General features: G+C 61.8%; 57 protein-coding genes (1 of these 57 running past the window's edge). 49 read left to right on the top strand and 8 right to left on the bottom strand.

Features of this window, described 5'->3' with window-relative positions; all coding sequences use genetic code 11:
* The 38 genes from NKI63_RS13220 to NKI63_RS13035 form a co-directional block, all read left to right on the top strand.
* On the top strand, positions 1-381 hold a 381-nt coding region (locus NKI63_RS13220), incomplete at its 5' end, for an EF-Tu C-terminal domain-related protein (protein ID WP_477279498.1).
* A 63-nt stretch (positions 382-444) separates the two neighbouring features.
* A complete protein-coding gene (rpsJ, locus tag NKI63_RS13215; protein WP_006205468.1) occupies positions 445-753 on the top strand; it encodes a 30S ribosomal protein S10 in 309 nt (102 codons plus the stop codon).
* Positions 754-849: 96 nt separating this feature from the next.
* Positions 850-1,578, top strand: a complete 729-nt coding sequence (rplC, locus tag NKI63_RS13210) for a 50S ribosomal protein L3 (protein ID WP_023717519.1) — start codon at positions 850-852, stop codon at positions 1,576-1,578.
* Positions 1,578-2,198, top strand: coding sequence for a 50S ribosomal protein L4 (gene rplD / locus NKI63_RS13205; RefSeq protein WP_352821750.1), 621 nt, complete (start codon positions 1,578-1,580; stop codon positions 2,196-2,198). Before rplC ends, rplD begins: the two co-directional genes overlap by 1 nt.
* Positions 2,195-2,488, top strand: a complete 294-nt coding sequence (locus NKI63_RS13200; protein WP_006205465.1) for a 50S ribosomal protein L23 — start codon at positions 2,195-2,197, stop codon at positions 2,486-2,488. The genes rplD and NKI63_RS13200 overlap by 4 nt, the downstream gene beginning before the upstream one ends.
* Positions 2,489-2,510: 22 nt before the next feature.
* Positions 2,511-3,344 carry a 50S ribosomal protein L2 gene (gene rplB, locus NKI63_RS13195; protein ID WP_023675138.1) on the top strand — a complete coding sequence of 278 codons (834 nt, stop codon included), beginning with the start codon at positions 2,511-2,513 and terminating at the stop codon, positions 3,342-3,344.
* Between the two features lie 16 nt (positions 3,345-3,360).
* A complete protein-coding gene (gene rpsS / locus NKI63_RS13190; RefSeq protein WP_006205463.1) occupies positions 3,361-3,639 on the top strand; it encodes a 30S ribosomal protein S19 in 279 nt (92 codons plus the stop codon).
* Between the two features lie 2 nt (positions 3,640-3,641).
* Positions 3,642-4,031: a 50S ribosomal protein L22 gene (gene rplV / locus NKI63_RS13185; RefSeq protein ID WP_006205462.1), complete on the top strand. Its 390-nt coding sequence runs from the start codon at positions 3,642-3,644 to the stop codon at positions 4,029-4,031.
* Positions 4,031-4,753, top strand: a complete 723-nt coding sequence (gene rpsC / locus NKI63_RS13180; protein ID WP_352507451.1) for a 30S ribosomal protein S3 — start codon at positions 4,031-4,033, stop codon at positions 4,751-4,753. Before rplV ends, rpsC begins: the two co-directional genes overlap by 1 nt.
* A gap of 27 nt (positions 4,754-4,780) precedes the next feature.
* Positions 4,781-5,194, top strand: coding sequence for a 50S ribosomal protein L16 (gene rplP, locus NKI63_RS13175; protein WP_006205460.1), 414 nt, complete (start codon positions 4,781-4,783; stop codon positions 5,192-5,194).
* 13 nt (positions 5,195-5,207) lie between these two features.
* The gene (gene rpmC, locus NKI63_RS13170; RefSeq protein WP_006205459.1) at positions 5,208-5,408 is read left to right on the top strand and encodes a 50S ribosomal protein L29; all 201 of its coding nucleotides are present in this window, start codon (positions 5,208-5,210) and stop codon (positions 5,406-5,408) included.
* Positions 5,409-5,419: 11 nt separating this feature from the next.
* Positions 5,420-5,659 (top strand): 30S ribosomal protein S17, encoded by a 240-nt coding sequence (gene rpsQ, locus NKI63_RS13165; protein ID WP_023675136.1) that lies wholly within the window; start codon positions 5,420-5,422, stop codon positions 5,657-5,659.
* Between the two features lie 82 nt (positions 5,660-5,741).
* The gene (gene rplN / locus NKI63_RS13160; RefSeq protein WP_006205457.1) at positions 5,742-6,110 is read left to right on the top strand and encodes a 50S ribosomal protein L14; all 369 of its coding nucleotides are present in this window, start codon (positions 5,742-5,744) and stop codon (positions 6,108-6,110) included.
* Positions 6,111-6,122: 12 nt separating this feature from the next.
* Positions 6,123-6,437, top strand: coding sequence for a 50S ribosomal protein L24 (gene rplX, locus NKI63_RS13155; RefSeq protein WP_254817150.1), 315 nt, complete (start codon positions 6,123-6,125; stop codon positions 6,435-6,437).
* On the top strand, positions 6,430-7,008 hold the full coding sequence (gene rplE, locus NKI63_RS13150; protein WP_008875670.1) for a 50S ribosomal protein L5: 579 nt from the start codon (positions 6,430-6,432) through the stop codon (positions 7,006-7,008). The genes rplX and rplE overlap by 8 nt, the downstream gene beginning before the upstream one ends.
* A 27-nt stretch (positions 7,009-7,035) precedes the next feature.
* Positions 7,036-7,341 carry a 30S ribosomal protein S14 gene (gene rpsN, locus NKI63_RS13145; protein ID WP_023675134.1) on the top strand — a complete coding sequence of 102 codons (306 nt, stop codon included), beginning with the start codon at positions 7,036-7,038 and terminating at the stop codon, positions 7,339-7,341.
* A 12-nt stretch (positions 7,342-7,353) separates the two neighbouring features.
* On the top strand, positions 7,354-7,752 hold the full coding sequence (gene rpsH / locus NKI63_RS13140; RefSeq protein ID WP_006205453.1) for a 30S ribosomal protein S8: 399 nt from the start codon (positions 7,354-7,356) through the stop codon (positions 7,750-7,752).
* 88 nt (positions 7,753-7,840) lie between these two features.
* Positions 7,841-8,374: a 50S ribosomal protein L6 gene (gene rplF / locus NKI63_RS13135; RefSeq protein WP_023675133.1), complete on the top strand. Its 534-nt coding sequence runs from the start codon at positions 7,841-7,843 to the stop codon at positions 8,372-8,374.
* An 85-nt stretch (positions 8,375-8,459) separates the two neighbouring features.
* Positions 8,460-8,819, top strand: coding sequence for a 50S ribosomal protein L18 (rplR, locus tag NKI63_RS13130; protein ID WP_023675132.1), 360 nt, complete (start codon positions 8,460-8,462; stop codon positions 8,817-8,819).
* An 83-nt stretch (positions 8,820-8,902) separates the two neighbouring features.
* Complete coding sequence (rpsE, locus tag NKI63_RS13125) at positions 8,903-9,466, top strand: 30S ribosomal protein S5 (RefSeq protein ID WP_006333394.1); 564 nt, start codon at positions 8,903-8,905, stop codon at positions 9,464-9,466.
* A gap of 24 nt (positions 9,467-9,490) precedes the next feature.
* Complete coding sequence (rpmD, locus tag NKI63_RS13120) at positions 9,491-9,688, top strand: 50S ribosomal protein L30 (protein ID WP_006205449.1); 198 nt, start codon at positions 9,491-9,493, stop codon at positions 9,686-9,688.
* A 22-nt stretch (positions 9,689-9,710) separates the two neighbouring features.
* The gene (gene rplO, locus NKI63_RS13115) at positions 9,711-10,184 is read left to right on the top strand and encodes a 50S ribosomal protein L15 (protein ID WP_023675131.1); all 474 of its coding nucleotides are present in this window, start codon (positions 9,711-9,713) and stop codon (positions 10,182-10,184) included.
* A 191-nt stretch (positions 10,185-10,375) separates the two neighbouring features.
* Positions 10,376-11,716: a preprotein translocase subunit SecY gene (gene secY, locus NKI63_RS13110; protein ID WP_023675130.1), complete on the top strand. Its 1,341-nt coding sequence runs from the start codon at positions 10,376-10,378 to the stop codon at positions 11,714-11,716.
* Positions 11,713-12,324, top strand: a complete 612-nt coding sequence (locus NKI63_RS13105; protein WP_352507450.1) for an adenylate kinase — start codon at positions 11,713-11,715, stop codon at positions 12,322-12,324. The genes secY and NKI63_RS13105 overlap by 4 nt, the downstream gene beginning before the upstream one ends.
* Positions 12,325-12,522: 198 nt before the next feature.
* Entirely contained in the window at positions 12,523-12,891 is a 369-nt protein-coding gene (gene rpsM, locus NKI63_RS13100; RefSeq protein WP_006205445.1) for a 30S ribosomal protein S13, read from the top strand.
* A gap of 138 nt (positions 12,892-13,029) precedes the next feature.
* Entirely contained in the window at positions 13,030-13,419 is a 390-nt protein-coding gene (gene rpsK, locus NKI63_RS13095; protein ID WP_023799279.1) for a 30S ribosomal protein S11, read from the top strand.
* Between the two features lie 104 nt (positions 13,420-13,523).
* Positions 13,524-14,534, top strand: coding sequence for a DNA-directed RNA polymerase subunit alpha (locus NKI63_RS13090; RefSeq protein WP_023675128.1), 1,011 nt, complete (start codon positions 13,524-13,526; stop codon positions 14,532-14,534).
* Positions 14,535-14,650: 116 nt separating this feature from the next.
* Positions 14,651-15,082, top strand: a complete 432-nt coding sequence (gene rplQ / locus NKI63_RS13085; protein ID WP_023799277.1) for a 50S ribosomal protein L17 — start codon at positions 14,651-14,653, stop codon at positions 15,080-15,082.
* A 192-nt stretch (positions 15,083-15,274) separates the two neighbouring features.
* Complete coding sequence (locus NKI63_RS13080; protein ID WP_352507449.1) at positions 15,275-16,762, top strand: DegQ family serine endoprotease; 1,488 nt, start codon at positions 15,275-15,277, stop codon at positions 16,760-16,762.
* Positions 16,763-16,806: 44 nt separating this feature from the next.
* Positions 16,807-18,117 (top strand): replication-associated recombination protein A, encoded by a 1,311-nt coding sequence (locus NKI63_RS13075; RefSeq protein WP_023675125.1) that lies wholly within the window; start codon positions 16,807-16,809, stop codon positions 18,115-18,117.
* A 136-nt stretch (positions 18,118-18,253) separates the two neighbouring features.
* Entirely contained in the window at positions 18,254-19,084 is an 831-nt protein-coding gene (locus tag NKI63_RS13070) for an aspartyl/asparaginyl beta-hydroxylase domain-containing protein (RefSeq protein ID WP_352507448.1), read from the top strand.
* 31 nt (positions 19,085-19,115) lie between these two features.
* A complete protein-coding gene (gene crcB, locus NKI63_RS13065) occupies positions 19,116-19,502 on the top strand; it encodes a fluoride efflux transporter CrcB (RefSeq protein WP_352507447.1) in 387 nt (128 codons plus the stop codon).
* A gap of 110 nt (positions 19,503-19,612) precedes the next feature.
* Positions 19,613-19,999: a fluoride efflux transporter CrcB gene (gene crcB / locus NKI63_RS13060; protein ID WP_502896091.1), complete on the top strand. Its 387-nt coding sequence runs from the start codon at positions 19,613-19,615 to the stop codon at positions 19,997-19,999.
* On the top strand, positions 19,996-20,334 hold the full coding sequence (locus NKI63_RS13055; RefSeq protein ID WP_254817158.1) for a DUF190 domain-containing protein: 339 nt from the start codon (positions 19,996-19,998) through the stop codon (positions 20,332-20,334). Before crcB (NKI63_RS13060) ends, NKI63_RS13055 begins: the two co-directional genes overlap by 4 nt.
* Positions 20,335-20,396: 62 nt before the next feature.
* Entirely contained in the window at positions 20,397-21,377 is a 981-nt protein-coding gene (locus NKI63_RS13050; RefSeq protein WP_352507446.1) for an RluA family pseudouridine synthase, read from the top strand.
* Between the two features lie 68 nt (positions 21,378-21,445).
* Positions 21,446-22,303 carry a DMT family transporter gene (locus tag NKI63_RS13045; RefSeq protein ID WP_502896093.1) on the top strand — a complete coding sequence of 286 codons (858 nt, stop codon included), beginning with the start codon at positions 21,446-21,448 and terminating at the stop codon, positions 22,301-22,303.
* A 2-nt stretch (positions 22,304-22,305) separates the two neighbouring features.
* Complete coding sequence (locus NKI63_RS13040; RefSeq protein ID WP_352507444.1) at positions 22,306-23,097, top strand: ATP12 family chaperone protein; 792 nt, start codon at positions 22,306-22,308, stop codon at positions 23,095-23,097.
* A 185-nt stretch (positions 23,098-23,282) separates the two neighbouring features.
* Positions 23,283-25,169, top strand: a complete 1,887-nt coding sequence (locus NKI63_RS13035; RefSeq protein WP_352821741.1) for an MFS transporter — start codon at positions 23,283-23,285, stop codon at positions 25,167-25,169.
* Between the two features lie 76 nt (positions 25,170-25,245).
* Here the strand turns inward: NKI63_RS13035 and NKI63_RS13030 are convergent, their stop codons facing one another.
* Positions 25,246-25,440 carry a DUF2735 domain-containing protein gene (locus NKI63_RS13030; RefSeq protein ID WP_352507442.1) on the bottom strand — a complete coding sequence of 65 codons (195 nt, stop codon included), beginning with the start codon at positions 25,438-25,440 and terminating at the stop codon, positions 25,246-25,248.
* A 319-nt stretch (positions 25,441-25,759) separates the two neighbouring features.
* Here NKI63_RS13030 and NKI63_RS13025 point away from each other — a divergent pair, with 319 nt between their 5' ends.
* Entirely contained in the window at positions 25,760-26,800 is a 1,041-nt protein-coding gene (locus NKI63_RS13025) for a glutamine synthetase beta-grasp domain-containing protein (protein WP_352507441.1), read from the top strand.
* A gap of 121 nt (positions 26,801-26,921) precedes the next feature.
* Here the strand turns inward: NKI63_RS13025 and glnA are convergent, their stop codons facing one another.
* Positions 26,922-28,331 (bottom strand): type I glutamate--ammonia ligase, encoded by a 1,410-nt coding sequence (gene glnA / locus NKI63_RS13020; RefSeq protein ID WP_254817166.1) that lies wholly within the window; start codon positions 28,329-28,331, stop codon positions 26,922-26,924.
* Positions 28,332-28,384: 53 nt separating this feature from the next.
* A complete protein-coding gene (locus NKI63_RS13015) occupies positions 28,385-28,723 on the bottom strand; it encodes a P-II family nitrogen regulator (RefSeq protein WP_019857988.1) in 339 nt (112 codons plus the stop codon).
* Positions 28,724-29,087: 364 nt separating this feature from the next.
* Between NKI63_RS13015 and NKI63_RS13010 the strand changes: the two genes are divergently transcribed.
* Together NKI63_RS13010 and NKI63_RS13005 are read left to right on the top strand one after the other, a co-directional pair.
* The gene (locus NKI63_RS13010; protein WP_352751738.1) at positions 29,088-30,617 is read left to right on the top strand and encodes an NAD(P)H-hydrate dehydratase; all 1,530 of its coding nucleotides are present in this window, start codon (positions 29,088-29,090) and stop codon (positions 30,615-30,617) included.
* Positions 30,614-32,617, top strand: a complete 2,004-nt coding sequence (locus NKI63_RS13005; RefSeq protein ID WP_352751736.1) for a hypothetical protein — start codon at positions 30,614-30,616, stop codon at positions 32,615-32,617. Before NKI63_RS13010 ends, NKI63_RS13005 begins: the two co-directional genes overlap by 4 nt.
* A gap of 172 nt (positions 32,618-32,789) precedes the next feature.
* Here the strand turns inward: NKI63_RS13005 and NKI63_RS13000 are convergent, their stop codons facing one another.
* On the bottom strand, positions 32,790-34,322 hold the full coding sequence (locus NKI63_RS13000) for an acyl-CoA carboxylase subunit beta (RefSeq protein ID WP_352751734.1): 1,533 nt from the start codon (positions 34,320-34,322) through the stop codon (positions 32,790-32,792).
* Positions 34,323-34,709: 387 nt separating this feature from the next.
* Here NKI63_RS13000 and NKI63_RS12995 point away from each other — a divergent pair, with 387 nt between their 5' ends.
* Positions 34,710-36,131, top strand: coding sequence for a DEAD/DEAH box helicase (locus NKI63_RS12995; RefSeq protein WP_352751732.1), 1,422 nt, complete (start codon positions 34,710-34,712; stop codon positions 36,129-36,131).
* Positions 36,132-36,367: 236 nt separating this feature from the next.
* Here NKI63_RS12995 and NKI63_RS12990 read toward each other — a convergent pair whose 3' ends face one another.
* Complete coding sequence (locus NKI63_RS12990) at positions 36,368-37,189, bottom strand: SDR family NAD(P)-dependent oxidoreductase (protein ID WP_352751730.1); 822 nt, start codon at positions 37,187-37,189, stop codon at positions 36,368-36,370.
* A 214-nt stretch (positions 37,190-37,403) separates the two neighbouring features.
* Between NKI63_RS12990 and NKI63_RS12985 the strand changes: the two genes are divergently transcribed.
* The 6 genes from NKI63_RS12985 (at position 37,404) to NKI63_RS12960 (ending at position 42,134) form a co-directional block, all read left to right on the top strand.
* A complete protein-coding gene (locus NKI63_RS12985) occupies positions 37,404-38,438 on the top strand; it encodes a cysteine synthase A (protein WP_352751728.1) in 1,035 nt (344 codons plus the stop codon).
* The gene (locus NKI63_RS12980) at positions 38,438-39,181 is read left to right on the top strand and encodes an alanyl-tRNA editing protein (protein ID WP_254817175.1); all 744 of its coding nucleotides are present in this window, start codon (positions 38,438-38,440) and stop codon (positions 39,179-39,181) included. Before NKI63_RS12985 ends, NKI63_RS12980 begins: the two co-directional genes overlap by 1 nt.
* Positions 39,182-39,216: 35 nt before the next feature.
* Positions 39,217-40,068 carry a 3-mercaptopyruvate sulfurtransferase gene (gene sseA, locus NKI63_RS12975; protein ID WP_352751726.1) on the top strand — a complete coding sequence of 284 codons (852 nt, stop codon included), beginning with the start codon at positions 39,217-39,219 and terminating at the stop codon, positions 40,066-40,068.
* A 5-nt stretch (positions 40,069-40,073) separates the two neighbouring features.
* On the top strand, positions 40,074-40,637 hold the full coding sequence (locus tag NKI63_RS12970; protein WP_292655364.1) for a GNAT family N-acetyltransferase: 564 nt from the start codon (positions 40,074-40,076) through the stop codon (positions 40,635-40,637).
* A gap of 145 nt (positions 40,638-40,782) precedes the next feature.
* Complete coding sequence (gene dapB, locus NKI63_RS12965; protein WP_254817178.1) at positions 40,783-41,589, top strand: 4-hydroxy-tetrahydrodipicolinate reductase; 807 nt, start codon at positions 40,783-40,785, stop codon at positions 41,587-41,589.
* A gap of 77 nt (positions 41,590-41,666) precedes the next feature.
* Positions 41,667-42,134 carry a DUF1203 domain-containing protein gene (locus tag NKI63_RS12960; protein ID WP_352751724.1) on the top strand — a complete coding sequence of 156 codons (468 nt, stop codon included), beginning with the start codon at positions 41,667-41,669 and terminating at the stop codon, positions 42,132-42,134.
* A gap of 218 nt (positions 42,135-42,352) precedes the next feature.
* Here NKI63_RS12960 and NKI63_RS12955 read toward each other — a convergent pair whose 3' ends face one another.
* On the bottom strand, positions 42,353-43,654 hold the full coding sequence (locus NKI63_RS12955; protein ID WP_352478814.1) for an outer membrane protein: 1,302 nt from the start codon (positions 43,652-43,654) through the stop codon (positions 42,353-42,355).
* A gap of 197 nt (positions 43,655-43,851) precedes the next feature.
* Positions 43,852-44,967, bottom strand: coding sequence for an alanine dehydrogenase (gene ald / locus NKI63_RS12950; protein ID WP_352689287.1), 1,116 nt, complete (start codon positions 44,965-44,967; stop codon positions 43,852-43,854).
* A 157-nt stretch (positions 44,968-45,124) separates the two neighbouring features.
* Here ald and NKI63_RS12945 point away from each other — a divergent pair, with 157 nt between their 5' ends.
* Entirely contained in the window at positions 45,125-45,598 is a 474-nt protein-coding gene (locus NKI63_RS12945) for an Lrp/AsnC family transcriptional regulator (RefSeq protein ID WP_023675099.1), read from the top strand.
* A 12-nt stretch (positions 45,599-45,610) separates the two neighbouring features.
* Here the strand turns inward: NKI63_RS12945 and NKI63_RS12940 are convergent, their stop codons facing one another.
* Positions 45,611-45,918, bottom strand: the 3' portion of a protein-coding gene (locus NKI63_RS12940) for a 5-formyltetrahydrofolate cyclo-ligase (RefSeq protein WP_352689288.1). 349 nt of this gene lie beyond the right edge of the window; only the last 308 of its 657 coding nucleotides appear in the window; its start codon lies beyond the right edge, outside the window — the gene reads right to left on this strand; its stop codon occupies positions 45,611-45,613.

Here is a 45,918-nt window from a genome sequence, read left to right as displayed (position 1 = left end):
GGCCAGGCCGGCGACAACATCGGCGCGCTGCTGCGCGGTGTCGACCGTGAAGGCGTCGAGCGCGGCCAGGTCCTGGCCAAGCCCGGCACCGTCAAGCCGCACAAGAAGTTCGTTGCCGAAGCCTACATCCTGACCAAGGACGAGGGCGGCCGCCATACGCCGTTCTTCACCAACTACCGTCCGCAGTTCTATTTCCGCACGACGGACGTGACCGGCATCGTGTCGCTGCCGGAAGGCACCGAGATGGTGATGCCGGGCGACAACATCACCGTCGATGTCGAGCTGATCGTGCCGATCGCCATGGAAGAGAAGCTGCGCTTCGCCATCCGTGAAGGCGGCCGCACCGTCGGTGCCGGCATCGTCGTCACCATCAAAGAGTAATTTGGACTTAAACCGATCTGTCGCGGGCGCTGCCCGCGCCGCGCCAGAACAAGGAAGTGACGCATGAACGGACAGAATATCCGCATCCGCCTGAAGGCGTTTGATCACCGGGTGCTCGACGCCTCGACACGGGAAATCGTGTCGACCGCCAAGCGCACCGGCGCCAACGTCCGCGGCCCAATTCCGCTGCCGACGCGGATCGAAAAGTTCACGGTCAACCGGTCGCCTCACGTCGACAAGAAGAGCCGCGAGCAGTTCGAGATGCGCACGCACAAGCGTCTGCTCGACATCGTCGACCCGACCCCGCAGACGGTCGATGCTTTGATGAAGCTCGACCTGGCCGCCGGTGTCGACGTCGAGATCAAGCTCTAAGAAACCAGAGGTCAGCGGGGCGACCCGGAACTCTGAAGGAACAAGAGGCGTGGAGGGGCGACAGCCCCGACAGGGAACTCTAAAGGAATTGAACCGATGCGTTCAGGTGTGATTGCAAAGAAGGTGGGAATGACCCGCATCTACAACGATGCCGGGGAACATGTTCCCGTCACTGTTCTCCAGATGGAGAACTGCCAGGTCGTGGCGCAGCGCACGCAGGAGAAGAACGGCTATACCGCCGTCCAGCTCGGCGTTGGCCTTGCCAAGGTGAAGAACACGTCGAAGGCGATGCGCGGCCATTTCGCGACCGCTTCCGTCGAGCCCAAGGCCAAGGTTGCCGAGTTCCGCGTCTCCGCCGACAACATGATCGATGTCGGCGCCGAGATCACCGTCGAGCATTTCGTCGTCGGCCAGAAGGTCGATGTGACGGGAACCACGATCGGCAAGGGTTTCCAGGGCGTCATCAAGCGGCACCACATGGGTGGCGGCCGCGCGACGCACGGCAACTCGGTGTCGCACCGTACACACGGCTCGACCGGCCAGCGCCAGGATCCGGGCAAGGTGTTCAAGGGCAAGCATATGGCCGGACACATGGGTGACACCCGCGTCACCACGCAGAATGTCGAGGTCGTCTCGACCGACGCCGATCGTGGCCTGATCCTGATCCGCGGTGCGGTCCCGGGTTCGAAGGGTGCATGGATCCTGGTCCGCGATGCGGCCAAGGTGGCGCTTCCGGCCAATGCGCCGAAGCCCGCCGCGATCCGCGCCGTTGCAACCGATGGTGCCGCCAAGAACGAGGCCCCGGCCACAGAGGGAGCGGAATAATGGACCTCAAGATTACAACGCTTGGCGGCAAGGACGCCGGTAAGCTGAAGCTCTCCGAAGAGATTTTCGGCCTTGATCCGCGCGAGGACATCCTGCAGCGCGTCGTGCGCTGGCAGCTCGCCAAGAAGCAGCAGGGCACGCACAAGGCCAAGGGCCGCGCGGAAATCGCCCGCACCGGCGCCAAGATGTACAAGCAGAAGGGTACCGGCCGCGCCCGTCACCATTCGGCTCGCGCTCCGCAGTTCCGCGGCGGCGGCAAGGCCCACGGCCCGGTCGTGCGCAGCCACGAGCACGATCTGCCGAAGAAGGTGCGTGCGCTCGGTCTCAAGCATGCGCTTTCGGCCAAGGCCAAAAGCGCGTCGATCATCATCATCGACGAGCTGAAGCTGACCGAGGCCAAGACCAACGCACTGATCGCGAATTTCGCGACGCTGGGCCTGAGCAACGCCCTGGTGATCGGCGGCGCCGAGCTTGACAAGAATTTCAAGCTGGCCGCGACCAACATCCCGAACATCGACGTGCTGCCCATCCAGGGCATCAACGTCTACGACATTCTGCGCCGCGGCACGCTGGTCCTTTCCAAGGCCGCCGTCGAGGCTCTCGAGGAGCGCTTCAAATGACCGACCTTCGTCACTACGACGTGATCGTCTCGCCGGCGATCACCGAAAAGTCGACCATGGCTTCCGAGCAGAACCAGGTCGTCTTCAATGTCGCCAAGAAGGCGTCGAAGCCGGAAATCAAGGCCGCCGTCGAAGCGCTGTTCGGCGTCAAGGTGATGGCTGTGAACACGCTTGTCCGCAAGGGCAAGATCAAGCGCTTCCGCGGCACGATCGGCCGCCAGAGCGACGTCAAGAAGGCGGTTGTGACGCTGGCCGACGGCCAGTCGATCGACGTCGCGACGGGTCTCTGAGCAAGGTCGCGAGGACAGAACAATGGCACTGAAAAAATTCAACCCGGTAACGCCGAGCACCCGTCAGCTGGTCATCGTCGACCGCTCGGGCCTCTACAAGGGCAAGCCCGTCAAGGGCCTGACCGAAGGCCTGACCAAGTCGGGCGGCCGCAACAATTACGGCCGCATCACGGCCCGCTTCATCGGCGGCGGTCACAAGCGCACCTACCGCATCATCGACTTCAAGCGCCGCAAGTTCGACGTCGTCGGTACGGTTGAGCGTATCGAGTACGATCCGAACCGCACCGCCTTCATCGCGCTGATCAAGTACGACGATGGCGAGCTGTCCTACATCATCGCCCCGCAGCGTCTGGCTCCCGGCGACAAGATCGTGGCCGGTGAATCGGTCGACGTGAAGCCGGGCAATGCGATGCCGCTGGCCTCGATGCCGGTCGGCACGATCGTCCATAATATCGAGCTGAAGCCCGGCAAGGGCGCTCAGGTCGCCCGTTCGGCCGGTGGTTATGGCCAGCTCGTCGGCCGCGACCAGGGCATGGCGATCCTGCGCCTCAATTCGGGCGAGCAGCGTGTCGTCCACGGCTCCTGCATGGCCACTGTCGGCGCCGTGTCCAACCCAGACCACGGTAACATCAATGACGGCAAGGCTGGCCGCACCGTGTGGCGTGGCAAACGTCCGCACAATCGCGGCGTGACCATGAACCCGGTCGACCATCCGCATGGCGGCGGCGAAGGCCGCACCTCGGGTGGCCGCCATCCGGTTTCGCCCTGGGGCAAGCCGACCAAGGGCAAGAAGACGCGGTCCAACAAGGCGACCGACAAGTTCATCCTGCGCTCGCGCCATCAGCGCAAGAGCTAAGAAGAGGTAACGCCAAGTGACTCGTTCGATTTGGAAAGGCCCCTTCATCGACGGCTACCTTCTGAAGAAGGTGGACAAGGTTCGTGAAGGTGGTCGCAATGAGGTGATCAAGATGTGGAGCCGCCGCTCCACCATCCTGCCGCAGTTCGTCGGCTTCACCTTCGGTGTCTACAACGGCCAGAAACACGTTCCCGTCTCGGTGAACGAGGACATGGTCGGTCACAAGTTCGGTGAATTCGCTCCGACCCGGACCTATTACGGTCACGGCGCGGATAAGAAGGCGAAGAGGAAATAATCATGGGCAAGGCCAAAGCTCCGCGCAGGCTTGCTGACAACGAAGCGCGCGCCGTGTTGCGCACGATCCGTATCAGCCCGCAGAAGCTGAACCTGGTTGCCGCGCTGATCCGCGGCAAGAAGGTCGCGACAGCGCTTTCCGACCTCGAATTCTCGGCCAAGCGGATTTCCGGCACGGTCAAGAAGACGCTGGAATCGGCGATCGCCAACGCGGAAAACAACCACGACCTCGACGTCGATGCGCTGATCGTGGCGGAAGCCTATGTCGGCAAGTCGATTGTCATGAAGCGGTTCCATGCCCGTGGCCGTGGTCGCGCCAGCCGTATCGAGAAGCCGTTCTCGCACCTCACGATCGTCGTTCGTGAAGTCGAAGAAAAAGGGGAGGCCGCATAATGGGCCAGAAAGTCAATCCGATCGGTCTGCGTCTCGGCATCAACCGCACTTGGGATTCGCGGTGGTTCGCGAACACCGGCGAATACGGCAAGCTGCTGCACGAGGACATCAAGATCCGCAAATATCTTGAGAAGGAACTCAAGCAGGCTGCGATCTCGAAGGTCGTGATCGAGCGTCCGCACAAGAAGTGCCGCGTCACCATCCATGCGGCGCGTCCGGGCCTGATCATCGGCAAGAAGGGCGCCGACATCGAGAAGCTTCGCAAGAAGCTGATGGAGATGACCAAGTCCGAGACGCATTTGAACATCGTCGAAGTGCGCAAGCCGGAGATCGACGCGACCCTGGTCGCCCAGTCGATCGCCCAGCAGCTCGAGCGCCGCATCGCGTTCCGCCGCGCCATGAAGCGCGCCGTCCAGTCGGCGATGCGCCTGGGTGCCGAAGGCATCCGCATCAACTGCGCCGGCCGTCTCGGCGGCGCCGAGATCGCGCGCATGGAATGGTATCGCGAAGGCCGCGTGCCGCTGCATACGCTGCGCGCCGATGTCGACTACGGCACGGCCGAGGCGAATACGGCCTACGGTATCTGCGGCGTCAAGGTCTGGGTGTTCAAGGGCGAGATCCTCGAGCACGACCCGATGGCTTCGGAGCGCCGCGCCACCGAGGGCGATCATGCGCATGGTGGTGGTGAGCGCGAGCGCGGTCGCCGTCGCGAAAACGCGTAAGACAGTCAGGAATTTGGAGTTAGAACGATGCTGCAGCCAAAGCGCACAAAGTTCCGCAAGCAGTTCAAGGGCCGCATCCACGGTACCGCCAAGGGCGGCACCAACCTGGATTTCGGTGGTTTCGGGCTGAAGGCGCTTGAGCCGAATCGCGTCACCGCGCGTGAGATCGAGGCGGCTCGCCGCGCGATCACCCGCGAGATGAAGCGCGCCGGCCGGGTGTGGATCCGTATCTTCCCGGACGTGCCGGTTACGTCGAAGCCGACTGAAGTCCGTATGGGTAAGGGCAAGGGCGCCGTCGACTACTGGGCGGCACGCGTCAAGCCGGGTCGCATCATGTTCGAGATCGACGGCGTCAACGAAGAAACCGCCCGTGAGGCGCTGCGTCTCGGCGCGGCCAAGCTCTCGGTCAGGACGCGCTTCGTACAGCGCATCGCAGAATAAGGACGGGCTGATCATGAAAGCCGAAGACATCCGGACCAAGACGCAGGACCAGCTGACCGACGACCTGGCCAGCCTGAAGAAGGAGCAGTTCAACCTGCGCTTCCAGAAGGCCACCGGCCAGCTTGAGAAGACCGCGCGCGTGAGGCAGGTCCGCAAGGACATTGCGCGTATCAAGACCATCGCTGCGGAAAAGTCCGCGGCCAAGAAGGCTTAAGGACGAAAACCATGCCAAAGCGCATTCTGCAGGGCACCGTCGTCAGCGACAAGAACGAGAAGACGGTTGTCGTCAAGGTCGAACGGCGCTTCACGCATCCCGTGATGAAGAAGACCGTGCGCATGACCAAGAAGTACAAGGCGCACGACGAGAACAACGCCCACAAGGTCGGTGATCAGGTGTTCATCCAGGAATCGAAGCCGATTTCCAAGGACAAGCGCTGGGTCGTGGTGTCTTCGGACCAGGCCTGATCGGGGCTAACGAAACGAATTTTGGACAGACCGGGGAGGGGTGAGAAACCCGTCCCGTTAGAAAAGAAGAAGGCGGCCAGTCATGATTCAGATGCAAACAAACCTCGACGTCGCGGATAATTCCGGCGCCCGTCGTGTCATGTGCATCAAGGTGCTGGGCGGCTCGAAGCGGAAATACGCTTCCGTGGGCGACATCATCGTGGTGTCGATCAAGGAAGCCATCCCGCGCGGCCGCGTCAAGAAGGGCGATGTGATGAAGGCGGTCGTGGTTCGCACGGCCAAGGACATCCGCCGCCCGGACGGCAGCGTGATCCGTTTCGACAAGAACGCAGCCGTTCTCGTCGACAACAAGAAAGAGCCGATCGGCACGCGTATCTTCGGACCGGTTCCGCGCGAACTCCGCGCCAAGAACCACATGAAGATCATCTCGCTCGCGCCTGAAGTGCTGTAAGGAGCCGGACCAATGCAAAAGATTAGAAAAGGCGACAAGGTCGTCGTGCTGGCCGGCAAGGACAAGGGCCGTTCGGGCGAAGTCCTTTCGGTGCAGCCGAAGGACGACACCGCGCTGGTGCGCGGCGTCAACCTGATCCGTCGTCATCAGAAGCAGTCCCAGTCCCAAGAGGGCGGGATCATCACCAAGGAAGCGCCGATCCAGCTGTCGAACATCGCGCTGGCCGACCCCAAGGATGGCAAGCCGACCCGCGTCGGCTTCATCTTCCAGAAGGACGGCAAGAAGGTGCGCGTCGCCAAGCGCTCGGGAGAAGTCATCAATGGCTAAGGCTCAAACCAAGCAGGCAACTGCCCAGAACACGCCGCGCCTCAAGCAGGTCTACAACGAGACCATTCGCAAGGCGCTGCAGGAGCAGTTCGGCTACGAGAACGAGATGCAGGTTCCGCGCATCGACAAGATCGTGTTGAACATGGGCGTCGGCGAGGCGACCGGCGATTCGAAGAAGCCTTCGATCGCGGCGGAGGACCTTGCAATGATCGCCGGCCAGAAGGCCGTTGTCACCCGCGCCCGCAACTCGATCGCCGGCTTCAAGGTCCGCGAGAAGATGCCGATCGGCGCCAAGGTCACGCTGCGCAAGGAACGCATGTACGAGTTCCTCGACCGCCTCGTGAACATCGCACTGCCGCGCGTCCGCGACTTCCGCGGGCTCAACCCGAAGAGCTTCGATGGCCGTGGCAACTATGCCATGGGCATCAAGGAACACATCGTGTTCCCGGAGATCAACTACGACAAGGTTGATCAGATCTGGGGCATGGACGTCATCGTTTGTACGACTGCGAAGACGGACGACGAAGCCAGGGCATTGCTCAAGGCCTTCAACTTCCCCTTCCGCCAGTAACGGCAGCGAGAAAAGGAAAAATCTGAAATGGCAAAGACCAGCTCAGTCGAGAAGAACAACAGGCGCCGCAAGCTTGCGGACCAGTTCGCTGCCAAGCGCAAGGTGCTCAAGGCGATCATCATGGATCAGTCCAAGCCGATGGAAGAGCGCTTCCGCGCTCAGCTGAAGCTTTCGGCGCTGCCGCGCAACTCGGCCAAGACCCGCATCCGCAACCGCTGCGAAGTCACCGGACGTCCGCGTGCCTATTATCGCAAGCTCAAAGTATCGCGTATCGCGCTTCGTGATCTCGGCAATAACGGCCAGATCCCGGGCCTGGTCAAGTCGAGCTGGTAAGGAGGACATAAGATGTCATTGAGCGATCCTCTCGGCGATATGCTGACCCGCATCCGCAACGCGTATGGCCGTAAGAAGTCGAGCGTTTCGACGCCGGCTTCGCGCCTGCGCACCCGTGTCCTCGACGTGCTGAAGGCCGAAGGCTATATCCGCGACTACAGCCAGACCGACTTCGACAACGGCAAGTCCGAAATCGAGATCGAGCTGAAGTATTTCGACGGTGCGCCGGTGGTGCGCGAAATCGCCCGGGTCTCGAAGCCCGGCCGCCGCGTCTACGTTTCGGCCAAGTCGATACCACACGTCGCCAACGGCCTCGGCATCGCCATTCTTTCGACGCCGAAGGGTGTGATGGCCGACCACGAAGCGCGCGAACAGAATGTCGGCGGGGAAATCCTCTGCCAGATCTTCTGATCTGGTATGTGACCCGTTGGAATCCGGCTTTCGGGATCAAGTCCCGAAAACCGAGACCTGAAACAAGAGAAGTGACGAGGACAACAGAATGTCTCGTATTGGAAAGAAACCCGTTTCGCTGCCGCAGGGCGTGACCGCGACCGTCAACGGCCAGACCGTGACGGCGAAGGGTCCGAAGGGCGAGCTGAAGTTCGTGGTGAACGACGAAGTGCTGGTCAAGATGGAAGGCAGCGAGATCGCTGTCCAGCCGCGCGACCAGACCAAGACCGCCCGTTCCAAATGGGGCATGTCGCGCACGCAGATCGTCAACATCCTGCAGGGCGTCAAGGACGGCTTCGAAAAGAAGCTCGAGATCACCGGCGTCGGCTATCGCGCCGCGATGCAAGGCAAGAACCTGCAGCTGGCGCTCGGCTTCAGCCACGACGTTGTCTACGAGACGCCGCAGGGCGTGACGATTTCGGTGCCGAAGCCGACGGAAATCACCGTGACCGGCATCGACAAGCAGCAGGTCGGCCAGGTTGCCGCCGAGATCCGCGAGTACCGCAGCCCCGAGCCCTACAAGGGCAAGGGCGTTCGCTATGCTGGCGAGAAGATCGTCCGCAAGGAAGGCAAGAAGAAGTAATTTTAACGCCGCGGGGAGCGGTCGCGGGAGGCTCGTCCTACCGCATATGGTTGCCCCCGTTTTTTGAAGGCAAGGAACTGATATCATGGGCTCGAAAGAATCCACCCAACGCCGCGCTCAGCGCGTCCGCCGCCAGATCAAAAAGGTTGCCGGCGATCGTCCGCGTTTGTCGGTCCATCGCACGTCGAAGAACATCTATGTCCAGGTGATCGACGACGCCAAGGGCCACACCATCGCGGCTGCTTCGACGCTTGAGAAGGAGCTCAAGGGCTCGCTCAAGACCGGCGCCGACACCGCGGCCGCAGCTGCCATCGGCAAGCTGATCGCCGAGCGTGCCTCGAAGGCCGGCGTCAAGGAAGTCGTCTTCGACCGCGGCGCCTACATCTACCACGGCCGCGTCAAGGCGCTTGCCGAGGCTGCACGTGAAGGTGGTCTGAGCTTCTAAAAACGAAATTCGCCCCGGCGACCCACAGAGGCCGCCGGATATCATCATCAACCGTGCTTCCGGAAAAAAACAAGGAACAGGATATGGCACAGGAACGTAGGGATGGCGGCCGTGGCCGTGATCGCGAAGAGCGCGACGACGGCATGGTCGACAAGCTCGTCCACATCAACCGTGTCGCCAAGGTCGTCAAGGGCGGCCGGCGCTTCGGCTTTGCAGCACTCGTTGTCGTCGGCGACCAGAAGGGCCGCGTCGGCTTCGGCCACGGCAAGGCGCGCGAAGTGCCGGAGGCGATCCGCAAGGCGACCGAATCGGCCAAGCGCGACATGATCTTCGTGCCGTTGCGCTCGGGCCGCACGCTGCACCATGACGTCGAGGGACGCTGGGGCGCGGGACGGGTCCTGCTGCGCGCCGCCAAGCAAGGTACCGGCATCATCGCCGGCGGCCCGATGCGCGCCGTATTCGAGACGCTCGGCATGCATGACGTGGTCGCCAAGTCGATGGGTTCTTCCAACCCCTACAACATGGTTCGCGCCACTTTCGACGCGCTGAAGAGCCAGATGCATCCGAAGGATGTGGCTGCCGCGCGCGGCATCAAGTATTCGACCCTTCAGGCCCGCCGCGGCACCGCCGTTGCGGCTGAAGAATAGTCGACGCTGACCAGGGATCTGACCATGGCCAAGAAAGCAACCAAGACCATCACCGTCGAGCAGATCGGTTCGCCGATCCGCCGGCCGAAGGAGCAGCGCGCAACGCTGGTCGGCCTCGGCCTCAACAAGATGCACAAGCAGCGCACGCTGGAGGATACGCCCTCGGTGCGCGGCATGATCGCTGCCGTCCAGCATCTCGTCCGCGTCGTGGACGAGGGCTGAGCCAGAGCGCAGGAGAATCCAGATGAAACTCAATGATCTGCGTGACAAGGACGGCGCGACGCACTCCAAGAAGCGTCTCGGCCGTGGCATCGGTTCCGGTTCGGGCAAGACCGCCGGTCGCGGCGTTAAGGGCCAGAAGGCGCGCTCCGGTGTCGCCGTCAACGGCTTCGAGGGTGGCCAGATGCCGCTCTACCGGCGTCTGCCGAAGCGCGGCTTCAACAATATCTTCGCCAAGAGCTTCACTGTCGTGTCGCTGGCCCGCATCCAGGCGGCGCTCGATGCCAAGAAGCTTGACGCTAAGACAGTTGTGACGGCCGAGGCGCTGGTTGCGGCCGGCGTCATCCGTCGCGTCAAGGACGGCGTGCGCATCCTTTCGGACGGCGACATCAAGGCCAAGCTTGCCTTCGACGTGGCCGGAGCCTCCAAGGCCGCGATCGAGAAGATCGAAAAGGCCGGCGGCTCGGTGAAACTGCCTGAGCAGGCAGCCGCCGAGTAACGGCAATTTGAAGCACGTTCGGCAAAGGCGGAATTCGGTTTTGCCTGCGGTCGTGCTTTGATCCGACAGATGTGGCGGCCGCATCAACGCGGCCGCTTGCATGTTTGCAGTCCGGAGCTTATCTCGTGAGCTTCGGTGACACGCGCCGCCTGAGCTGCGGGCATCGAGCGTGACCAAGCGGAGAATCAGGCATGGCTTCGGCTGCTGAACAACTAGCCTCGAATCTGAATTTTTCGGCCTTCGCCAAAGCCGAGGATTTGAAGAAGCGCATCTGGTTCACCATCGGCGCGCTGCTCGTCTACCGTCTTGGCACCTACATCCCGCTGCCCGGCATCAATCCCGACGCTTTCGCCCAGGCCTTCTCGTCGCAGAGCAAGGGCGTGCTCGGCATGTTCAACATGTTCGCCGGCGGCGCCGTGCAGCGCATGGCGATCTTTGCCCTTGGCATTATGCCCTATATCTCCGCTTCCATCATTATGCAGCTGATGACCTCGGTCATTCCATCGCTGGAAGCGCTGAAGAAGGAAGGCGAGCAGGGCCGCAAGATCATCAACCAGTACACGCGCTACGGCACAGTGCTTCTGGCGCTTGTCCAGGCGTACGGGATTTCGGTCGGGCTTGAGGGCGGCAACGGCATCGTCAACGATCCCGGCATGTTCTTCCGCATCTCTACCGTCGTCACGCTGGTCGGCGGCACCATGTTCCTGATGTGGCTTGGCGAGCAGATCACCGCCCGGGGCATCGGCAACGGCATTTCGCTGATCATCTTCTCCGGCATCGTCGCCGGCCTGCCGCGCGCCATCTCCGGCACGCTGGAGCTTGGCCGCACCGGCGCCTTGTCGACCGGCCTGATCCTGGCGATCATCGTGCTCGCCATCATCGTCATCGCGCTGATCGTCTTCTTCGAGCGCGCCCAGCGCCGCCTGCTGATCCAGTATCCCAAGCGCCAGGTTGGCAATCGCATGTTCCAGGGCGATACCTCGCATCTGCCGCTGAAGCTCAACACGTCCGGCGTCATTCCGCCGATCTTCGCCTCGTCGCTGCTGCTACTGCCTGCGACCGTCGCCGGCTTCTCGCAGACCACCAATATGCCTGCATGGGCTAGCACCATCCTGGCGGCGCTCGGCCACGGCCAACCGCTCTATATGGCCTTCTACGCGGCGATGATCGTGTTCTTCGCCTTCTTCTATACGGCGATCGTCTTCAATCCGAAGGACACCGCCGACCAGCTCAAGAAGCATTCGGGCTTCATCCCGGGCTATCGTCCGGGCGAGCGCACTGCGGACTATATCGACTATGTGCTCACCCGCATCACCGTCGTCGGCGCCATTTATCTGGTGCTGGTGTGTCTGTTGCCCGAGTTCCTGATTTCAGCGACTGGCGTACCGTTCTACCTTGGTGGCACTTCGCTCCTGATCGTGGTCAGTGTAACGCTCGATACGGTGGCGCAGATTCAGGGTCACCTGATCGCGCACCAGTATGAGGGCCTGATCAAGAAGTCGAAGTTGCGCGGGGGGAAAAAGGCCAGATGAGGTTGATATTGCTTGGACCGCCGGGGGCGGGCAAGGGGACACAAGCACTGAGACTGGTAGAACGACACGGCATCCCACAGCTTTCCACGGGGGACATGCTGCGTGCTGCTGTTCAGGCCGGCACCGAAGTCGGCAAGCGCGCCAAGGCGGTGATGGACGCTGGCGAACTGGTGTCCGACGCTATCGTCAATGCCATCGTGGCCGAGCGCATCGATCAAGCTGATTGCGCAAACGGTTTCATCCTTGACGGGTATCCCCGAACTCTGGTGCAAGCGGACGCCGTTGAGGAAATGCTGTCGGATCGCGGACTGGAGCTAGACGCGGTCATCGAATTTGTCGTCGACGACAAGGCGCTGGTTGGCCGAATCGTCAAGCGCGCCGAAGAAGCCAAGGCCGCAGGCCTGCCGGTGCGCAAGGACGACAGTCCAGCGGTGTTCGAAGAACGCTTGAGGGAATATTACAAGAAAACCTCGCCGCTGATCGGCTACTACTATGCCAAGGGCAAACTCAAGGGCGTCGATGGCATGGCCGACATCGATGCGGTGACGCAGCAGATCGAGGCGGTGCTCAGGGCGACGACCCGGCAGGTTGGCCGAGCGGCCGGCTAGAGAATCGAACGATTGCGCTTGACTGGAGCGGCCCGCTGGGGTATGGCGGCCCGTCTTCCTATCAGGCATGAGGCTTGCTTGTCCGCAAGGGCAAGGCAGGCCGCTTTGAACTGGAAACTCCCGCAAGGGCCGGCCTCCACCGGACGCGGGGCAACTTGAAGCGCCGGCTCGCCCGGCCTACATGGAGAAGAGAAGAACATGGCTCGTATAGCCGGCGTCAACATTCCGACCAACAAGCGCGTCGTCATCGCGCTTCAATACATTCACGGCATTGGCAAGAAGTTCGCCCAGGAGATCGTCGACAAGGTCGGCATCCCGGCCGAGCGTCGCGTCAACCAGCTGACCGACGCGGAAGTGCTGCAGATCCGCGAGACCATCGACCGCGACTATCAGGTCGAGGGCGATCTGCGCCGCGAAGTGTCAATGAACATCAAGCGACTCATGGACCTCGGCTGCTACCGCGGTCTGCGTCACCGCCGCTCGCTGCCGGTTCGTGGTCAGCGCACACATACCAATGCGCGCACCCGCAAGGGGCCGGCCAAGTCGATTGCCGGAAAGAAGAAGTAATTTAGGGCAGTAAGGAGTAGGGCAGTAAGGCACTAGGAACGGCAGACATACTGCCCTACTGCCATATTCCCCTACTGCCTTCTCCCTGGTGGAGCCGCTGGCATTACGGCGGTGTAGAGATCAACTGAAAGGACCATCATGGCCAAGGAAGCCACTCGTGTTCGCCGTCGCGAACGCAAGAACATCTCGTCGGGCGTTGCCCACGTTAATTCGACCTTCAACAACACGATGATCACCATTACCGACGCGCAGGGTAACTCGATTGCCTGGTCGTCGGCTGGAGCCCAGGGCTTCAAGGGATCGCGCAAGTCGACCCCGTTCGCTGCCCAGATGGCCGCCGAAGATGTTGCCAAGAAGGCCCAGGAACACGGCATGCGTATGCTGGAGGTCGAGGTCTGTGGACCCGGCTCCGGTCGTGAATCGGCGCTGCGCGCGCTGCAGGCCGCCGGCTTCACCATCACCTCGATCCGTGATGTGACGCCGATCCCGCATAATGGTTGCCGCCCGCGCAAGAAGCGCCGCGTTTAAAGAATTTACCGAACGCCGCGCGAGCGCCTCAAGGGCGCTCCTCCACGGTATTCCAGGTCGCCCGCCACGATTGGATGGTGGCGGGACAACGGAAGGAAAGCACTATGATCCAGAAAAATTGGCAAGAACTGATAAAGCCGAACAAGATCGAGTTCTCGTCGAAGAAGAAGACGCTGACCACGCTCGTCGCCGAGCCGCTCGAGCGCGGCTTCGGCCTCACCCTCGGCAACGCGCTGCGCCGCGTGCTTCTATCTTCGCTGCGTGGCGCGGCTGTGACCGCCGTGCAGATCGACGGCGTTCTGCATGAATTCTCGTCCATCGCCGGCGTGCGCGAGGACGTGACCGACATCGTCTTGAACATCAAGGAAATCGCCATCCGTATGGAAGGCGACGGCCCCAAGCGCATGGTCGTACGCAAGCAGGGACCGGGTGCGGTTCTCGCCGGCGACATCCAGACCGTTGGCGACGTCGAGATACTCAATCCCGACCACGTCATCTGCACGCTGGACGAGGGCGCTGAAATCCGCATGGAATTCACCGTCGACACCGGCAAGGGCTATGTGCCGGCCGACCGCAACCGCGCCGAGGACGCGCCGATCGGGCTGATCCCCGTCGACAGCCTGTATTCGCCGGTCAAAAAGGTCTCCTACAAGGTCGAGAACACCCGCGAGGGCCAGGTTCTCGACTATGACAAGCTGACCATGACCATCGAGACCGATGGTTCGATCTCGGGCGAGGACGCAGTGGCCTTCGCCGCTCGCATCCTGCAGGACCAGCTCGGCCTGTTCGTCAATTTCGACGAGCCGCAGAAGGAAGTCGCCGCCGAACAGGTTACCGAGCTTGCCTTCAACCCGGCGCTGCTCAAGAAGGTCGACGAGCTCGAGCTTTCGGTGCGTTCGGCCAACTGCCTGAAGAACGACAACATCGTCTATATCGGCGACCTGATCCAGAAGACCGAAGCCGAGATGCTGCGCACCCCGAACTTCGGCCGCAAGTCGCTGAACGAGATCAAGGAGGTCTTGGCGGCGATGGGCCTGCATCTCGGCATGGAAGTGCCGGACTGGCCGCCGGAAAACATCGAAGACCTCGCCAAGCGTTACGAAGATCAATATTAAGCATGATCCCGAACCGAAGGTCAGCGCAGCAAAAAGTTGCAGACTTTTCGGACAAGATCATGCGGCTAACCAACTGGGGCTCAGGCCTCTTGAAACCGCAATGAAGGAGAAGAGCCATGCGCCACGGATTTAAAGGCCGCCGGTTCGCCCGCAGCATAAGCCATCGCAAGTCGATGTTTGCCAACCTTGCCGTGTCGCTTATCGAGCACGAGCAGATCCTCACCACGCTGCCGAAGGCGAAGGATTTGCGTCCGATCGTCGAGAAGCTGGTGACGCTCGGCAAGCGCGGCGACCTGCACGCCCGCCGCCAGGTTATTGCCCAGATCGGCAATGAAGGCGTCGTCAAGCGCCTGTTCGATACCATCGCGCCACGTTATGCCACCCGCAACGGCGGCTATCTGCGCATCATGAAGGCCGGCTTCCGCCACGGTGATAACGCGGCAATGGCGGTCATCGAGTTCGTCGACCGCGACACCTCGGCCAAGGGCGCCGGCGACCGTGCCCGCATCGAGGCCGAAGGCACCGACGAGGAAGCCGCAGCCGCATAAGGCTCGGCTTTCCTGAGAAGTTCAAAAGGGGCCTTCGGGCCCCTTTTTCTGTTTCCGAAGGTACCGGGCAGGGCTAGCAGGGGTTTTGTCACCGGTTTTTGCGGCGACTACCAAAATAATCGGATTTCAGCGGCTTAGCCTTTCATTTTGCACAATCGTCAGGACAATGGCGCCCGACTTGGAGGATTCGGAATGCGCGTTAAACGGCTGTCCATTGTTCTGATCTGCGCCTTGATGGCGTTGGCCGTCGTGCCTGCGGCCAGGCACGCGCTGGCGGAGGAGACCAAGCCAGATCCTGGTCTGTCCGACGTGCTGACCGATCTGTTGCATGGCGTCGAAGGCGAAAACGCCACCTCCGGCCCCGACAAGCGCGTGCCCTTCGGCCGCGAGGAGGTGCAGCTGTCCTTTGCGCCGCTGGTCAAGCAGACGGCGCCGGCTGTAGTCAATGTCTACGCCTCGCAGACCGCCAAGGTGGCGTCACCCTTCGACGGCGATCCGTTTTTCGAGGAGTTCTTCGGCCGCTCGCAGCCGCGCGCGCAGTCGTCGCTCGGTTCGGGGGTACTGGTCGATCCGACCGGCGTCGTGGTCACCAATTTCCATGTCGTCAAGGACGCCGACCAGGTCAAGGTCGCGACCGCCGACGGGCGCGAATTCGACAGTAAGGTGCTGCTCAAGGATGAGACGCTCGACCTCGCCGTGCTCAAGATTTCTTCTGACAAGCCGTTCCCGGTGATCGCCATCGGCGATTCCGACGCGCTCGAGGTCGGCGACCTGGTGTTGGCGATCGGCAATCCGTTCGGGGTCGGCCAGACCACCACCAGCGGCATCATTTCGGCGGTGGCGCGCAGCCATATCGGCATCTCCGATTCCAGCTTCTTCATCCAGACCGATGCCGCCATCAACCCCGGCAATTCCGGTGGCGCGCTGGTCAACATGGGAGGGCAGCTGATCGGCATCAACACCGCGATCTATAGCCGTAGCGGCGGCTCGATCGGCATCGGCTTTGCCATCCCTTCGAACATGGTCCGCGCCTTCGCCGATGCGGCCAAGGCCGGGCTCGACTTCTTCGAGCGGCCGTATGCCGGTGCCGAGTTCGAGGCGGTGACGCCGCAGATTGCGGAATCGCTCGGCATGGACAAACCGACCGGTGCGCTGGTTTCTTCGGTCGAAGAGGCGGGACCCGCGGCCAAGGCAGGGCTCAAGCCTGGCGACGTAGTGCTGTCGCTCAACGGCAAGCCGGTCGAGAGCGTCGGGGCGCTGGACTACCGGATGGCGACGCTGTCGATTGGTACGAATGCCAGCTTCGGCGTTCTGAGCAAGGGTCAGCAAGCGACGATGGACATCGCTCTGGAACGACCGCCCGAAGGCGCCAAAGCTGCGGAACTCACATTGCGCGGCCGCAGCCCCTTTTCCGGCGCCAAGGTTGCTGAACTGTCGCCACGGCTTGCCCAACGGCTCGGTCTGCGCACCGATGTCAAAGGCGTAACCGTGGTCGACATCAACCGCGATTCGCCCGCTGCCGATTTTGGATTCCAGCCGGGCGACATCGTGCGTGAGGTCAATGGCCTGACGATCGACAAGGCGGCGACCCTGGAACAGGTAGCCCAGCAGGATACGCGCTGGTGGCGCTTTACCGTCGAGCGCGGCGGGCAGATACTGCGCCAGGTGTTGCGTTACTGAGCCCGACCGTCAGCATGATCGGGCTCCAGGCAAGAAGAAGTTGCATGGCCGATCTGTTCAGTGTCGATGAACCGGAAAAGACGCCGCCCGGCAGGCCGCTGGCCGACCGTTTGCGCCCAAAGAACCTCGGCGAGGTCGTCGGCCAGGAGCATCTGACCGGACCCGACGGCGCGCTGACGCGGCTGATCGGCTCCGGCTCGCTCGGCTCGATGATCTTCTGGGGCCCGCCCGGCACCGGCAAGACCACGGTCGCACGGCTGCTTGCCGGCGAGACAAGCCTCGCCTTCGAACAGATCTCGGCCGTGTTTTCCGGCGTTGCCGACCTGAAGAAAGTGTTCGAGGCAGCGAAGCTGCGCCGCTCGAACGGCCGCCAGACGCTGCTGTTCGTCGACGAGATCCACCGTTTCAACCGCGCCCAGCAGGACAGTTTTCTGCCCGTGATGGAAGACGGCACCGTCGTGCTGGTCGGCGCCACCACCGAGAACCCGTCCTTCGAGCTTAACGCCGCGCTTTTGTCGCGCGCGCGCGTGCTGGTCTTTCACTCGCTCGGCGAAGACAGCATCGCCAAGTTGCTGGCGCGGGCCGAGGAGGCAGAGGGCAGGGCGCTGCCGCTCGATGAAGACGCGCGTGCGATGCTCATCCGCATGAGCGACGGCGACGGCCGCGCGGCGCTGACGCTCGCCGAAGAGGTCTGGCGCGCAGCGAAATCAAAGGAGGTGTTCGGCGCCGAAGCTCTGCAGCGCATCGTCCAGCGCCGCGCGCCGATCTACGACAAAGGCCAGGACGGCCATTACAATTTGATCTCCGCGTTGCACAAATCGGTGCGCGGCTCCGACCCCGACGCGGCACTCTACTATCTGGCCCGCATGTTCGACGCCGGCGAAGATCCGCTTTATCTCGGGCGCCGGTTGGTGCGCATGGCGATGGAGGATATCGGGCTGGCCGACCCGCAGGCGCTCGTCGTCGCTAACGCCGCCAAGGACGCCTACGACTATCTGGGCTCGCCCGAGGGCGAACTGGCCTTCGCCGAGGCGACCGTCTATCTCGCCACCGCGCCGAAATCCAATGCTGTCTATACCGCGTTCAAGGCCGCCACACAGGCGGCGAAGGAATTCGGTTCGCTGCTGCCGCCCAAGCACATTCTCAATGCGCCGACCAAGCTGATGAAACAGGAAGATTACGGCGCCGGCTATCGCTACGACCACGACGAACCCGACGCTTTTTCCGGCCAGGACTATTTTCCGGAGAAGATGGGAAGGCAGACATTCTACGACCCGCCCGAGCGCGGCTTCGAGCGCGATATCAGGAAGCGGCTGGACTATTGGGCGAAGCTGCGCAGCGAGCGGGAAAAATAGCTGCCAGTCGCACAGTGGCGTGATCGCCGTTGTCTGGCGTGACAAAAAACCCTATCAAGATGCGCCTTCGGCCGGCGGACAGGCCAGAAACGTACCGACGATATTCAGAACGGAATCGCGCCTGGCGCGTGGAAAAATGACGAAAAAATCTCGCAAGACCCTTCGGAAGTTCGCCATAGCGATCCCGCTGCTGGCGCTCGGCTTTTATTTCATTCCCATCCTGATGACAATTTTCATTGTCCTCGGTCTGATCGACGTGTTGCGCAACGACAACAAGAACTGGGCCCTGTTCAGTGGTTATTTCCTCGGCAACGGCATCTTCACCTGGCTGCTTTCGCCCTTCAATCTGCTGGTCGATCTGCTGTGCTACAGAAACCGGGGTGTCTGGAAACTGGACCAGTTTCCTCCGGACTATCAACGCGAGGTCAACGAGGTCCTGGACGTATTCAAGGAGCGCAAGGACGAGATCATCGCCGATATCGACGCCAATTTCGGCAGCGGCCGGCGCGGCATGTATGTCTATCAGTGGTATGGCAAGCACAAAATAGACAACGTTGCCGAATTCAACAAGGATTTCAAATATATCAAGACGATTGCCGTTTCTGTTTTCAGCGGCAGGGAATCGACTTCCTGGCACTTTGGCCCGCTCCGGCTCAGCCTGCGCATTCTCTACAACCTCATCCCGGTGAAATCGGAAGTGTTTGTCGAGTGCGGCAACGCCAAGAACTACTGGCACGAGAACCCGCTGTTCATCTTCGATGACACACTGCTGCATCGCTCGGTCAACCAGTATGACGGGCGCCGCTACTGTGTGTTCATGGACATCATTCGCCCGTCGCCGTTTCCCGGTCTGATCTCGACACTCCTGGCCATCGTTTCGGTCAGCGTCGAGCGCATCAATGCCATGTTCTACAAGAACTGGAAGATGATCGCCTCCAGCAAGCCGAAGAAGGCCGGAGCCGCCTGACACCGTGGTGTGACCGGCGTGAGGAAGCACGATGTATCATCTTTTGCTTGTCTGCCTTGGTGGCGCGATCGGCGCAATGGCCCGCTTCTTCTTGTCCGGCTTCGTCGCCCGCCGGGTTGGCGAGACCTTTCCCTGGGGCACGATGGTGGTCAACGTCTCGGGAGCGTTTGCAATCGGTGTCGTTGCGCATGCGGTGACGCGCGACGGCATGCCCGCCATCTGGGCCTTTGCCGTCACCGGCGGCCTCGGTTGCTACACTACGGTCTCTTCCTTCAGCCTGCAGACGCTGGCACTGGCGCGCGAGGGCGAATGGCTGCGCGCCGGCGGAAATGTGCTGCTTTCGGTTTTCCTGAGCCTCGGCGGCGTGACGCTGGGCTTTGCCGCGGGAAGTCTTCTGATTGGCAGCGGGGCGCCGTGAGCGGCCCGCGGAAGCTCCGCCACAACGGGACGGACACTGCCGCGGCCGGGCATGGCGGACGCCTCATTGGTTGGCGCAGAACCTCCGAAGCGGTTCGGCTCTATGCGACCGTGGCCGCAGGCAGCATGATCGGCGGTGTGCTGCGGGCGCTTGCCTCATCGACGAGCACTGCCCTGTGGGGCGCTGGATTTCCCTTCGGCACACTCCTCGTCAACATTGTCGGCTCATTCCTCATCGGCTTCTACACGACATTGACGGGACCGGATGGTCGTGTCTTCGCCGGTCCGCTGCAGCGCCAGTTCTTCATGGCCGGCTTCTGTGGCGGCCTGACGACCTTCTCGGCCTTCAGCCTTGAAACGCTCACCCTCGCGCAAGGCGGGAGGTTTCTGGCGGCTGGACTCAATATCGCGATCTCCGTGGTGGCCTGGCTTGCCGCCGTCTGGCTCGGCCACATCTTTGCAGTTCGCCTCAACCGGCTGAGAGGGTCCAGGCAATGAAGATACCAACACAGGCACAATTGCTGCGCATATTTATCGGCGAAAACGACAAGGCAGATGGCCGTCCGCTGTATGAGGTTATCGTGCTGAGGGCCCGCGAAATGCAGATCGCCGGCGCGACAGTCCTGCGCGGCGCGATGGGGTTCGGCCATTCCAGCCGGCTTCACACCACGAAGATCCTCCGCCTATCGGAGGATCTGCCCCTCGTCATCGAGATCGTCGATGACGAGGAAAAATTGGCCGCTTTCCTGCCCGTTCTTGAAACAATCATGACAAGTGGTTTGATTACGCTGGAGAAAGTTCAGGTTCTGCAATATGGAACCGACAACGAATAACCGAGTGAGATTGCGGGTGCCGGCGAATGCCGTTGCATGCCTGCAAAACGGCGATTGGAATCATGGCAGGCGTTGAACAGATCACAGTGGACGCCGGTGAGGCGGGCATGCGGCTCGACCGCTGGTTCAAGAGCCATTTCCCCGGTCTCGGTTTTGGTCATCTGCAGAAGCTGCTGCGTTCCGGCCAGATCCGCGTCGACGGCGGCAGGGTGAAGGCCGATACCCGCGTCGAAGCCGGCCAAACGGTGCGTGTGCCGCCGCTCGAAGTCGACAAGAAAGGCGAAAGCCCGCTGACCGGCCATTCGATACGCAACCAGGGCGACGCCGATGTCCTGGCCAAGATGCTGATCCATGAGGACCCGAAGGTCTTCGTCTTCAACAAGCCGGCCGGCCTGGCGGTGCAAGGCGGCTCCGGGGTCACCCGCAATGTCGACGACATGCTGGAAGCCTGGCGCAACCAGAAGGGCGAGAAGCCACGTCTGGTGCACCGGCTCGACCGCGACACGTCGGGTGTTCTGGTTGTCGCCCGTACAAGGCTCGCCGCCATGAAGCTCGCCGAAGCGTTCCGGGCGCGTGAGACGAAGAAAACCTACTGGGCGCTGGTCAAGGGTGTGCCGCCGAAGCGCGAGGACAAGATCTCGACCTGGTTGATCAAGGAACCGACGCCCGACGGCGATCGCGTGCGCATCGCCAAGCATGGCGAAAAGGGCGCCGACCACGCCGTGTCCTACTACCGTGTCATCGAGCAGGCTGCACAGACGATGACCTGGCTGGAGATGGAGCCGTATACCGGCCGCACCCACCAGCTTCGTGTCCATGCCGCGCATATCGGCTGCCCGATCATCGGTGACCCCAAATATTTCGAGGCCGACACCAATTGGGATTTTCCCGGCGGCATGCAGAACCGTCTGCATCTGCACGCCCGCCGCATCGTCATCCCGCATCCCGATAAGGGGTTTGTCGACGTCACCGCGCCGATGCCGCCGCACATGCGCCAGAGCTGGAACCTGATCGGCTTCGACGACGCCAGTGCGGAGGACTAGGGCCGGTGGGCGTCGCCACAGATACGCTCGACCGCCGTGACGCGGTCGATCTGGCGGCCTCCGCCATCATGGTTGGGCTGACTTTTTCCTGGGGGCTGAACTACGTCGCCGCCAAGATCTCCTATGCCGGCTACGATGCCGTTTTCCTGTCGATCGCCCGCTCGGTGATCGGCGGCCTGTGTGTTTTCGGCTGGTGCCGCTGGCGCGGCATCGCGCTGTTCACGCCCGACAAGACCCTCGTCGCCGGCATTCTGGCAGGCGCGCTTTTCGGTCTCGAGTTCCTGTTTCTGTATGTCGGGCTCGAACACACCACCGTCGTGCGCAACACCTTGCTGGTCAACACCATGCCGTTCTGGATGCTGGTCGGCGGCCATTTCCTGCTGGGTGAAAGCATCACGGCACGCAAGCTCGTTGGTCTTCTGCTCGCTTTCGCCGGACTGGTCGCGGTGTTTTCCGACAAACTGAGCGCCAATGGCGGCGCAACATTGAGCGGCGATTTGCTCAGTCTCGGCGCCGGCATTCTGTGGGCCGTGACCAATATCGTCATCAAGCGGTCGAAGCTGGTGACGGCCAGCGCCGAAAAGCTGCTGCTCTATCAGCTGGCCGGGGCCGCCGTCGTCGGGATTTTGGTGATGCCTTTTGCCGGCCCGCCAGTCCGCAGCTTTGCCGTTCTGCCGACCTTGGCTCTGTTGTTCCAGGCCGTCTACGTCGTCGCCTTCACCTATGTTCTGTGGTTCTGGCTGCTCCGGCGCTACCCTGCATCTGGACTGTCGAGCTTCACCTTCCTGTCGCCAGTGTTCGGTGTGCTCTGCGGCGCCGTCTTCTTGAACGAGCCGTTGACCGTTCGTATCTTCCTGGCACTCGGCCTCATCGCCGCCGGTCTTATCATCGTCAACCGGCCGGCCCGAAAACAAGCCCCCGGATGAGCATGCGCGACATATTGAACGACCTCGAAGCGGGAAAGCAGCTCTCCGATCCGGACCCGGTGCGTCGCGCCCAGATCCAGATGAAGACGCAACTGCCGAAGCGCTTCTACAAGACGGTCGCGGTAGCACCGGTCGAAGACGGTTTTGCGGTCCATCTCGATGGCAAGCCCGTCCGCACGCCGGCCAAGGCGCTGCTGGCGCTGCCGACCGAAAAGGCGGCTGCTCTCGTCGCCGAGGAATTCGCCGCACAGGAGGAGACCATCGACCCGGTGACGATGCCGGTGATGCGTCTGGTCAATACGGCAATCGATGGCGTCGCCTGTGATCCCCAGGCGGTGCTGGAGGACGTCCTGCGCTTCGCCTCATCCGATCTGCTCTGCTACCGCGCCGATGCGCCCCAAGGACTAGTCGACCGGCAGAACGAGCATTGGGACCCGGTCATCGACTGGGTGCGCAGCGCACTCGGCGCCCGGTTCCATCTCGCCGAAGGCGTGATCCATGTCGAACAGCCGCGCGAGAGTATCGCGCTGCTCGGCCAGCATCTTGCCCAACGTGCCGATCCGCTGCGCCTTGCCGCCATCCACGTCATGACCTCGCTGACCGGATCGGCGCTGCTGGCGCTCGCCGTCGACTTCGGCGAGCTCGACGGCGAGGCGGCCTGGGCTGCCGGTCATGTCGACGAGGACTGGCAGGCTGAGCAATGGGGCCATGATGCAGAGGCGCTCGCGCGCCGCGCTGCCCGCAAGCGCGACATGATGGCCGCAGTCAAGCTGCTCGAAGCTCTCAAAGGCTGACGGCACCGCCCGCTATTTCGCACTGCACATTAGACCAAAGTCATAATCCCAAAGGCGGTCTGCCTCTGGGCACTGCTTTCTGTCATTTTTTGCACCGGTGGCTGCACTGAGTCTGCGTTGCGAGGAAACGCGGACGATGACGCGCAGCATCGAGGGCTGACGGAATCACACGGGAGGATACGCTCATGGCAATGGCATCGACCGCCGGCAAAACAAGCCGCGGCATGACACGCGAGGAGAAGAAGGTCATCTTCGCTTCTTCGCTCGGCACCGTTTTCGAATGGTACGATTTTTATCTCTACGGCTCGCTGGCCGCCTTCATCGGCGCCACCTTCTTCTCGTCGGCGCCGGAAGCGACACGCAACATCTTCGCCCTGCTCGCCTTCGCGGCCGGTTTCCTGGTGCGCCCGTTTGGCGCCCTGCTGTTCGGCCGCATCGGTGATCTCGTCGGCCGTAAATATACCTTCCTCGTCACCATGACGATCATGGGCCTGTCGACCTTCCTGGTCGGCCTTCTGCCCGGATATGCGAGCTGGGGCATCGCCGCGCCGGTGATCCTGATCATCCTGCGCATGCTGCAGGGCCTGGCGCTCGGCGGCGAATATGGTGGCGCCGCGACCTATGTCGCCGAACATGCGCCCGACGACGGCCGCGGCTACTACACGTCATGGATCCAGACGACGGCGACGCTCGGCCTGTTCCTGTCGCTGATCGTCATCCTGATCGTGCAGGCCTCGATGAGCAAGGAAACTTATGCCGCCTGGGGTTGGCGCGTTCCTTTCCTGGTCTCCTTCCTGCTGCTCGGCATCTCGCTCTGGATCCGGCTGTCGCTCTCCGAATCGCCGACCTTCCAGCGCATGAAGGACGAAGGCAAAGGCTCCAAGGCACCATTGACGGAAGCCTTCGGCCAGTGGAAGAACGCAAAAATCGCGCTGCTGGCGCTACTCGGCCTTACCGCCGGTCAGGCCGTGGTCTGGTACAACGGCCAGTTCTATGCGCTGTTCTTCCTGCAGAACGTGCTCAAGGTCGAGGCGCAATCGGTCAACATCATGATCGCCATTGCGCTGGCGATCGGCTCGATCTTCTTCGTCGTGTTCGGCTGGCTTTCCGACAAGATCGGCCGCAAGCCGATCATCATGGCCGGCCTTGCACTGGCAATCGTCTGCACCTTCCCATTGTTCAGGGCGCTGACCTGGGCAGCCAATCCGGCGCTCGCCACCGCGCAGCAGAACACACGCGCGACGGTGACCGCGGCACCGGGGGACTGCAAGTTCCAGTTCAATCCGGTGGGCACTGCAAAGTTCACGACCTCGTGCGATATCGCCACCTCGTTCCTGACCAAGAACTCGGTGCCGTACGACGTGGTATCGACTGCGGCGCCCGGTACAGCCGCGTCGGTCAAAATCGGCAACGAGACGGTTGAGTCTTATGACGCCACTGCCGCCGGCGATCAGGCCAAGGCCAAGGATGCCGCTTTCGCCAAGGCGGTCTACACGGCACTTCGGGATGGCGGCTACCCGCTGAAGCGGGCAGCCGCCAAGGTGCCGGACCAGAAGCTCGAGGCCTTCATTGCGGCCAATCCTGAGCTGAAGCTCGATGCCGCGGCAATCCGCGCCGGCGACAAGGCCACCGTTCCGACTGACCAGGCGATCAAGGACAAGCTGCTGACTGCCGACGAGGCTGCGGGAGCCCCCGAGGTCACCGTCTATACCGTGCCGGGCGGCGGTCCCTTCGCCATGTTTGCCGACCCTGCAGCGGTCAACTGGCCGATGACGATCGCCATCCTGCTCATCCTCGTGATCTTCGTCACGATGGTCTACGGGCCGATCGCCGCGATCCTGGTCGAGATGTTCCCGACCCGCATCCGCTACACCGGCATGTCGCTGCCCTATCACATCGGCAATGGCTGGTTCGGCGGGCTGCTGCCGGCCACGGTGTTCGCGCTTAGCGCCTACAAGGGCGATATCTACTATGGTCTCTGGTACCCGGTGGTGATCGCGGCGATGTCGCTGATCATAGGCATGATCTTTATCAGGGATACGCTCGGAACGGACCTGCACACCAAACAGTAGCCGGCCCGTCCCGGTTCAAAGCAAAGCCCGGCGCGAGCGATCGCGCCGGGCTTTTTCAATTTATCGAGTGCAGGGCTTAGCTCTTCCGATCCTGTTTCGCTTCCTCGATCGCTGCCTCATGATACCAGGCACTTCCGAAATCCGTTCGGTTGCGCAAAGAAGCAAGTTCTGCCGCGAACTTAGCCTTTCCGCTTAAATTTGAGGCAGAGGCGCGCGCTGCCACCGGGAACATCAGGATTTTGGCCGACTGACGAGTGGAAATGATTTCCATTGTCGGTTTCCTTTCTTCGACAGAACCTTGCCGATTCAACCTTTGCCCAACATAGGTTCAGCAATCGAATTAGGCAACATGATTACGAAAAGATCAGTACTTGCATATTATTTGTGCAAAATGTGCTTGTGGATGATCCGAGCGCAGCATGACGGCGGACCAGCGATTTTGGGTGGATACAACCCCACTTTTGCCGCATCCGTCGCCGGCGAGAATGGCACACGAATTGCATTTTACTAGTCCGGCAGGTCGGCTGCTGGATAGGCCGGCTCGCCCCGGCGCCATCCAGGGTTCGGTGATCAAGCAACGAGAGGCTAGAATGACGAAATACAAGCTCGAGTACATTTGGCTCGATGGATACACCCCGGTTCCCAACCTCCGCGGAAAAACGCAGGTCAAGGACTACGCCGAGTTTCCGACGCTCGACCAGCTTCCGCTGTGGGGCTTCGACGGTTCTTCGACCATGCAGGCCGAGGGCCACAGCTCCGACTGCGTTTTGAAGCCGGTCGCCATTTATCCGGATCCCGCCCGCACCAACGGCGCGCTCGTCATGTGCGAAGTCATGATGCCGGACGGCGTAACGCCGCACGCGTCCAACAAACGCGCCACCATTCTCGACGACGAGGGCGCCTGGTTCGGCTTCGAGCAGGAATATTTCTTCTATAAGGACGGCCGTCCGCTCGGCTTCCCCGAGAGTGGCTATCCGGCGCCGCAAGGCCCGTACTACACTGGCGTCGGCTACAGCAATGTCGGCTCCGTCGCCAGGCAGATCGTCGAGGAGCATCTCGACCTTTGCCTTGCCGCCGGCATCAATCATGAAGGCATCAACGCCGAGGTGGCCAAAGGCCAGTGGGAATTCCAGATCTTTGGCAAGGGCTCCAAGAAGGCCGCCGACCAGATGTGGATGGCGCGCTATTTGTTGCAGCGCCTGACCGAGAAGTACGGCATCGACATCGAATACCACTGCAAGCCGCTCGGCGACACCGATTGGAACGGCTCCGGCATGCATGCCAACTTCTCGACCGCCTATATGCGCGAAGTCGGCGGCAAGGGCTATTTCGAGGCGCTGATGGCAGCCTTCGACAAAAACCTGATGGACCACATCGCCGTCTATGGGCCGGACAACGACAAGCGTTTGACCGGCAAGCACGAGACCGCGCCCTGGAACAGGTTCAGCTACGGCATCGCCGACCGCGGCGCTTCGATCCGCGTGCCGCATTCCTTTATCAACAACGGCTACAAGGGCTATCTCGAGGATCGCCGTCCGAACTCGCAGGGCGACCCCTACCAGATCGCTTCGCAGATATTGAAGACGATCGCCTCCGTCCCGACCAGCGCCGAGGTTTCGGCGGCGGCTTGAGAATGCGTTCACGGCGCGGACCTCGGGTGTCTGCGCCGTGACTTTCTTTCCCATCCCATTGCATCAAAAAACCCCGGCGTGTCTCCGCCGGGGTTTTTCTACGTGACTATGAGGTTCGGGGTCACACCGAATAATACATATCGTATTCGACCGGATGCGGCGTCATTTCGAAGCGCATCACCTCGGCCATCTTGAGCTCGATATAACTGTCGATCTGGTCGTCGTCGAAGACGCCGCCGGCCTTCAGGAAGCCGCGGTCCTTGTCGAGGCTCTGCAGGGCTTCGCGCAGCGACCCGCAGACGGTCGGGATCTTCTTCAATTCCTTCGGCGGCAGGTCGTAGAGATCCTTGTCCATCGGCTGTCCCGGGTGGATCTTGTTCTTGATGCCGTCGAGGCCGGCCATCAGCATGGCGGCAAAGGCGAGATAGGGGTTGGCACCAGGATCGGGGAAGCGGACCTCGACGCGCTTGGATTTCGGCGACGAGCCGAACGGAATGCGGCACGAGGCCGAGCGGTTGCGTGCCGAATAGGCGAGCAGCACCGGCGCTTCATAGCCCGGCACCAGGCGCTTGTAGGAATTGGTCAGCGGGTTGGTGAAGGCGTTGATCGCCTTCGCATGCTTGATGATGCCACCGATGTAGAACAGGCAGCTCTCGGACAGGCCGGCATATTCGTTGCCGGCGAAAGTCGGCTTGCCTTCCTTCCAGATTGACTGGTGGACATGCATGCCCGAGCCATTGTCGCCGAACACCGGCTTCGGCATGAAAGTGGCCGTCTTCCCATAGGCGTTGGCGACCTGGTGCACGACATATTTGTAGATCAGCATCTTGTCTGCGTTGCGGACCAGCGTGTCGAACTTGATGCCGAGCTCGTGCTGCGCGGCGGCCACTTCGTGATGGTGCTTTTCAACGCGCACGCCCATTTCCGCGAGCACGGTGAGCATTTCCGAACGCATGTCTTGTGCCGAATCGATCGGCGGCACCGGGAAATAGCCGCCCTTGATGCGCGGCCGGTGACCGAGATTGCCGGTCTCATAGTCGGTGTCGTCATTGGACGGCAGTTCAGTGGAATCCAGCCTGAAGCCGGTGTTGTAGGGATCGGCCTTGTACTTGACGTCGTCGAACACGAAGAACTCGGCTTCAGGACCGACGAAGATCTGGTCGCCGATGCCTTCCGCCTTCATGTAGGCCTCGGCCTTCTTGGCGGTGCCGCGGGGGTCGCGGTTGTAGGATTCTCCCGAGATCGGATCGAGAATGTCGCACAGGATGACCATGGTCGACTGGGCGAAGAACGGGTCCATATGCACCGTATCTGCATCGGGCATCAGCACCATGTCGGACTCGTTGATCGCCTTCCAGCCGGCGATCGAGGAACCGTCGAACATGACGCCATCGGCAAACATGTCTTCCTCGACCTCGACGACATCCATCGTTACGTGCTGCAGTTTGCCCTTCGGATCGGTGAAGCGCAGATCAACGAACTTCACGTCGTTGTCTTTGATCTGCTTCATGATGTCTTTGGCTGTCGTCATGTCCCTGCTTCCCTATGTGATGACGTTTGAACGTGGCCTTTTAACGGGAAAATTCAGACGGCGTCCATGCCGGTTTCGCCGGTGCGGATGCGCACCACTTCCTCGATGTTCGAGACGAAGATCTTGCCGTCGCCGATACGGCCGGTCTGGGCCGCCTTGCGGATAGCTTCGATCGCGGCTTCGACCGCATCGTCGCCGAGCACGACCTCGATTTTCACCTTTGGCAGGAAGTCGACGACATATTCGGCGCCGCGATAAAGCTCGGTGTGGCCCTTCTGGCGGCCAAAGCCCTTGGCTTCGGTCACGGTGATGCCTTGCAGCCCGGCCTCCTGAAGCGCTTCTTTCACTTCGTCTAGCTTGAACGGCTTGATGATCGCTTCGATCTTTTTCATGTAAAAAGTGGCCTCCACTGCCAAAAAAGACGGGTTGTGAGCCCCGCTTGCGCCTCAATCAGGCACGAACTGTGCCAATTGATGGAGCGCCGAGCAGCCTCACATGATTTGGATACCATGCCGCGCAGGAATGTACATTCGCATCATTCGCTGCGTCGGATGTGCCATGAACGCCGCGAGCCTACACACCGCCGGTCCTGCCGTCCGCACAAAAATTGGGCAGATCGGATATTTCGTGAGCAGCTGCGCGCCGTCGTCCCGAACGAGGTGCGCCGCCAAATTTGCTTGGGGACCTTCGTTGTTTGCGTCGGATCAAAAACTGGACAATGCTTGGAGAAATGATGTGCATGTCGCCTGATATTTCATGAGCAACGAACTTTTGTCTCCCTCCGAAATGGCCGAGGCCGACCGGCTGGCGATTGCCGCCGGTCCATTCGACGGTATTGGCCTGATGCGCAATGCCGGCGCCGCGGTTGCCGCCGTAGTGCTCAAGCGCTACCCGGCGGCGACACGCGTCCACGTGCTTTGCGGCCCCGGTAACAATGGCGGCGACGGCTATGTCGTGGCCCGCATCCTTCGGGAGAGCGCCGTCGATGTCTCTGTGTGGGCGTCCGGATCGCCCAAAGGCGGCCGTGATGCGGCACTCGCTGCCTCGGAATGCCCGGTTGAAGCTCGGCCGCTGTCGGATTTCGTTGCCGAGATGGGCTCCGTCGTGGTTGACGCGCTCTATGGGGCGGGGCTGTCCAAGCCGCTGTCCGGCGACGCCGCCAAGGTGATCGACATTGCGGCCGAATTGAACTTGCCGGTTGTGGCGGTCGACCTGCCGTCGGGCGTTTCAGGCGAGAGCGGCAATGTGTTAGGAAAGGCCTTCCGGGCCCGGACCACGGTGACCTTCGCGCGAAAAAAGCCAGGCCATCTGCTGTTGCCGGGGCGCGAGCTGTGCGGCGACATCGAGCTCGCCGATATCGGCATAGACAACAGCATCGTTGCGCAGCTTCAACCGCGAACATTCGAGAACATTCCGGCGCTCTGGCTTGACCGCCTTCCGGTTCCGGCGGTCGACGCCCATAAATACAAGCGCGGCCATGTTGGCGTCTTTTCCGGCGGACCGTCGGCGACGGGTGCTGCGCGGCTGTCGGCGCTTGCCGCGGCCCGGAGCGGGGCAGGGGCCGTCACCTTGCTGTCGCCGGCGAACGCCATCCAGGTGAACGCGGCGCATCTGACCTCGGTCATGCTGCACAAGATAGACACTATCGCGGATGTGGACGAATTCGTCGGCAACCGCCGCCCATCGGCCTTCGTGCTTGGCCCGGGATTTGGCATCGGGGAGAAAACGCGCGATTTTGCCCTGGTCGTACTCGGCAACGCCCATGGGCAGGGCAGCGGGATCGACGGGCTGGTGCTCGACGCCGACGGCATCACCTCGTTTCGCGACGCGCCGGATGCCCTGTTCGAAGCCGCCCGTCGACCGAAAACGCCGGCTCTGGTGATGACGCCGCATGAGGGCGAGTTCGCCAAGCTTTTTCCCGATGTCGCCGGGAACCACGATTTGTCCAAGCTCGCCAAGGCCCGCGCCGCCGCTAAGCGTGCCAGTGCTATTCTCGTCTACAAGGGCGCCGACACAGTGATCGCGGCCCCCAATGGCCGGGCAGCGATCAACAGCAATGGTGCCTCATGGCTGGCTACCGCCGGTTCGGGCGATGTGCTGTCGGGCATCATCGCCGGGTTGCTGGCTCAGGGCATGCCAGCCTTCGAAGCGGCCTGTGCGGCAGTCTGGATCCATGCCGAGACCGGCAGCCGTTTCGGACCGGGACTGATCGCCGAGGACCTGCCGCTGGCGCTGGTGGCGGTGCTGCGCGAGCTCGTTGAAAGCCGCGGGATGGCTGCCGAATGAACCGCCTGACTGCGCTGCTCGTTGCGATCATTAGTGCCATGTCCATGGTACAGGCCGCGAACGCCGAAACTCCGCTAACCATCGTCGACGACCCGGCCGTTCTCGCCGAGCTTGACGGCAAGGGCTATGGTTTCGCCGGCATTTTCGGCGTCGATGGCAAGGGCGATTTGAAGACTCTCTACGACAAGGCGCCGGCCTATCATGCGATCGTCGAAACGATTGCAAGCGACGTCGCAGCATTGCGGGCCGAGATGAAGGCCGGCGGCCGGCCGCTTTACGAGGTGACCGACGGCAATGTCGGCCGTGTCATGGACATGCGCTGGCTGAGGACCGATGCCGCGCGCTTCCGTCTCGTTGGCATAGTCAACCGGCTCGATCGGCGCGACTTCGCCGCGCTGCAAGGCGACACGAGTTGCGGCGAAGTGCGCTTCATCTATCGCCTCGCCTACAGCTTCAAGAAGAACGGCAAGGTTTTGGCCTCGCGCCTACCGTTCAATTTCAGTGCCATCTACAATGTCGCGCCGGATGCCGATGGCGGTTGTGTCGGCGTCGCCGGACGCTGGGCGCCACAACTCGACGAGAGCGTCGATGCCGGCTGGCTGATCGGCGGGCCGCTGGAAAGAGCGGCACTCACCTTCAAGCAGCTCGAGCTCAATGCGCAAGTGGTCCGCTTCCCCTCCGGCCAGGAGACCGAATTCGGCGGACAGGCCGCCTATCTCATGCGCATTTTCGGCATCGACGGCGGGGCTGTCAGTGAAAAGCCGCTGGAAAACACGCCCGACACGGCACGTCTCGCCGACGACGCTGCGCTGAAAGCAAGACTTGCCGACTATGTCCGCACCAATGTCGCGGCAATCGACCTCGGCGTCTACCAAATCCCCGATAAGTTCTTGGCAAAGAAGGTAGTCTCGTGGTCGACTTTCGGCAGCGCAAGGCAGGCCAACCACCCGTTCACGCCACTGTTCCAGCCCGCGGATTTCGCCGGGCTCGATTATTCCAAGCGGAAGCTGGTGCGCACGTCAGAGGCATTGGTCGAGCGGCTGGACAATGGCACCTGCCAGGGCTGCCATCAGGCGGGTTCGACCGCCGGGTTCCACTTTATCGGCCTGGATGACAAGACGACCTCGCCGCTCAACCGCATCGAGGTCGGTATCTCACCGCATCTCCACGCCGACATCCCGCGCCGCGTCGCCTGGCTGCACGCGACTGCGAGGGGTAAGGAACCGAACCGCTTCCGCCCGCTGTCCTTCGCGCCGCCGGCGACATGGAACGAGGCCGGCGAAATTGCCTATTCGCCGGCCGAAATCGCGATGCCGTGCTTCATGCCAGAAGATGCAGCCCGCTTCGGCGCGACTTGGCAATGCGGCGGCGGCACCGTCTGCACGCCGCTAGCGACCGCGTCCGGCGTGCGCACCAAGCTGGCGCAATGTCTGTTGCCCAAGGACAGCGAAAACATATTCTCCGGCCATCCGTGCCTGACCGGCTCGATCACCAGCAACCCGGCGCAACCTTTCAATGACCGCTATATCATCACCGGCCAGTTCGCGGCGTTCGCGCCAGGCATTTCGCGTACCGGCTACACCTGCCGACCGCCGAAGATCGGCGTGCCGGCGGGTATCGCCTATCGCGGCTGCGACGATCGGGATCGCAGCTTTGCCGCCTTCAAACCGGGCAAGCCGATGCCGAACGAGATTTGCGGATTGGTCGGCGGCAAAAAATTCGACACCTGCGTGGCGACCAATAATTTCGACCAGTGCCTGGGCGGCGCTGTCAATCGCGGTAATCGTCCCGCTTGCTCGGCCGACCATTTCTGTCGCGAGGATTACATGTGCCAGTCGCTGCCGCCCGATACGCCGGGCATCGGCAAGGTGAAAGGCATCGGCTTCTGCTCGCCGACCTATTTCATCTTCCAGATGCGCATCGACAATCACGTCACGCCGTGGTCGGGCGCTGTCAGCGCGACGATGGGAGCCGGGTTCGGAGCGGCGGAAGCGGAATAGGCCGACGACTCTGACATTGGCCGCAGTAGCTCCAGGCGGACAGCTATCGATCGAGGTCGTCGGCGATGTTCGATGTCCATTCACCGTCGAAATGCCGGACGCGTTCGGCGACGATCGTATCGCTCAGCAGGCTCGACAAGGCGGAAACCAGATCAGGCGCGACATCAGCGCCTCACAGCGGTATATTGTCGTGTTTCTTCCACGGGTTCTGCATGTCCTTGTTGCGCAGCATCCTGAGTGCGCGGGCGATGCGCCGGCGGGTCGAATGCGGCATGATCACCTCGTCGACATAGCCGCGCTCGGCGGCAACGAAGGGCGACAGGAAGCGATCCTCGTAAGCCTTTGTATGCGCAGCGATTTTCTCCGCATCGCCGATGTCCTTGCGGTAGATGATCTCGACCGCGCCCCTGGCGCCCATGACGGCAATCTGCGCCGTTGGCCAGGCATAGTTCATGTCGCCGCGCAAATGCTTTGACGCCATAACGTCATAGGCGCCGCCATAGGCCTTTCTGGTGATGACGGTGATCTTTGGGACGGTCGCTTCGGCATAGGCGAACAGAAGCTTGGCCCCATGTTTGATCAGCCCGCCATACTCCTGCGCGGTGCCGGGCAGGAAGCCCGGAACGTCCACGAAGGTGACGATCGGGATCGAGAAGCAGTCGCAGAAGCGTACGAAGCGCGCCGCCTTGCGGCTGGCGTCGGCATCGAGCACGCCGGCCAGCACCATCGGCTGGTTGGCGACGAAGCCGACGGTGCGGCCCTCGACACGGCCGAGGCCGGTGACGATGTTTTTCGCAAAATTCTGCTGGATTTCGAAGAAGTCACTCTCGTCGGCAACTTTAAGGATCAACTCCTTGATGTCGTAGGGTTTGTTGGCATTGTCGGGGATCAGCCTGTCGAGCGACAGATCGTGATCGGTGACCGACTGGTGGCATTCGATCTCGGGAATTTCCGCCGTGTTGGAGGCGGGCAGCAGATCGACCAGCCGGCGCATCTGCAACAGCGCCTCGACGTCATTGTCGTAGGCTCCGTCGGCGATCGAGGACTTCGTCGTGTGGATGGAAGCGCCGCCGAGGCTTTCGGCGGTGACTGTCTCGTTGGTGACGGTCTTCACCACATCCGGCCCGGTGACGAACATGTAGGAGGTGCCGCGGACCATGAAGATGAAGTCGGTCATCGCAGGCGAATAGACGTCGCCGCCTGCGCAAGGGCCCATGATCAGCGAAATCTGTGGGATGACCCCGGAGGCCAAAACATTGCGCTGGAAGATCTCGGCGTAGCCGCCGAGCGCCGCCACGCCTTCCTGGATGCGGGCGCCGCCGGCGTCGTAAATGCCGATGATCGGCGCGCGGTTGCGCAATGCCATCTCCTGCACCTTGACCACCTTTTCGGCATGTGCCTCGGACAGCGAGCCGCCGAACACGGTGAAATCCTTGGCGAAAAGATAGACCGGGCGACCGTTGATGGTGCCCCAGCCGGTAACGACGCCATCGCCGGCGATCTTGGTTTTCTCCATGCCGAAATCGGTCGAGCGGTGCTCGACGAACATGTCGAACTCCTCGAACGAGCCTTCGTCGAGGAAGACGTCGATGCGCTCACGGGCGGTGAGCTTGCCCTTCTTGTGCTGGGCCTCGATGCGGGCTCGGCCGCCGCCCATGCGGGCGATCTCGCGGCGCCGCTCCAGTTCTTTCAGCACGTCCTTCATGACCGGTCCCCAAAACGGAAAGCTGGATTGTGGTAGTCGTGGCAGCAAGTGAGCGCAAGCGCCGCTTCGCCATGGCTTTTGCTGCGCTGCAGCATCCGACCCCTTGCATTCCGAAGCGAACTGGGCCATATGCGGCGGTATAGGCGCTTGGGCTGGGACACTCCGGCCTTCTCGACGAATGAGACTGGTTGCGTCTGTTTTCCCTCTTCCCGACATATCGGCAAGGTGGCGAAAAAGCCCCGTGGCATGAAGCCTGCGGGCACGACAGCGCAGCCGCGTGGACGATAACGTCCGCCCGCCTTGTCGTTTCATGACAATTTTCGACGGCAGGTTGCGCCCTGCCGCCATCGATGTTTGCGGCCAGAAGCCGCATGAAAGAAGAATATTTTGACCAATGAAAACACTTTGACCGGTGAGAACACTGGGGAACTGACCGGTTTCGCCGCACTTGGAATTAGCGGTGCACTGCTCAAGGCCACCCATGGCGCCGGCTTTACCGATCCCAAGCCGATTCAGGCGCAGGCCATCCCGCCGCAGCTCGAAGGCCGCGACATTTTCGGCATCGCCCAGACCGGCTCGGGCAAGACCGCGGCGTTCGCACTGCCGATCCTGTCGAAGATCATCGCGCTTGGCACCAAGCGCCGGCCGAAGACGGCTCGCGCACTGATCCTGGCGCCGACGCGCGAGCTCGCCGTACAGATCGAGGACACCATCAAGATTCTCGCCAAGGGCGCACATGTCTCGACCGCGCTGGTGCTTGGCGGCGTCTCGCGTTTCAGCCAGGTCAAGAAGGTTGCACCCGGCGTCGACATCCTGATCGCCACGCCTGGCCGGCTGACCGATCTGGTGCGTGAGGGCGACCTCGTACTTGCCGACACCAAATGGCTGGTGCTCGACGAAGGCGACCGCATGCTCGACATGGGCTTCATCAACGACGTCAAGCGCATCGCCAGGGCAACGGCGCCGGACCGTCAGACGGTGCTGTTCTCGGCGACTATGCCGGCCGAAATCGCCGAGCTGGCGAAAGGCTTGCTGAAGAACCCGATCCGCGTCGAAGTCGCCCCCCACAGCACTGCGGCCGCGGAGATCGTGCAGGGCGTCGTCTTTGCCCGCACCAAGCAGAAGCGCCAGGTGCTGTCGACGATGCTCGCCGACGACGCGATGAAGTCCGTTATCATCTTTTCGCGCACCAAGCATGGCGCCGACAGGGTGACCAAGGACCTCGAGCGCGACGGCTTCAAGGCCGCCGTTATCCACGGCAACAAGTCGCAGAATGCCCGCCAGAAGGCGCTCAACGATTTCCGCGAAGGCTCGGTGCGAATTCTCGTGGCGACCGACATTGCAGCACGCGGCATCGATGTGCCCGGCATTAGCCATGTGGTGAATTTCGACCTGCCGGACGAGGCGGAGAGCTATGTCCACCGCATCGGCCGCACCGGCCGTAACGGCATGGATGGCATCGCCATCACGCTTTGCGACCCTTCGGAAAACGCCAAGCTGCGCCAGGTCGAGCATATCATCCGCACCAAGCTGCCGATCGTTGCCGATCATCTCGGCAGCCCCGATCCGCAGCGCAATCCGGCCGAGAAGAACGAGCGCAGCTTCGAGCCGGCCAACGATCGCAACGACCACAACGGCCGTCGCGACGGCAGGCGTCCCGGCGGCGCCAACAACGGCTTCGCCAAGAAGCGTTTCGGCGGCGACAAGCCGGCCTTTGCGGGCGACCGCAAGCCGGAAGGCGCCAAGCCCTTCAAGGGCAACAACAAGCGCCGCTTCGGCGCCAAGCGGCCGGCTGCGCGGGCGGCATAACCTGACCGTTTTGCGTCCGGCCAAGCCTGGCTTGGTTACTCACGATTGAAAAGGGCGACCGGAGTGATGCTTCGGTCGCCCTTTGCTTGAGGCCTCTGGTTTACTTCACCACCGCCTCGACCCACACGACAGTCCGCTGCGCGAGGGAAGGCGTGGTCAATGGCGCGAGCGCGTCGCCGGCAATGACGTGGCGCCCCAGCGACCCGCAAACACGATCCGTCGCCGCGTCACCGATCCTATTCGACCGGTGGCTTGCGGTCGAAATTCAGCGGCCGCGCATCCCAGCGGGTGACCGTGCTGATCACCCATCGGCAGAACGGCCTCGGCAGCATCCTGAGCAGCTTCAGCGTCCAGCTCAGGCGGCGTGGGAAAGTGACTTCGAAGCCGCCGCATTCGATGCCTTGCGCGATACGGCGCGAGGCCAGGTTGACCGGCATCAAGCCCGGCATCGGCAGGACGTTCTTCTCAGTCAGCCGCGTGTCGACAAAGCCCGGATTAATCACCTGGATGCGGACGTTCATCTTGTCGAAATCATATTTCAGCGACTCGGCCAGGATATTGACCGCCGCGTTGGTGCCGCCATAGGCGGCGGTAGTGGGCCAGCCGAAATAGGCGGTGACCGAACCGATCAGCACGACATGGCCGCGCGAGCGCACGCGCATGCGTTCGATGACCGGCACCAGGCCATTGATGATGCCGAAATAATTGACTTCGAAAGACCAACGGAAATTGCGCGCGACAAGATCCTCGCCGGGCGTTGCGATATAGCTTCCCGCGTTGAACACTGCCAACACGATCGGACCGAGATTTTTCTCGATCGCTGCAACCGTCTCTGCCATGCGTTTTTCGTCGGTCACGTCGCAAGGAAAGGCTGCGACACGCCCCGACATCTGCGCCGTTTCGACGATGAGCGTATCGATCGGCTGGTCATCGGGCGCAGTCACCGCGATGACATAGCCCTGAGCGGCAAGATCCTTGGCCAGCGAACGGCCGATACCGCTGCTGCCGCCCGTAATCCAGGCGACGCCATGCTTCGGATTGGCCCGATAGAGTGTCATGCTGCGCCCCGCCGGCCCTTCTTAACCTGTGCTCTACCGGTGAAGAAATCGAATGAAAAGAGTGCTTTTCGGTACATCGTTGAAATGAATACCGGCTGGGCGCCCCTGGGTGCAGGAATTGCAGTGTGCGAATGCGACTGGACCAGGCAAATTCTTGCCTTGAAACCGAAGCTTCGGGTTTCTAGGGTTTCGCCGCACCCACAAAGGAATCTCCATGCCCCGTTCTGTGATCGACGTGATCGGCAACACGCCCCTGATCCGCCTCAACAAGGCCTCGGAAGCAACCGGCTGCGAGATCCTGGGCAAGGCCGAATTCATGAATCCCGGGCAGTCGGTCAAGGACCGCGCCGGCCTGTTTATCATCCGCGATGCGGAGCAGCGCGGGTTGCTGCGGCCCGGCGGCGTCATCGTCGAGGGGACGGCCGGAAATACCGGCATCGGCTTGACACTGGTTGCCAAGGCGCTCGGCTACCGCACGGTGATCGTCATTCCCGACACCCAGAGCCAGGAGAAGAAGGATACAATCAAACTGCTCGGCGCCGAGCTGATCGAAGTGCCCGCCGTGCCTTACAAGAACCCGAACAACTACGTGAAGCTGTCGGGCCGGCTGGCCGAGCAGATGGCGAAGACCGAGCCGAACGGCGCGATCTGGGCCAACCAGTTCGACAATGTCGCCAACCGTGACGGCCATATCCGCACCACGGCCGAAGAAATCTGGAACCAGACCGACGGCAAGGTGGATGGTTTCGTGTCGGCGGTCGGTTCCGGCGGCACTCTGGCAGGCGTCGGTTTCGGGCTGAAGGCCAAAAACAACCAGGTCAAGATCGCGCTGGCCGATCCGCTGGGGGCAGCGCTCTATTCCTTCTACACCAGCGGCGAGCTGAAATCCGAGGGCAGTTCGATCACCGAAGGCATCGGGCAGGGGCGGATCACCGCCAACCTCCAAGGCTTTACACCCGATTTTGCCTTCCAGATCCCCGACGAGGACGCGCTGCCGATCATATTCGACCTGATCCAGGAGGAGGGGCTTTGCGTTGGCGGTTCGACGGGCATCAACATTGCCGGCGCCGTTCGCCTGGCGCGCGAGCTAGGCCCCGGCCACACCATCGTGACCATGCTTTGCGACTACGGCACGCGCTACCAGTCGAAGCTGTTCAATCCTGAATTCCTGCGCGAAAAGAAGCTGACGGTGCCGGGGTGGATGGAGCAACAGAGCACGATTTCGGTACCGTTCGAAAGGGTTGCGTGATGGCGCACAAGACCGAAGCGCTGTTTCGTGACGACGCCTATTTGGGGACGGCCGACGCCACCGTCGTCGCAGTCAACGATCGCGGCGGCATCATTCTGGACCGGACGGTGTTTTACGCCACATCGGGCGGACAGCCGGGCGACACCGGCAGCCTCGAACGTGCCGACGGCACCGGCATAGCGATTGCCGCTACGATCACCGGCGAAACCAAGGACGAGATCATCCATGTGCCGGCGCTGGAGCAGGCAGTTCCAAAGGTGGGCGAGCGCATGCGGCTCGCCATCGACTGGCCGCGGCGGCAGTTGCTGATGCGCATGCATTCTGCCTGCCACTTGCTTACCGTCGTCTGCCCGTTCCCGATCACCGGCGCCGCGGTTTCCGAGGACGACAGCCGTATCGATTTCGACATCCCGGACGCCGGCTTTACTAAGGAAGACGTGACGGCCAGACTGATGGAGCTGGTGCGGGCCGACCACCCGATCTTCACCCGGCTCATTTCCGACGAGGAACTGGCATCCAATCCGGGCCTGGTGAAATCCAAGAATGTGCGCCCTCCGGCTGGCACGGGAAAGATCCGATTGGTCTGCATCGGCGAGAACGCCTCGATCGACAGCCAGCCTTGCGGCGGCACCCATGTAAAGAGCACCGGCGAAATCGGCGAGATCCATATCGGCAAGATCGAGAAGAAGGGCCGCGAGAACCGGCGCTTCCGCATTCGCTTTGGTCCTATGCCGCCAGCCTGATATAGGACTGCGACAGGCGGGACAGGAGAGAAAAGATGGCCGACGACAGTCCTTTCACCATCGATGCCGATTGGTTGCAGAAGCGGCTCGGCAAGCCCGGCCTGACGATTGTCGACGCGTCCTGGTATCTGCCGGCACAAAAGCGCGACGCGCGCGCCGAGTATGGCGCAGCGCATATTCCAGGCGCCCGCTTCCTTGACCAGGATGCGGTTTCGGACCCCGACGCGGCTCTGCCGCACACGCTGCCGTCGCCGCAGCATTTCGCGCAATATGTCGGCGCGATGGGTATTTCGGCCGATGACACGATTGTTGTCTATGACGGGCCAGGGTTCTTTTCTGCACCGCGCGTCTGGTGGTTGTTTCGCGTCATGGGCGTATTCCAGGTCTATGTTCTCGACGGCGGCTTCGACCGTTGGAAAGCCGCCGGACGGCCGGTGACGGCGGAGCCGACGAAGATCGCCCCTTGCGTGTTTTATGCCAACTTTGATGCCGCCCGCGTCGCCAGCCTTGCCGACATGCGCCGGATCGTCGAGACGGGGGAGAGCCAGATCGCCGACGCGCGCTCGCCTGGCCGTTTTGCCGGCACCGAGCCGGAGCCGCGCCCCGGCATCCGCTCCGGTCATATGCCGGGCGCGCACAACGTGCCGTTTTCGGCGCTTTCGGAAAACGGCGAATTGTTGCCAAAGGACAGGCTACGCAACGTGATCGAAGGAGCGGGCATCGACCTGTCGAAGCCGGTCGTCACCTCCTGCGGCTCGGGCGTCACCGCGGCAGCCATCACGCTAGCTTTGGAGACGCTTGGCCATACCGACAACAGGCTTTATGACGGTTCGTGGACCGAATGGGGCGGGCTTTCCGACACGCCCGTCGTGACGGGCAAGGACTGACGGGAATGGAAGACGGATCGCTGGAAGACATCGACGTCACCGTGACGTTTCTCGAAATGCATGTGCCGCCTGCCTATTCGCCCCCTCTGCCGTACAACCGCCAGATCGCGCTGCTCAAGACCAAAGACATTCCGCTGCATTTCTACCGCTATTTGATGGATCGGGTCGGCCGCAAATGGCACTGGGTCAATGTGCTGAGGCTGAGCGACGAGGAGCTTGCGGCGGGCATTCACCGCGAGGACCGCGACATCAGGGTGCTTTATCTGGATGGTGCGCCGGCCGGCTTCTTCGACCTCAAACCGCATTTGCCGGAGGAAGTGGAACTCGCTTATTTCGGAATGATGGAGCACGCGACCGGGCAAGGCATCGGCCGCTGGTTCCTCGGTGCGGCAATCGCCGCGGCGTGGTCGCACGGGCCAAGGCGGGTAACCGTGCAAACCTGTACCCTCGATCACCCGGCAGCACTGCCGCTCTATCAAAAACTAGGCTTTACGCCAGTGGCGCAAAAAAAAGAGGTCGTACATCCGATGTCTTTCGCCGAGCGCGCGGCCAGCGTCATGCGGCCGTGATTTCAGGCCCGTTCATCCAGGCTTCAGCTTGTCGTTGCCACGCCCAGGGTCTGGATCAACACTCAAAGGTGTGTCCGACTTGTATGAGCCTGGCACTTTCCATATCGCTGTCGTCTAAAAACCGATGGTGATGGAGGATCGCACGATGACAATACGGGTGGTAATGGCCGGCGCGACGGGCTGGGTCGGCAAGGCGCTGGTTCCGGCGATCGGGGCGCAAGGCGACATGGCGCTGGCCGGGGCCGTGTCACGTAGCGGCGCTGGGCAGGATTCCGGTCTGCTGGTTGGCATGCCGGCTAATGGTATTGTCGTTTCGGCTTCGCTGGCCGAGGCGCTGGAGGCGCCGTCGGACGTACTGGTCGACTTCACCAAGCCGCATGTCGTGAAAGACCATGTGCTGCTCGCCATCGACAAGGGACGGCACGCTGTGATCGGCACATCGGGACTGGGTGCTGCCGACTATGCCGACATCGATGCCGCGGCGCGCGCCAACGGCGTCGGCGTCGTTGCCGCCGGCAACTTTTCCATCACCGCGACGCTGATGAAGCGGTTTGCACTTATGGCGGCAAAATACGTGCCGGATGTCGAGGTCATCGATTATGCCAGTGCAAAGAAGCCCGACGCGCCCTCCGGTACCGCACGGGAGCTTGCTGAGGCGCTGGCCGACATCCGCAAGGCCTCAACGGCAAAGCCGGTCTCCGAGGTCTCTGGCGTGCCGGCTACACGCGGGGGTGCGGTCGGCGCAGGCGAGGGGGTGCAAGTGCACGCGCTTCGCCTGCCGTCCTACATCCTGTCCTGCGAGGCGCTGTTCGGCCTGCCAGACGAGCGGCTGACCATCCGCCACGACGCCGGCTCGTCCGCGGCACCCTATGTGGCGGGCACGCTGCTCGCCATCAGACGGGTACAGCAGATCAAGGGTCTGGTTCGCGGTCTCGACGCGCTGATGGACTGATCCATTTCGGCAGGAATCGGGTGGGAAGCTCTGTCTTGCGAGCATAATTTCCGGTCAACGACACCGGAGATTTTGCCATGATGATAAGATTCAAGGCCTTGCCAACCGACGCGGTCCGGGCACTTCAGCGCGGCGGGGCGGATGCTTATGGCCTGAAGCCAGAGCGGCAGATTTCGGACGGCGACGGCGTGCCTTGCCGTCATTGCTTGAAGAATGTTGCTGCGGGGGAACCCTATCTTGTTCTGGCCTATCGGCCTTTTTCGGAGCTGCAGCCTTATGCCGAAACCGGGCCGATCTTTCTGCATGCGGAAGAATGCGAACGCGCTGCCGAGGTTGAGTTGCTTCCCGAAATGCTCGAAAGCAGCGATTACATCGTGCGCGGTTATTGCAAGGACGACCGTATTGTTTACGGTAGCGGCGGCGTCATTCCGACCGACGCCATTGCCGCACGGGCAGAGACGTTGTTCAGACGCGACGACATTGACTACGTCCACATCCGCTCGGCCCGCAACAATTGCTATCAGTGCCGGATCGACCGCGCGTAACCGAACAGGCTGCACCGGCTTGGGCCTGTCGCACTCCCGTCGCATACAAGCGGTAGAAAGAGACTGTCGATCGATTTGCCGACCGCGGATGAACCGGCGGAAATCTCGATAACCGAGGAAGCGGGGCTTTGGCTCCGCTTTTTTGTGCCTGCATTGTTCGCAAAACAAAAAACCCGCCGGGATTAGCCGGCGGGCTTGAACGATTTGCCTGGAGGGCCTTAGTTGAACTTATACTTCGCACCGATACGGACGGTGTGGAAAGAAGGAGTGGTGGTGAGGACATCGCTCGGCCCTCCAAACTCCTCCAGAATATCCTTCTCGGCAAACTGCGAATAACGATATTCGAGACCGACAGTTACGTTGTTGGTCACGGCCGCTTCCAAACCACCACCGACCGAGAAGCCGCTCGAGCCCCAATCGATGATGTCGCCGATGGGTGAAGATGCGTTCAGATCGAAATGCTGCCAGCTGTAACCGCCAAGCACATAGGCGAGGGTTGATTCGTTGACCTTCAAACCGACCCGGCCCAGCACATCGAAACCATAGTCGGTGTCCAGATTAATGGACCCGCCGGGCACTTCCAGCTCCGAGGTCATGCCGGAGTAGCGAGCATCAACCATAACGCCGGCAACCCAGCTGCCGAAGTCATGATCGTAGCCGGCGTTCAATTCGCCAAACACGCCTTCGCCGCCGATACCGTTGAACTCCAGGTCGCCAAGCGGCGGAACATTGATCTGATGCACCGACGCACCCGCGCCGCCCGCACCGCCGATATAGAAGCCGGTCCAGTTGTAGGTAGGTGCCTCAAAGGAAGAGACACCGCCATTCTGGGCGCCAAAACGATAATTGGCTGCTACCTGGAACGTGTGACGCGATGTATCGAGGTTGATTGCGCCATCCGGTACACCGAACTCGGAAAGGACATCATCGTTGGTGCTGAATTGCGTAAAACGATATTCGGTTTTGATGGTCCAGTTGCTGTTGATGGCCGTCTCGACGCCGGCTCCGACGAAGTAGCCGCTCTGGTCCCAGTCGAAGTCAAAACCTGCGCTCGTGTCAAATTTGTATTTCTGCCATGAATAGCCACCAAGGACATAGCCCAAAGTGTTTGGCGTGAAGAGGTAGCCTGCCCGCAAGCCAGCGTCGAAACCATAGGTCTCTTTGACCGATGCGTCGAATCCAGCAACGTCGAGGGAGGTTTCGATGTTGCCGGCATGAGCGTCCAGAAGTCCGCCGATCAGGAACCGCGGCGCCACCATATAGTCATACCCAACGGTGAGTTCACCGTACAGGCCTTCGCCACCAATACCGTTGAACGACACCCCAGGAATGAAGTCGCTGCTCAACTCGTGGACGTTCGCCCCGGCGCCAACGCCAAAGCCGACGTAGATGCCACTCCAGTTGAAGCCCGCCGTCTCCACGACCGGTTCGACCACGTCGGCGGCATGAGAGACCGACCCAAGCGCCAGAACAGAAACTGCGCCGAGAAGAAGAGATTTCGTGAATTTTCTGCTGATCATTACCCTGCCCCTGGTGAACCCGACATCTACGTAGCATCGGCTCATTGTGGCGGCTGTAACAAAAAAGCCACAGAAAGAGCACATTGCATCAAACGGGCACCAGATGCGGGCAAGACCGGCTGTAGACCGAGAAAATTGCCTGTGAACAAGCAGCCGCCGACAGCATCGGCGACTCATCAGGAACAAACGGTTGGAAATCAGGCCGCGAGAACGGCCTTCGGCTCGACCAGTTCGTAACCGAGCGCTTCGGCCACCGCGCGATTCGTTATCTTGCCCTTGTGGACGTTCAGTCCGTTGCGCAGATGGTGGTCGTCTACCAGCGCCTTGAGGCCCTTGTCGGCGAGCTGCAGGCCATAGTGCAGCGTAGCATTGTTGAGCGCGTGGGCCGAGGTGACCGGCACCGCACCCGGCATGTTGGCGACGCAATAATGGATGATGCCGTCGACTTCATAGGTCGGCTCGGCATGGGTGGTGGCGTGCGAGGTCTCGAAACAGCCGCCCTGGTCGATGGCGACGTCGACCAGCACGGCACCTTTCTTCATGCCCGACAGCATTTCGCGCGTCACCAGCTTGGGCGCTGCTGCCCCCGGGATCAGCACGGCGCCGACGACTATGTCAGCCGAAAAACATTCTTCCTCCAGCGCCTCGACGGTCGAGTAGCGGGTGTGAACGCGGCCGCCAAAGATGTCGTCGAGCTGACGCAGGCGCGGGATCGAGCGGTCGATAATAGTGACGTCGGCGCCGAGGCCGGCCGCCATCCGTGCGGCATGCAGGCCGACAACGCCGCCGCCGAGCACGGTGACCTTGCCGGGGAGCACGCCGGGCACGCCGCCAAGTAGCACGCCGCGGCCGCCATTGGCCTTTTGCAGCGCCGTGGCGCCCGCCTGGATCGACAGGCGGCCGGCAACTTCCGACATCGGCGCCAAGAGCGGCAGGCCGCCGCGCTCGTCGGTGACCGTCTCGTAAGCTATCGCGGTCACGCCGGAGGCCAACAGGCCCTTGGTTTGCTCCGGATCCGGGGCAAGATGTAGATAGGTATAGAGGATCTGGCCGTCGCGGAGCTGAACCCATTCGCTGGGCTGCGGCTCCTTGACCTTCACGATCATGTCGGACTTGGCAAACACGTCGGCTGCCGTCTTGGCGATCGTGGCGCCGGCAGCGCGATACGCGTTGTCATCGGCGCCGATGCCTGCACCGGCGCCGGTCTCGACCAGCACTTCATGGCCATGCGCGACATATTCGCGGACCGAGCCCGGTGTCAGGCCGACGCGGTATTCGTGATTCTTGATTTCCCGGGGGCAACCGACGCGCATCTTTTTTCTCCTGATCCGGCCCTTTGGGGCTCGTTCCCTGTCTAGAAATAGTGAACCACGAATCGCTCGATAAGTGTTTGCGAATGCGCTTGCCTGAGAGGCGACTCTTCGATAATCGTTGCGCAAAACATTGCAATTGTCGCAGGAACTCGCAAAAATGCCGCTCGACAGGATTGATATTGCCATTCTTGAGACGTTGCAGAAGGATGGGCGGATACCCAATGCAGCGCTCGCCGAGAAGGTCGGCCTATCGCAGTCGGCCTGTTCGCGGCGGCTGGACAATCTGGAGAAATCCGGAACCATCCGCGGCTATCACGCCCGGCTGTCCAACGCTGCACTTGGGCACCAGATGACGGCGATCGTGCATATATCGCTGTCCGGGCAATTCGAGAAGACGTTGTCGGATTTCGAGGCGGCGATAAAGCGCTGCCCGAACGTCCTATCCTGCCATTTGATGTCGGGCGAATATGACTACATCCTGCGCATAGCGGCAAAGGATCTCGTCGACTACGAACGTATCCACAAGGAGTGGCTGTCGGCAATGCCGCATGTGACGAAGATCAATTCGTCTTTTGCCTTGCGCGAAATCGTCGATCGCACGGCCGTGGGAATGAAACCTGAACTCGCCTAGGCCCGAACTCGCCTAGGTGTTGACTGCCTCGGTCACCACACGGTCCATCGGAATGTCGTGTGGCTGCGGGTAGATGCTGACGATGCGCTGCAGTTCGTAGCCGACGCCGATGACCAGCGGCTTGAAGGGCATCGCGGCAAGCGTACGATCGAAGAAGCCGCCGCCATAGCCCAGGCGAAACTGCTCAGGATCGATGCCGACAATCGGCGAAATGACTATGTCGGGTAACACCGGATCGCCGTCAGCCGGTATCGGGATATTCCAGACGCCCTTCTCTAGCCGGTCTCCGTGGGTATAGGCGCGAAAGACAAGCGGCCGGT

Source organism: Mesorhizobium sp. M0410, from assembly GCF_040321435.1.
Classification (GTDB): Bacteria; Pseudomonadota; Alphaproteobacteria; order Rhizobiales; family Rhizobiaceae; genus Mesorhizobium.
This window is presented reverse-complemented; position numbering and strand designations above follow the sequence as displayed.

Coding starts and splice junctions, on each gene's coding strand:
- rpsJ (WP_006205468.1), top strand. CDS start 445: ATGAACGGACAGAATATCCGCATCCGCCTGAAGGCGTTTGATCACCGG.
- rplC (WP_023717519.1), top strand. CDS start 850: ATGCGTTCAGGTGTGATTGCAAAGAAGGTGGGAATGACCCGCATCTAC.
- rplD (WP_352821750.1), top strand. CDS start 1,578: ATGGACCTCAAGATTACAACGCTTGGCGGCAAGGACGCCGGTAAGCTG.
- NKI63_RS13200 (WP_006205465.1), top strand. CDS start 2,195: ATGACCGACCTTCGTCACTACGACGTGATCGTCTCGCCGGCGATCACC.
- rplB (WP_023675138.1), top strand. CDS start 2,511: ATGGCACTGAAAAAATTCAACCCGGTAACGCCGAGCACCCGTCAGCTG.
- rplV (WP_006205462.1), top strand. CDS start 3,642: ATGGGCAAGGCCAAAGCTCCGCGCAGGCTTGCTGACAACGAAGCGCGC.
- rpsC (WP_352507451.1), top strand. CDS start 4,031: ATGGGCCAGAAAGTCAATCCGATCGGTCTGCGTCTCGGCATCAACCGC.
- rplP (WP_006205460.1), top strand. CDS start 4,781: ATGCTGCAGCCAAAGCGCACAAAGTTCCGCAAGCAGTTCAAGGGCCGC.
- rpmC (WP_006205459.1), top strand. CDS start 5,208: ATGAAAGCCGAAGACATCCGGACCAAGACGCAGGACCAGCTGACCGAC.
- rpsQ (WP_023675136.1), top strand. CDS start 5,420: ATGCCAAAGCGCATTCTGCAGGGCACCGTCGTCAGCGACAAGAACGAG.
- rplN (WP_006205457.1), top strand. CDS start 5,742: ATGATTCAGATGCAAACAAACCTCGACGTCGCGGATAATTCCGGCGCC.
- rplX (WP_254817150.1), top strand. CDS start 6,123: ATGCAAAAGATTAGAAAAGGCGACAAGGTCGTCGTGCTGGCCGGCAAG.
- rplE (WP_008875670.1), top strand. CDS start 6,430: ATGGCTAAGGCTCAAACCAAGCAGGCAACTGCCCAGAACACGCCGCGC.
- rpsN (WP_023675134.1), top strand. CDS start 7,036: ATGGCAAAGACCAGCTCAGTCGAGAAGAACAACAGGCGCCGCAAGCTT.
- rpsH (WP_006205453.1), top strand. CDS start 7,354: ATGTCATTGAGCGATCCTCTCGGCGATATGCTGACCCGCATCCGCAAC.
- rplF (WP_023675133.1), top strand. CDS start 7,841: ATGTCTCGTATTGGAAAGAAACCCGTTTCGCTGCCGCAGGGCGTGACC.
- rplR (WP_023675132.1), top strand. CDS start 8,460: ATGGGCTCGAAAGAATCCACCCAACGCCGCGCTCAGCGCGTCCGCCGC.
- rpsE (WP_006333394.1), top strand. CDS start 8,903: ATGGCACAGGAACGTAGGGATGGCGGCCGTGGCCGTGATCGCGAAGAG.
- rpmD (WP_006205449.1), top strand. CDS start 9,491: ATGGCCAAGAAAGCAACCAAGACCATCACCGTCGAGCAGATCGGTTCG.
- rplO (WP_023675131.1), top strand. CDS start 9,711: ATGAAACTCAATGATCTGCGTGACAAGGACGGCGCGACGCACTCCAAG.
- secY (WP_023675130.1), top strand. CDS start 10,376: ATGGCTTCGGCTGCTGAACAACTAGCCTCGAATCTGAATTTTTCGGCC.
- NKI63_RS13105 (WP_352507450.1), top strand. CDS start 11,713: ATGAGGTTGATATTGCTTGGACCGCCGGGGGCGGGCAAGGGGACACAA.
- rpsM (WP_006205445.1), top strand. CDS start 12,523: ATGGCTCGTATAGCCGGCGTCAACATTCCGACCAACAAGCGCGTCGTC.
- rpsK (WP_023799279.1), top strand. CDS start 13,030: ATGGCCAAGGAAGCCACTCGTGTTCGCCGTCGCGAACGCAAGAACATC.
- NKI63_RS13090 (WP_023675128.1), top strand. CDS start 13,524: ATGATCCAGAAAAATTGGCAAGAACTGATAAAGCCGAACAAGATCGAG.
- rplQ (WP_023799277.1), top strand. CDS start 14,651: ATGCGCCACGGATTTAAAGGCCGCCGGTTCGCCCGCAGCATAAGCCAT.
- NKI63_RS13080 (WP_352507449.1), top strand. CDS start 15,275: ATGCGCGTTAAACGGCTGTCCATTGTTCTGATCTGCGCCTTGATGGCG.
- NKI63_RS13075 (WP_023675125.1), top strand. CDS start 16,807: ATGGCCGATCTGTTCAGTGTCGATGAACCGGAAAAGACGCCGCCCGGC.
- NKI63_RS13070 (WP_352507448.1), top strand. CDS start 18,254: ATGACGAAAAAATCTCGCAAGACCCTTCGGAAGTTCGCCATAGCGATC.
- crcB (WP_352507447.1), top strand. CDS start 19,116: ATGTATCATCTTTTGCTTGTCTGCCTTGGTGGCGCGATCGGCGCAATG.
- NKI63_RS13055 (WP_254817158.1), top strand. CDS start 19,996: ATGAAGATACCAACACAGGCACAATTGCTGCGCATATTTATCGGCGAA.
- NKI63_RS13050 (WP_352507446.1), top strand. CDS start 20,397: ATGGCAGGCGTTGAACAGATCACAGTGGACGCCGGTGAGGCGGGCATG.
- NKI63_RS13045 (WP_502896093.1), top strand. CDS start 21,446: ATGGTTGGGCTGACTTTTTCCTGGGGGCTGAACTACGTCGCCGCCAAG.
- NKI63_RS13040 (WP_352507444.1), top strand. CDS start 22,306: ATGCGCGACATATTGAACGACCTCGAAGCGGGAAAGCAGCTCTCCGAT.
- NKI63_RS13035 (WP_352821741.1), top strand. CDS start 23,283: ATGGCAATGGCATCGACCGCCGGCAAAACAAGCCGCGGCATGACACGC.
- NKI63_RS13030 (WP_352507442.1), bottom strand. CDS start 25,440: ATGGAAATCATTTCCACTCGTCAGTCGGCCAAAATCCTGATGTTCCCG.
- NKI63_RS13025 (WP_352507441.1), top strand. CDS start 25,760: ATGACGAAATACAAGCTCGAGTACATTTGGCTCGATGGATACACCCCG.
- glnA (WP_254817166.1), bottom strand. CDS start 28,331: ATGACGACAGCCAAAGACATCATGAAGCAGATCAAAGACAACGACGTG.
- NKI63_RS13015 (WP_019857988.1), bottom strand. CDS start 28,723: ATGAAAAAGATCGAAGCGATCATCAAGCCGTTCAAGCTAGACGAAGTG.
- NKI63_RS13010 (WP_352751738.1), top strand. CDS start 29,088: ATGAGCAACGAACTTTTGTCTCCCTCCGAAATGGCCGAGGCCGACCGG.
- NKI63_RS13005 (WP_352751736.1), top strand. CDS start 30,614: ATGAACCGCCTGACTGCGCTGCTCGTTGCGATCATTAGTGCCATGTCC.
- NKI63_RS13000 (WP_352751734.1), bottom strand. CDS start 34,322: ATGAAGGACGTGCTGAAAGAACTGGAGCGGCGCCGCGAGATCGCCCGC.
- NKI63_RS12990 (WP_352751730.1), bottom strand. CDS start 37,189: ATGACACTCTATCGGGCCAATCCGAAGCATGGCGTCGCCTGGATTACG.
- NKI63_RS12985 (WP_352751728.1), top strand. CDS start 37,404: ATGCCCCGTTCTGTGATCGACGTGATCGGCAACACGCCCCTGATCCGC.
- NKI63_RS12980 (WP_254817175.1), top strand. CDS start 38,438: ATGGCGCACAAGACCGAAGCGCTGTTTCGTGACGACGCCTATTTGGGG.
- sseA (WP_352751726.1), top strand. CDS start 39,217: ATGGCCGACGACAGTCCTTTCACCATCGATGCCGATTGGTTGCAGAAG.
- NKI63_RS12970 (WP_292655364.1), top strand. CDS start 40,074: ATGGAAGACGGATCGCTGGAAGACATCGACGTCACCGTGACGTTTCTC.
- dapB (WP_254817178.1), top strand. CDS start 40,783: ATGACAATACGGGTGGTAATGGCCGGCGCGACGGGCTGGGTCGGCAAG.
- NKI63_RS12960 (WP_352751724.1), top strand. CDS start 41,667: ATGATGATAAGATTCAAGGCCTTGCCAACCGACGCGGTCCGGGCACTT.
- NKI63_RS12955 (WP_352478814.1), bottom strand. CDS start 43,654: ATGATCAGCAGAAAATTCACGAAATCTCTTCTTCTCGGCGCAGTTTCT.
- ald (WP_352689287.1), bottom strand. CDS start 44,967: ATGCGCGTCGGTTGCCCCCGGGAAATCAAGAATCACGAATACCGCGTC.
- NKI63_RS12945 (WP_023675099.1), top strand. CDS start 45,125: ATGCCGCTCGACAGGATTGATATTGCCATTCTTGAGACGTTGCAGAAG.